Here is a 57,671-nt window from a genome sequence, read left to right as displayed (position 1 = left end):
ACCCGTTCTGTGCGTTCAGCATCGAGAGAATAGACAGGATTACCCTCGTTGACCCAATGAAAAATGCCCCCATAAAGGTTGTATACATTTTGGTAACCGGCCGCTTTTAATTTTTTGCCGATTTCCTGACTGCGGGCACCGATGGAGCAATAAACGACAATGGTTTCATCTTTGGGAATTTCCGAAACCGAATGCAGGGAAAAAGTCTCATAACCTACCCAGCGGGCATCCTCAAGATGACTGACGGAAAACTCTTCTTTCTCACGGGTGTCCAAAATCACGGCCTCCCCCAAAAGGTCTTTTTGTTCGGGATAAGCCAGGGGAAAATCCTTTTCGTAGGTAGTGTTTAATAAGGTTCTGAAAGGCAGGCTTTGGGAGAAAGCAGGAACAAGGATAAAAGTCCATGCGGACAATAAGAGCATTTTTCGAAAGAAAGATTTCATAAATAACCAACACTTCTATTTAGGCAATAATTTCCCAAATACGGCAAAATATCACCTAACGAGTATTTTTTTTACAGGATTTCTACCAGCCAACATATCCGGGAGCCGATATTCCTTCCATGCGAAGGTATACCAGGCATTGGGCACGATGATGGGCCTGGTGATCGCGCAGCAGGTAAAAAATGTTCTCCTTGGTCATGGCAACGCCGCCAAATTCAATCTCCTCATTTAACAGGATATCGGAGCCATTTTGAATCAAATCCAGCACGTAGGCATTGGCCCGATTCAGGATGTCCAGAACATCTGCTTTATTTAAGCCGGTCGCATCCTCTTTGCGGTAAAATGTTTTCCGTTCACCAGTGATGTGCGAGGTCAACATGCTGATATTATCCACTACGTGAAGCCATTGTCCCTGAAAAGACATGGCTCCTTCCGAAGGGCTGAAATCGTAGCTCGCCTCCGGCATGGCTTCCGCCACGGCTTTGGAATATTCCAGGTTACGCTGCCAAACACCGGCATATTGCTTGTTAAAATAATCTTGTGCCATTAGGTTTGTGCCAGTCATAAGCAGTAGCAGTATTGTCCATCGCATACCCATAAAACATACCATTTGTATACTTGCAATAAACTGAACTTTTCAATAAAAACCAATTGGGAATGTCAGGAAATAGCAGCATAAACGACTAATAATTTTGAATCAAGTGCAATAATAAAAAGCCGAGTCCTACGTGTGTACTGTATCCTATATTCCCCTGCCGCATGGTTATGTCCTTACTTCGAGCAGAGATGAAACCTTCAGAAGAGAGACTTTTCCCCCACTGTCCTATCGGCATGCCGGAAAGAAGATTATGTATCCCAGAGATCTCCGCTCAGGAGGCACCTGGATCGCCGCCTGCATGGATGAAACGGTTGCCTGCTTGCTAAATGGTGCTTTTGAAAAACACGAAAAAAAATCTACACAGGTAGTCAGCAGGGGAAAAATGTTGCTGGAATCATTGGAGTACAAGGATTTCGAAAAATTTATTGAAAGTTTTGATTTTCACCAAGTAGAACCGTTTACGCTGCTGATGATCAAAGCCCGTTCTTTTTTTGAGTTGAAGTGGGATGGAAATTCTACCTTTCTAAACACACTTAGCAAGGACAAACCGAAGATTTGGTCCTCTCCAACCTTGTATACCGAGGAACAACGCATTAAAAGAGAAAAATGGTTTTATCAATGGATCATGGAAAAGTCCGCCCATCCGGATTTTGACATGATGGGTTTCCACAGCAGTTGTCACGGCAAAGATTCAACTTATGATATATTAATGCGCAGGGATGAAGGCATGCAAACCGTTAGCATAACCCAAATCCGGAATTCCCTGTTTACCCCTTCCATGATCCATGTTGACCTGAAAGCAAAAAAGACATACGGTCCATTTTTTTACACTATATAGCACCGTATTGGATTAAATAAAATCCTAAAAAGGATGAAAAGGATAATTTGTCCGTTCTCAGGCCTATCCTACATCTGTAGAGTTTAATTCCCTATTGACTTTTTTGCTATCAAGGCGTTCTTTCAACCGAAAAGGATAAATCTGGGCATAGGTTTTAACGCGTGTCGTACTAATTCTGCGGTGGATGTGCCGGCGCTCAATGTCCAAAGGTGATGACAAACCCGCTGCATTGGAAAGTTCCATTAAACTAGCAATGGTTTTTTCATGGTAATTGGCCACCCTCTTTGACTTATCGGCAACGTCCAATCCTCTCACCAACCTTTCCTGCTGTGTGGCCACTCCCACAGGACAGGTATTTGAATTGCAACGAAGTGCTTGTATACAACCCGTCGCCATCATCATGGCCCTGGCTGAGTAACAAGCATCTGCGCCCAGGGCCAGTATTCTTGCCATGTGGAAACCGGTAATTATTTTACCAGAGGCCATGAGTTTAAGCTCTTTTCTGATACCATAAGCCAGGAGCATATCGCGGACAAGGGCTAAACCATCGCGCAAAGGCATGCCTAAAGAATTGCTGAACTCAACAGGAGCGGCCCCCGTTCCCCCTTCTCCACCATCTACGGTAATAAAATCAGGATAAATTCCAGTTCTGATCATTTCCTCACATAGCAGGCGAAAGTCATCCTCTCCTGAGACACAAAACTTAAATCCAACAGGTTTACCTGCACTCAAACTACGCAATTTCAGGATGAAACGCAGGAGAGCGGCTGCATCAGAAAATTCGGAATGGAAAGGTGGGGAATGGACATCCTTAAATGGCTCCAGATGCCTGTATCTGGCCACTTCCGGAGTATTTTTAAGTGCTGGCAACATCCCTCCGTGGCCTGGTTTTGCCCCCTGAGAAAGCTTAATTTCAACCATTTTGACAGAGGGTAAGCTGGCTGCCGATCTAAAGGTCGTCTCACAAAAGGAACCATCCTTCTTTCGGCAGCCAAAATATCCCGTTCCAATTTGCCAAATTAAATCTCCTCCTTTTGCCAAATGGTAATCGCTAATGCCCCCCTCACCGGTATTTTGTGCAAAGCCTCCTATTTTGGCTCCTTTATTCATGGCCAAAACAGCATTTTTACTTAAAGCACCAAAACTCATCGCAGATATATTCAAAAGGCTGGAGGAATAGGGCTGCCGGCAATCTCTGCCCCCAATGATCACCCGTGGTGGGATCTCAGAAGTGGCAACAGCCGAGTTGAATATTGCATGGTTCATCCATTCGTAACCAACTTTGTACACATCCATTTTTGTTCCGAATGGGGTGGTATCCAATTGATTTTTAGACCTTTGATATACCAGAGACCGAAACATGCGATTGATCGGAGCGCCGTCAACATCCGATTCAATAAAATATTGCATGATTTCAGGTCTGATAGTTTCAAAAAAATACCGAAAATTTCCAATTACCGGAAAATTCCTTCTAACAGTATGCTTTTTTTGACTCAAGTCTAATACAGCTATTGTTAGTACAAGCAGTAGGGGTACCACCCAAAACCAACTGATTAATCCATACCAGCCCGCCATAGCGAAAAGCATTTGAAGACCAATTAACATACCAGGAATCCAGATATATTTATTTTCAGGCTTATTCATATACCGCTATATTTTCAAAAAATGGCGGCCAGGAAAACCAAAAACCCATCATTTGCGGAAACTTCCCCAGTACCTCCCCTTCCCGGGGTCCTGAAATTGCCTCTCCAAATAAATTCCACTGGTTTCCTTCCTGATCTACCAGTATCCAGGAATTGGACGATGCACCCAAGGTAAAATCAAGTACTGTACCGTCAGAAAGCCTGCGATTGAGGGCAACCAGGATATTGGCTGCGCTATTCCCAATTACGGCAACTGGTTCCTCCTCAAAGGTGTCATAGACCAACCGGGTCTGCTCAGCAAAATTTTCAATGGGGTAAACTTTCAAATTTTCTCCATTCATTATTCCCAGAACTCTTTTTTTGGCCTGGAGCCGGTCATCGGTTTTATTGACAGGAAACAGTAGACTGCTGTGATTGGATTTGTAATCTCCGTAGGGGTAATTGGCGTAATTTCGGTTGTGTCCCGTTTCCCGGGAAACCACCTTTGTCTCGGGATACATTGCCTTCCAGGTAGCCCAGCTGGTTTCTATCAGGGAAATCACTTCGGGCTCTTCCCCTATCAACTCTCCATTTACGGCTTCAAAGCGCATTTGAGACCAATTGGTGTCTGTCAGGCGATCGTATGGTATCACATTGGTATTGTACAAAAGCCCGGAAACACCAAAAGTCGTTTTACCTGCGGAGATGTTCCTGTCCCAGCCAATTCCGGTACCGGTTAGTGGACAATAAATCACAGCAAGAGCGGTTGCCCCCACTTCATGGTTGATGATTTCGTGCCAATCCAATATTTTATGGGGATAAGCCACTGCCTCCCCTTCTGCGGCAAAACCCAATACCAAATCTGTTTCCTCCAGATAGTCTATTTCAGATCCGGCCACAAGGTTGGGCTCGTTTAACGCAGGTATACCGTCTTTTCCAGGGCCACCATCAAAAACTTCATTTTCAGGAATAAGCCAGTTTTGACTGCCACCTGAAGTATTGCTGCCTCCGCCTCCGGGACGAAAGTCGGGTCCTTCCGGCTCCCCACAGCTGATTGATAATGCCAGAAGAAGGGGAATCATCCTAATATTATGTGTTTTTTTCATCACTCATCCAATTTTAAATTAAAAACAGGTGCCTTGCTTTTCTTTGATATATTGAAAAACAAAGACAAGGAATACTTATAGGAGGTGGTTAATTGCGAGCCATTCAATGAACGGTATAAAGGAAAATCCGCCCATGCCCGTAAAGACAGGTCCGGATTAAAATGTACACCAAGACCAGGAATCAGATAGACCCACTTCCCTCCGGAACCCGGAAAGGTATTTCCGTCTACCAAATCCACTGTCTGGCTCCTGTACCTGCCAAATACAAATACATCCATTGGCCAGTGCACAAACAGGTTGTAATTAACTCCCAGATTGGCCTGAAATTCATTTCCAAACTGGTATACCTGGGTTTGGTTATAATTACGGTTCTTACCCGAAGCCCTGTAGGTAAGGATACCCAATAAACTCATGGAAGGAGTTAAAAATTTGGACTGTTGGTAAAAGGACCAAAACATACCATCAAGTGAACCGGAGCCCGGTTGCATGTCTGCGACCATGGTTAGGCCCTGGTTGTTTTTAAAATCTGTTCTTCCGGTGGGAATTTTTGGACCGGCCCCTATCAGCCATTCCCTGTTTGGGTGTTTCAGTGGATTCAACATTCGGTATTTGAGCAAAAAGACCATGTCGCCCAAGCCCTGAGCCCGTGTAAAGCCAATTTGATTGTTGTACTCCCGGATGCTTCTTTCCTGCCTCACAAAAGGCAGCACCAAGGTTAGGGCAAAGCGCCCATGGATGCCATAATTCACCTCCATCAGAAAAGACCGGGTCAACCGGCTACGTGTGTCATCTGACAAAAGCGCATTACCATCCATTAGATCCCGGAGCACATTGTGGTCATAGGTGAATAAAAATTGCACTGCTTTTGGATCTGCAGTTCCCAAACCCAAGGTCCCACCTACCGGAACGCCACCGGAACAGCATGCCTGGCACCAGGCCTCCTGCATAAGAGAGGAAGTGATTAGTAAAAGCAAACAGGCAATTTTAGTCTTCATGTCTTTTTAGAACTCAGATTTGCCGGGAAGAAAGTGCAGGGCACCACATGGCACCCATGCACTTTACTAACCCCAGCATCAACTAACCCTTATCTTAATATTCTCCTTTAAAGGTGATTTCAATGGTTTTGGCAATGTTGGAAGCAGGTTTCCCCTTTTCGAAATTTATGCCGTAATCGGCAAGGGTAAGCTCGAATGTGCTTTCCGCAGCCACCTTGCCACCTTGCACCATGATGGTACCTTTTTCTTCTATAGGATTGGTGACATCTTTAATCGTCATTTCTCCAATGACTAAGGCCACGTAGGTACCGTCCCTGGTAAAATCTACCTGATCCAAATTGCTGATCTTGCCAACAAATTTGGATTTAGGAAAAGATTTGGTATCCAGAAAATCCTTCCCATTGTAATGCTTTTGCATCAAAGCCTTTTCAAATTCAAAACTTTGCATGGGAACCGAAAACACCAGTTCTCCTGTGGAGGTATCCAGGGTGCTAGTGGCTTTGTAATTATCAGCAGTAATATCTTCCACCGGAGTGGAGGAAAAAAAGCTGATATGGGTTTTTTGGCTAACCAACTTTTCAAATGGAGAAACAAATGCTGCCGAGATGAGCATTATGAGGGAAGCGACTAAAACAATTGATTTGGTTTTCATGATTGTTAACATTTTAATTTTATTCATTATAAATTATACATTGGTGACCAGGTCACACTTTTCAAAAATTACATGTTCATACATTTCAAGGTCGGCATCATAATTAGCTCCTGACCGAATGACTCCCTTGACCTTTATCTTTGCACCAACCTTTAATAGTTGCTCAAATTCTCTATCAGAAGGAAGGAAGGTACAGCTTACACCTGCGGACTCATTGGGATCTTTAAGAAGTACCACGGTTTGCTCATTATAATCCTTACTGACCTCATAAATCTCCCCCTCTACTTCTAGTACTTTTGATTCACCTTCTTCATCAAGGTATTTTTCATAGGCCAATTCTGCATCAGCGAGAAATTCGTCCACCAATAATTTTGCAGAAATGGCATAATCTGTTTTTGTGGATTGTACATCTCTATGGGGCATGTTTAGCAGGTAGGCTACGACTGCCAGACCAATGAGGCCTGCGGCAGAAATAGTAATGAGCACTGGCTTAAGCCATTTGTTTTTTTTCATGTTTGCTGTATGTTTATTTCGCCAGAATAGTCGTGGATACCCTTATTTCCTGACGAAGAAGTTGAGCATAATCAAAAAAAGCTAACGAAACGGATAAAAAACCAGGACGGTTAAAACCACGTTAATGATAACAAAAACCAATAATGAAGCATAAAAATATCCTTCTGATCAGCTATATTATTTTTTTTGCAGCCATCTGCTCAGGTTGCCTGTCTTTTAGGGAAAGTGACAGAACCCTATATCAAAGGATGAATAAAGAAGGACTGGAGTACGAAATTTACCATGCGCCTTTGGATACACTCAGGTGGCTCTGGTATAAAAATGAAAATCCAACTGTCCCGCTGTTATTATTTATCCATGGGGCACCCGGTTCCTCTTCTTCTTTTCTGTCTTACCTGAAAGATGAGCGATTAAGGGAGGCCTTTTCCATCATGGTAGTGGACCGGCCAGGTTACGGGTACTCCGACTATGGCGATTACCAGCCCATACCCCAACAATATGAAGCCATTCAACAAATACTCGCCTACTCCCAGGTAGACAAAAATGTCGTACCAATCGGACATTCTTTTGGCGGCACCATTTCGGGATACATCGCCATTCAGAACCCCGATTGGTTGAAGGGAACCATTATGATTTCCCCGGCCATTGATCCGGAACAGGAAAAATACCTGTGGTTTGGCAAACTGGCTCTTTATAAAGGTACCCGTTGGATGGCACCCCGTTCGCTAAGGGTAGCGGCAGATGAGAAATACAGTCATGAAGCTGAGCTAAATACTTTCATAGGTGATTGGCAACAGGTCAAAAAACCCATACTCCATATACATGGGGATGAGGATGGTTTGGTTCCTTATGGAAATGTAGCCTTCTCCAAAAACAACATCCCCGAAAATTGGCTGGAAATAAAAACCTTCGAAAATAAAGGACACCTGATCCCTTTTACAGAACGCGAAGCCATGGTAGATGAAATCATCCGTTTCGTTTCCAGCCTGGAAACACCTGCTAGCCAATGACTTTTTCATATCTTAATTCACCAAAAGCCTTCTTCTTTCTCATAATTCCATCATTCGGGAATAATTGACAAGGAATAAGGGGGTATTGCCATTTTCTTTGGATGTCTTGCATTGCAACTTTGTAACATCATTAAAACAAAAACAAAAAAGCTATGCGTAACATTAAATTTGACGTACCAACTAAATCATCGGTAAGCGAAGAAAATAAGGCCATTTTGGAAAAGATCGAAGGCGGCGTGGGGTTTGTCCCTAACATTTATGCCACCTATGCCCTTTCAAACAACGCACTGGCCAGATATACCGCCTTCGCCAATGGCAAAACCAGCCTGAACAATAAGGAAAAAGAAGTGGTCAATCTGGTGATCAGTCAAATCAATGGTTGCACCTATTGTCTGGCAGCCCACACAGCCATCGGTAAGATGAACGGGTTTTCAGATGAAGAAATCCTGGAACTCCGAAGGGGAAAAGCAAGCTTCAATCCAAAATTTGATGCCTTGGCAAAACTCGCCAAATCGGTCATGGAAAATGCCGGAAAAATAGATGACGCTGTTCTGGAAAATTTCTTTGAAGCCGGATATGATAAAGAAAATCTGGTAGATACCATCGTGGCCATTGGCGAAAAGGCGATTACCAATATGCTGCACAATGTCACAAAAGTTCCAATTGACTTTCCCGAAGCAGCCCCATTGAATTAAGACCAAATCCTAAATCTTAAAATCTATTCGTCATGCAACAGATTAATTGGAAAAATGCGATTATTGCAGGAATTATCGGTACCCTATTATTCGATGTATTCGGACTGCTGATGTCCGGAGAGTGGTGGGATATTCCTGCCCTCCTGGGTGAAAAAACCGGTTTGGGATTAGCTTATGGTGTCTTTGGCCATTTCAGTAATGGTATCCTGTTGGCCATACTTTATGCGGCTATCGCCCCATCACTTTGGGGCCCCCATTGGTTGAGGCCCTTTATCTTTATCACGGCACAAACCATTGCCCTGGTATGGTTCTTTATGTTTCCCTTGTTGGGAGCAGGGGTGGCCGGAAGTAATCAGGGTCCGATGATGGCCATAGGCTCTCTGCTACGACATTGGGTTTTTGTGGTTCCTTTCATCTTTATTATCAATAAAGGACTATTTGGAAAAGAAGAGAGGGCAGTCCTCCAATAGGGTTAAAATAAAAGTTGCCATCACCCAAAAAGGATAGGGAAACCGGTATAAATATCCCGGTTTCCCCTTTTTTCTTCATATTGCCTTTTCTTAAAAACATAGCTAGCAGACATCCTTTATACCATGAAAACCGAAAAAGTATTTTTCAAGAACAGGAAAGAATTCAATTTGGCTGCTTTTATCTATCATCCGCTGGATCAGCCTCCCCGATTTTATGCGCTCTTTGCCCATTGCTTCACCTGTAGCAAAAACCTGAAAGCTGTTCAGAACATCTGCAACACCCTATCGCAAATGGGTGTAGCGGTGATGAGTTTTGATTTTACGGGTTTGGGAAACAGCGATGGAGAATTTGAAAATACCGATTTGTCATCCAATATCAGCGACCTGATCGATGCTGCCAATTTCTTGGCTACAGCATACGAAGCCCCCTCCTTATTAATAGGTCACTCCTTTGGAGGTGCAGCTGCCATTTATGCCGCCCAATCCCTGCCGGATATAAAAGCATTGGCTACTATAGGCAGCCCCTCTGATGTGGAACATATTTCTCACCTGTTCGAAGACCACCTGGATACCATAGAAAAGAAAGGGACATCCAGGGTAAATATTGGCGGAAGAGGGTTTGCTATCAATCAATCTTTTATTCAGGATCTCCGTCAAAAGGACCTGAGGGCCTGCCTTTCCCAATTAAGGAAGCCCATTCTCATCCTGCATTCTCCCCAGGATAGCATTGTTGCTATCAATCATGCTGCCAAACTTTACGAAAAAGCCTTTCATCCCAAAAGCTTTATTTCCCTTGATGGAGCAGACCATCTGCTTTCCGATACCACGGACAGTGAATATGTTGGGGAAATGGTCAGTGCCTGGGTCAAGAAATATATTCCGGCAAAGGTTCAGCCAAATGACACCAAAGGACACGAAGTGAAAGTACGTCTGGCAGGAAATGGGTATACCTCTGAAGTAAAAACCCGCTATCATCACTTGCTGGCAGATGAACCGGAAGAAGTGGGGGGTGATAATCTGGGCCCTACGCCATATGACCTATTGATGGCGGCCCTGGGTACCTGTACGGCCATGACACTACAGATGTATGCACAACGTAAAAAGTGGCGTCTGGAAGAAATCAATGTTTACCTGGACCACGACAAAGTACACAGAAAGGATAGCGATAATGTGGATGATAAAAAAGCCAAGGTCAGTCGTTTTACACGAAGCCTGGAAATAACCGGAGATGTGGATGAGACCCAGCGAAAAAGGCTATTGGAAATAGCCAATAAATGTCCGGTACACCGGACTTTAGAAGAAGACATTATCATCGATACCAGATTTAAAGATCATCCCAATTAAAATAAGTGGATTTTATTTCCAAAGGTGACCCTTATCACCTTTTATCATGCTGTGAATCGCTAAATTTAGCTAATAAAAAAATTGTTAAGGTTGATTCTGGTCTGCCTCCTTTGTCTTTCCATTATCTATGGCCTGGTAAAGTTATTTATTCACTTAAACACATCGTCATGAAAAAGAACATGGGTACTGCCGATCGCGTTGTCAGAACCATCATTGCGCTGGTGGCCATTTACTTGTATTATACAGGAGCCGTAACAGCCACCCTGGGTACGGTTTTAATGGTGGTTGCCGCCATATTCCTGCTGACCAGCCTGGTTAGTTTTTGTCCCTTGTATACCTTATTTGGGATGAAAACCTGTACAAACAGGGAAGGGTAACCCCGGCTCATAAAAAACAAGCCAGGGTTATTGGTTGAAACTTACTTTAACAAGGATTTTCAGTCAGGATCCAAAATGCTTTTGATCCTTTCCAGGCTATCCTCAAGGTGAATTTTGCTCATCCTATCGGAAGTCCTCGGAATGGCCCGTTCAATCTGGCCCTGTAGGGTTTTGAGGCATGCCCTTGCCGCCGGGCGGATATCCGACTGGGAAGCATTCAGGGATGCTGCGGATCTCCCACTGGCCTCATCGGTAAGCAATACCTGCAGTCTTTCAATATGCGCCCGCTGCAAACTCCTGCGGTTTACATCAATGGATTTTCCATCAGGTAATTCCGACCATATTCCTTTTCTGAGATCCTCCATTAGCTCCAGCAGGTCATAGGCCTCTTGACCGTTGATGGCATTATTCTCCATCACACGGCCCAATCTACCCCATTCAAGAACAGCATTCAGGGTGTTTACCTGCAACTTTCTGATGCGGTCCAGCAGCCCGAAATCTTCAATTCTACTGGTAATGGCAGTATCTGTGAGCCAATCCTGGCTGGCAAACAATTCCCGGTTCAAAAAAGCCATGGCCTCCTTTTGAGTAGTCTTATCTACATGGGTATATACTGGCTCATCCTGTTCGGCAGCTTTATAGATTTCATATACGCCTCCGATATTGGTCTTTACATGCCCCATATACCGGTTGAATTGCCCCAATACCTGACCATATATTTCCTCCAGATCACTGTAATCCTTAAATGGCTTGTCTTCATCGGCAGTCCATTCGATCAGGTTTGGTAGTATCCTTTTCAGGTTTTTGATCCCATATTCCGAAGCTTTCATGGCATTATTGCCCAGGTCCTCACTTTGGGTACTAGGATCATATACATTGCCCTGCCTGCCATATCTAAAAACAGGATCTCCATTTTTCTCTACAATCCATTGGTCCAGAATAGCTTGCTCCTCTTCCGGTGAATTGGCTTCGGGTATAGGCCTGTAACCCCAGCCAATTGCAAATTTATCATATGGACCTACTTCAGGGTACACATGCACCCCCTCATCCTCTGGCTGAGCAATATAATTGAAACGGGCATAATCCATGATGGATGGGGCGGTTCCATATTCGGCCGTAAACGTTGCCGAGCGCAGGGAGTCTACCGGATAAGCAAAGGAAGAAGCAAAATTATGGGGCAATCCCAAGGTGTGTCCGACCTCATGTGCAGATACAAAACGGATCAGGCGGCCCATCACCTCATCCTTAAACTCTGTTCCTCTGGCCTCCGGATTGATGGCAGCCGTCTGAACAAAAAACCAGTTGCGCAGCAGGTTCATCACATTGTGGTACCAGCCGATATCCGATTCGATGATTTCACCAGAACGGGGATCTGATACATGGGGACCATAGGCATTTTGGATGTCTGAGGCAAAGTACCGGATTACTGAGTACCTGGCATCTTCAGGATGCCAATCCGGATCTTCTTCCTTACCAGGGGCATCTTTGGCTACAATGGCATTTTTAAATCCTGCTTCTTCAAAGGCCACATTCCAATCCTCAACACCTGCCTTGAGATAGGGTACCCACTTTCGGGGAGTGGCTGGATCAATGTAATAGACAATTTGCTTTTTTGGTTCAACCAATTCACCGGCTTTGAATTTCTCCATGTCTTCCTCCTTTACTTCAAGCCGCCAACGATCCAGGTAGGTCCTTTTTCTCGCCTTTTGGGCATCTAATCCATAATCTGTAACCCCTGTGCTGAACCAGCCTACCCTTCGATCTGCCAGGCGCTGCATCATGGGCTCCTCCGGCAACAATACCATACTGCTGTTCATTTCTACGGTTATCAATCCCGTGCTGGCATTGGAAGGAGGCTCGGAAGCAGCATAAGTAAGCACATATCTTGCCTCAATATTGGTAGGATAGGTACTTATTCGATCCACGTAGGTGCGGTCCGTATCCAGTCGGGATACTTTATACTGTTTCCGACGGCTATTTTGCAAGCCCAGTGCCTGAACATCCTTCGAAAAAAGATCGGTTACTTCAATTACCCAGCCTTTATCATCCTTACCCCTTGCCTCCACATCAAAGCGATAAAGAATGGGTTCCAGGTTGGAATTCCTAACTGCATTATAAATCGGCAGGGAGTCAGCGGCGGTGTTGGAATAGGAAACCACCTTTAGTAAAATGTTCTTGTCGTTCTTGTCCCAGCGCAACATTTGGGTATTGGTCCTTTCACCTCCATAGCCGATTCCCGTGGCTGTTTTGGCAATAGTAGTAACCATCAGCATCTCCCTTCCCAGCATATCTTCCGGAATTTCATAATAGTATTTTCCTTCTACATCATGAACGGTAAACAGACCACTTTTTGAAATGGCCTTATCGGTAATGACCTCACTGTATGGCTTTAAACCATCTTTTGTTTTAGGTTTTTCCTCCTCTTTTTCGGCTTCCTTTTTGTCCTTTTTCTTAAAAATCCATTGTGCCTGGGCCTGATCTGCCAAAATAAGGTTTAAGCCCAGGCCTGCACAAATCAACAAAAAAAAGGAGATCCTGAAATTCGGAATATGTTTCTTCATTATAATTTGATTTAATTGAATGCCGAAATTAAAGTTTTAAATTGAAACCTATACTAAATTTTTACCAGAAATAAATCCCAATACCTTAAACCATAAGAATAGATAATGGTTAGATCTTCGAACATGTTTGAAAACCACATTATAATCGTAGGAGGAGGTTTATCAGGTCTTACTGCTGCCTATCTTTTGGCCAGGCAGGGTAGGAGTGTGTTGGTAATTGAAAAAAAGGCTTATCCCTTCCACCGGGTCTGTGGGGAGTACGTTTCCAATGAAGTAAAGGATTTTTTGGTCAAAGAGGGATTATTTCCATTCGAGCATTATCCAGCCAGCATCAATCATTTCAGATTAAGTGCAGTAAATGGTGATCAAGCAGACTTCCCTTTGGAACTGGGTGGTTTTGGCATCAGCAGGTATGTTCTGGACAATCATTTTTACCAAAAATGTCTGGGGGAAGGGGTAAAATTTCTCCAAAAAACCCAAGTAACAGCTATTGATTTCTTACCTGAAAAACAACACTTCATGGTGGAAACCAGTGAAGGGTCATCACTTCCCGCCGCCTTTGTATTGGGAGCATATGGCAAAAGGTCAAAAATTGATAAGCAGCTCAACAGAGAATTTGTTCAACAAAGAAGTCCCTACATCGGGGTCAAATACCATATAGAAATAGCCGGTCAGGAAGACCAAATAGTAGCCTTGCACAATTACAATGGGGGTTATTTGGGAATCAATAAGATTGAAAATGGCCGTTTTAACCTTTGCTACCTGGGCAGCAGGGAACAACTCAAGACTGCAGGCAGTATCGGGGCCATGGAAGAAAAACATTTATTTGCCAATCCTCATATCCGGGAAATATTTAAAAAAGCTCATTTTTTATGGGACAGGCCGGAAGTCATCAATGAAATCAGCTTTGCCACCAAAGCTCCTGTAGAAAACAACATCCTGATGCTTGGGGATGCTGCAGGCATGATTACCCCACTTTGCGGTAATGGTATGGCCATAGCCATACACACGGGCAAACTGGCTGCAGATGCCTTGTTGAAACACAATAAATTAGCAGACATTCAGCAATGCTATCAAAAAAATTGGAAAGCATTTTTTCAGTCTCGTCTAAGATTAGGCAGGAATGTTCAAAAACTATTCGGTGCCCCTATGGTTTCTTCCCTGGCTGTTGGTCTGCTGAAAAATTCTTCTTTTCTTTCCAAAAAACTAATTCGTCAAACTCACGGAAACCCGATCCGGTAAAAGAAAACCCCAAAAGGTAATCTTTTTCCTTTTGGGGTTTGAAAAATCAATCATACCTGGGGTTATCAAAACCGAATGGAGACACCAGCCAGAAAATTGGTCCCCGCCATGGGATAATAGTAGTTTTCAGTTACCAGTTCCCTGCCATTGGCACCTTCATTTGGCACAAAATAGCTAAAAGTATACCCATTTGGTTCGTACAATTCATTGAAAATATTGTTCACCTTTAATGAGAAATTCAATTCCCTGACCCAACCGGGGGACCAGCTATAGGACAGCCTAAGGTCTGTGGTCCAGAATGGGTCGAGACTCCTGTCTTCTTTTTGTGTGTTGTCCAGGTACTGCCGGCCCACATATTTGTTGAGCAGACTGATCTCCATATTTTCCAGAGGCCTGAAATCGATGATAGCACTACCCACCAGGCCAGGGGAAAAAGCAATATCCGTGTCCGAATAGGTGGTGCTTTCCTGACCTGCGAAACCCCAATTTTCATCATATACGTCATTGTACTCTGTAAAGGAATCGATCTTGTTTCTGCTCAGGGCAATGTTTCCTCCAAGGGTCCATCGGGGGGCCACCACCACTGCAGCATCCAGCTCAATACCGGCCCTGTAGCTGCTAGCCACATTTTCACGGATATATGCCCCAACATCATTTAGCTGACCTGTAAGTACCAACTGGTCCTTGTAACCCATATAATAAAGGTTGGCACTGTACTGGTAACTGGTCTTATTTATCCTGAGCCCGGCCTCTACGTTATTCAATTTTTCCGGTCTGGGGATTTCAGTCAACGGGGAATCCGTAAAATCCGCACGCACAGGCTCACGATTGGCCACTGCGTAGGAAACATAAAGGGTTTTCCCATTTCCTGTTTCATAGGATATCCCCAATTTGGGATTGAAGAAGTTATAATCCTGGCTACCGGAGATATCCCTGAGATCACTGTTTATCCCGTTAAAGCGGTAATAAATATTCCGCCATTGAAGGTCTGCAAACAAGTACAACCTGTCTTGTACTTCGTAGGTAGTTTTCAGGTACAGGTTACGGTCATCTTTTACCGCTACATTGTCATAATACCTGTCTCTGATGTTGGTACCACCGGTGACTCCCATCCAGATGATTTCGCCAAAATGGTCCCCATCATACCGGTTGGCTCCCCCACCCACAATGGCATCCAACTTCCCATCAGTGGAAACGTAGTTGAGCGAAAAAACGGCTCCATAAAAATCATTGTCCAGCCATCTTCTACGAATGATATCGGTACTGTTGATCAGCTCATTGCCAATGGATATGGGCTCAATCCCATAATTATCGGGCAGGTTGTCGTCAGGTCTGAACTGTTCGTAGTATCCCTGCCCCTGGGTGTAGTGCAGCGCAAAGTTGGCTTTCATATTGCTTCCCCAATTCCCTGCGTAAATAAATTGGTAATGGTCTTGCTGGTAATTATCGGTTTCATTTTCATAGGTATAACCATTGTAGGTGCGGTTGTTCTCCAGCAGGTTTTCGGGCACGCCATTCCATGCCTGATAGGTTTGTTCCGATCCAGAGAAAACATTGACTTTGAATACATGGTCCTCACCAAAATATCCTCCCGAAACGAAATAAGACTTCAGGTCAGAAAATGCCCGGTCTATATACCCATCGGAAGAAATTCTGGAAAGCCTTGCATCCACAGCCCATCTGTCATTGATCAGGCCTGAACCTGCCTTGACAGTATGCTTTCTGGTATTGAAAGAGCCAAAGGAGTGGTCTGTTTCTGCATAGGCTTCCTCCTTTTTGGTATCGGTTTGGATATTGAGGCTGGCGCCAAAGGTAGCCGCTCCATTGGTAGAGGTACCTACACCCCTTTGAATCTGTATGTTTTCTACGGAAGAGGCAAAATCGGGCATATTGACCCAGAACACACCATGGGATTCTGCATCGTTGAGGGGAATACCATTCACGGTAACATTGATTCTGGTCTGGTCAGTGCCCCGGATCCGCAAACCTGTATATCCCACACCGGCTCCGGCATCTGAATGGGTGACAATGGATGGGGTATAATTGAGCAGCAAAGGCAAATCCTGACCGAGGTTGTTTTTTGATAGCGCTGCTTTGTCTATCATCTGAAAGGTAGTAGGGGTGGTGGCCGATGCCCGGGTCCCTGTTACGATAAACTCCTCTGTGGTCAGGGTCAGGGGATTCAGGCGGATGAGCAGCGATTTCCCGGAAGAAACCGGGACAGTAAGTCTGTGGGTCTGGTATCCTACAAAAGTTACCCTTAGAGTGTAATTCTTTTCATTCAAACCCTCCAGACTAAATTTTCCTTCCCTGTCAGCGACAGTACCTTTTTCTATTTCTTCGATATAAATATTGGCTCCTGAAAGGGCCATGCCATTATCGGCATCAACTATTACCCCTTCAATATGGTATTGGGCCTGGGCCCAATGGCATAGCAACAGAAAAACGGTTGCCAGATACATGCGAAACATAACTTAAATTTATTTCTTCGGTTAAACATGAAAGGAATAAAGGGGTATTCCTTCTTTTAGTTGTTTACCCAATAGCATTACGTACGATTAGCTATTTCTCATTTCCCTTCGCCGGCACTACCCGGATCAGGTAATATGGGTATGATCTCAGCCCGTGATATTGGGGCACCCCTAATGATCTTTTGACAAATGTAAGCGGTATTAATGGAATTGGCAAGCTTGCCAGGAGAAGTTAGGCTTTACCCAGAACCCTCAAGTGTCTGAAATGAGACAAAAAGGCCCATCGGAGTTTTTCATGCTCCAGATAATTGATGTTATAATCCTTACAAGCCTGTTTGATGATTTTGCTGATTGCCGGGTAATGGATATGTGAAATTTTGGGAAAAAGGTGGTGCTCCACCTGATAATTGAGGCCTCCCAAAAACCAGGTCAATAATTTATATCCCGTAGCAAAATTAGCTGTGGTACGGATTTGATGGATCATCCATTCGTCTTCCAGACTATTGGTAGCCGGAGATGGTACAGGAAAGGCTGTTTCTTCCAGGCTATGCGCCAATTGAAAAACCATGGTCAGTAAAAGACCGGCAAATAAACTGTAGACCAAAAACCCAACTATCCACTGACTCCATCCCATCATGTACACAGGAATAGCGACAAATAATATCAAATGAATGGCTTTAAAGCTCCAAAAGCTAATGTGGTCAGAAAGTTTCATCTTCTGAATAGGAACCATGCCCACTTTTCTGGTCACATATTTTTTATAATCGGTAAAAAATACCCAATACAAATACAATAATGCATAAGTTAAAGGGAAATAATAATGCTGGAAACGGTGAATTTTGAATTTCTTCTGACTCGGGGAAAGCCTTAAAAAAGAACCGGCATTGAGATCATCATCCACCCCTTCCACATTGGTATAAGAATGGTGTACCACATTGTGTTTGGTTTTCCACATGAACACATTTGCACCAAGAAAATTGATGGAGATTCCCGCCATTTTATTAATCCAGGCTTTATCACTAAAGCTGCCATGGGCGCCATCATGCATGACATTGAAACCAATAAAGGCCGTCAAAGCACCTAAAGCCAAACATTCCACCAAGGCAATGGCCCAGTGGGGTGTAAAGAAAACCAGGTGGACGTATAAAAAGATAAACGACAAAACCATGACCCCTGCTTTAAAGTAAAGCGGACTGTTTCCAGAGCGGGGTAATTTCTTGTTTATGAAATATTCTCCAACTCTCTTCTTCAGGTCCTGATGAAAAGAAATGGTAGACTTGGAAAATTTTGGCGTTGCCATATATTATTATTTAAATTGTAATAGGGTGATTATCAATGGGTGGAATGCAGAGAGGTGGGGCTGTGTGAAAATAAACCTAAATAGGCCTATAAGCACATAATCTTGTAAGATAGACAATTAAACTGGCATTATCAATCAAATTCAACAGTATTAATCAGATGCATCATGTCCGTTTTGATGTATTCGATGATTGGAGCAAGGGAATCATTTTTTACGGCTGTCCTGAAATACAAGGCGCCGCGGAGAAAATGTTGGGTAGAGTCAGTTACAAAAAACTGAAACTGGGTAGGTACTTCACCGCTTAATTCGGCAACCAATCCGGTATATCCTGTAGGAGTCCTGACTATCCCTTCATCAATACCGTAAGCTTTGATCTGATGTTTGAAAGTCAGGTTAAGGGCATCGTCGAGGTAGGATTTGAGATTTTCCTTTTTCCCTTCTATCGCCTTATATGTAAGGTGTACTCTCGCATTAAGGGAAGTATAATGCAGGTTGATCCAATTTTTCTCTTCCAGATTAAAGGAGTCAGGTTCGATTTGCAGGTGGCTGGAATGCTCAAAAGAATAGGGAAGATCCATATCCAATGACTCAAACTCGTGGTCGGGAAGATCTATCCGGTTATATCCTTTGGGTTTGGGAATAAAATCTTCACCACAGGCACTGAACAGCAAGATGACCATGAAAAACCAACAAATGCTCCTTGCAGGTTTAGGGCCATATTTTTGCAAGGACCTCATTTTTCCTTAATCCAGGTTACTTTTTCAGAAATAGGATTTCGTCTGCCCTCGGGCCAGCGGTCGGATGCGGGCTTAGCCACATAGAAAAAGCCCATCAGCATGTCTTCCTCTTCCAGACCAAAAAAAGGTTTGGCTTCGGGCCAGAAAGTAGGACCACCAGTACCCCAATAAGCCGCCAAACCATGGGCACTTGCAGTCAGGTACATGTTTTGAACTGCCATGGACACGGCCGCTACTTCTTCCATTTCGGGAAGGTTGGCCCTCAAGTCCTTCTTCATGCAAATGGCAATGATGTGGGATGCCTTCAGGGGGTTTTCTCTGAACTTGTTGTAGGTGGCGGCTATAAATTTGCCGGATTTCTCACTTCGCTCTTTGTAAAGGTTCGATTGAAATTCAGCAAGTTTGTGCAAGCCTTCACCGGAAAAAACCACAAATCTCCAAGGCTCTGTCAGCTTGTGCGTAGGGGCCCAATTGGCATTTTCCAACATTTCCAAAATGATGTGATCATCAACAGGGTCATTTTCCTTAAACTGGGCCACAAACTGCGACCTTCTGTTCCTGATGATTTTATTGACTTCTTCTATATTAAATATGGGTCTGTTATTCATAATCAATCTAAATGCTAATATTTTAAACCAACCTTTATTCCTCCATAAAAGTTTCTTGTTGCGGCAGGCTGAAAATACCTGCCTCCAAAGGGGTTCAAGTCATTGCCCAGACTGTAACTGGCATTCGATAGGTTTTCCACCCCGGCAAAAACTTCTACATCCAACCTGGTACTTGCACTTCCCCTCCAGCCGGCTCTTGCATTCATCAGGTGATAGGCATCCTGGTAGACAGTATTCGCATCATTGAGCGGGATATCATCTACAAATTGATGGGTAAAATTAAGGTAAAACCCAGGCCTGGTCCGAATATCCACCTGATTTACCACAGTATGGGGAGCCACTCCTGTCAGGTCATTTCCTGAATAGTCGTTTTCTCCCTGTACGAAATCTGCAAATGTAAAATAATGTCCTGCAAATGTATGGGTAAGTTTCAGTTCTTGTACAAAAGCCAATTGATTCCGAATCAGGGCATAATCCACCAATACTTCAATTCCCTTTTGATCGGTAGCACCTGCATTCCGAAACAAGACTACTCCCTGCTCATTGGTAAAAGTGGTGATGGTTTCATCCAGTTTGAAATAAAAAGCAGAAGCATCTACATTGACCCTACCCTGATTGAAGCTGGAGCGATAACCTATCTCATAGTTGATCCCCTTTTCTGCTTCCAAATTCAGGTTAATGGTGCCTTCGTTGGTCCTAACCTCATCAATGGTTGGGGGTGAAAATCCCGAACTGATACTGGCATGCAGTGCGGCTGTGGGGTTTAGTTTTGCGGATAAGGCAATCCTGGGGATGATTACCGGATCAAAAGTTCGCCTGGCCGTAGAAGGCATCCCATTGATCGCATCGATATTTCTTGCAATGTCAAAGCTGGAAAAATTTTCGCTGAGGCCCAGTGTCATCAAAAACCTGTCTGAAAGTTCTGCTTCTATCTGCTGAAAAAGGAATGCGGTGGTGGTCAGCAATTCATCACTAAACCGAACCGTATCAGCTTGTCCGCCCCGGTTGCCAAAATTCTGGGCTGCAGTTTTGGAAAACTGGTATTCTCCCCCGCCAATCAGTCTTACTGGAATGGGTCCCCAGGTACCATCATAGTTAAAGCTGGACCTGCCGCCATAGCTAAACTGTGTCTCTTTTTTATAATCCAGGTTAAATGGATTTTCAAAATCCACTGTATTGATATAAATTGAAGTTTTATTGCTGAAATTAGGGTTGAATTGGTAATCGTGCGACAAAATACCATACATGGACTGCTGATCAATGGATGCATTTTGGGCAGCCGATCCGGGTCTTGCCTGACGGGGATTTTCTTCCACCTGGGCCGCTGTCAGCGCACCCGGCAATTCGTAATAAAGGTCGGAATATAACAACTGTGTGGTCAGTCTTTGCTTTTCAGATGGCTTGAAATGGGCTGTCAGCTGAAGTACCTCTCTGTCCATGGCGGTATGATCGCGGTAGCCGTCTGCTTTTTGTTTGACGTAGGCCACTTTGATCCCACCCTCTTCCATTTGCTGGTCTACTCCTATTCGATAACGGACCATGCCAAAATCGCCGAAAGAAAGATCTGTACTGATTTTATTTTCTGTTACCTCCTGATCACTACTGAAACTGATCACTCCCCCGTTACCTGCGCCATAAATGCTTCCGGCAGGCCCCTTGATGATTTCCGTATTCTGAATGTTGGAGAGATCCAGCATGTTGAGGGGGGTGGTCCCATCTGCTGCTGTGAAAGGCATGCCATTCCAGTAGACCTTAACATTTCTAACACCAAAAGGAGCACGCAGGGAACTTCCACGAATTGAGATCCTGTAGCTGGCAGGAGCCCTTTCCTCTACCCTGATACCAGGTTTGGTATTAAATGCATGGACCAAAGAATTTTCATTGAACCGGTACAAATCTGACTCGCTAACCCTGGCAATCCCTGCGGCCTGTTCTAAAAGAGGTCTTTCAGAATCAAAAGAACTCACCACCACCTCCGTAAGGGAATTCTCTGCCCGCTGCAAAGATACGGTCAACAGGCCGGAAATAGGAACCAACACCCGCCGGCTCTCAAAGGCCACATGACTCAATTGCATTTCGGTAGGTTCATCCAGTGTCAGTCTGATATTTCCCTCCCCATCAGCTACATAAGTTTGCTGGTTATTTCCTTTCAGGGAAGCATAGGGAACAGGCTGCTGGGATTGCCCATCCAGAACTTTGATCGTGGTCTGGGCCTGAATGATCCATGGCAATAAAAATAAAAGAATAAAGGTTACAATTCTAAGCATCAAGTTTAGTTTTTAGCATTGAATATACGGAATGTCAAAATTACCCCATTTTCGCGTTAATCCACCACCGATAAAAAAAACCTGTGGCACTTAATCAAAAAATCAATAACTTGTCGCTACTAATTTCAATTAATCTACCAATAAAGATGGATAGAAGATCAGCCATGAAGCAATTGGCGGTCCTCACAGGAGGTGTAATCATGATACCATCCTGCGATTTCAGTGAGGAAGCCATTTTGCAAGCCTATCAAAACCTAAACATTACCGCCTCCCAGAAAGCGCTGTTGACACGGATCACCAATACCATTTTTCCCGGGACTACCTTGAAAAGGGCGGAAGAGATTCAATTGCAGGATTTCGTTCTTGTCATGTGCAATGATTGTCTCAAAGAAAACCAACAGCAAAGCTTTGTAGCGGGTCTGAAACAATGGGATGATTTCACTAAACAAAATTTTGGCCAGGCCTTCTCAAAAATGGATCAAAAGGAAGCAGCGGATGCGATCCGGCAGACCATGGGCATGGAAGCAGCTCCAGAGTCTGATGCAGCCCTCATGGCGAAATTTCTGGCCATCACCAAACAATTTGCACTGCAGGGCTACCTGAATTCCGAGTACTTCATGACGGAGATCAAACCTTATGAATTGATTCCGGCCCGTTTTTTCGGAAACAAAAAGATTGAAAACGCATAAAAAGAAACATACGCCATGGCGAATTTGAATATAAAAAGCAGACAAGAAAACACCTATGATGCCATCGTGATCGGATCGGGCATGAGTGGAGGCTGGGCAGCCAAGGAGCTTTGTGAAAAAGGACTGAAAACACTGGTACTGGAAAGGGGGAGGGAAGTAAAACATGTACAAGATTACCCCACCACCAACATGATGCCCTGGGAATTTGAGCACCGGGGCAATATCCCTGAATCTGTCAAAAAAGAAAACCCGGTAGTCAGTCGCTGTTATGCTTTCCGGGAAGATGCCCAGCATTTTTTTGTCAAAGATACCGAACATCCCTATGTCCAGGAAAAGCCTTTTGACTGGATCAGGGGCTACCAAACCGGTGGGAAATCCCTGCTTTGGGCCCGGCAGGTACAGCGTTGGAGCGATTTTGATTTTGAAGGCCCCGCCAGGGATGGCTTTGCCGTGGACTGGCCCATCCGGTACAAGGATATCGCTCCCTGGTACAGCCATGTAGAAAAATTTATTGGCGTTTCAGGTAACAGGGATGGTAAACCAAATTTGCCGGACGGTGAGTTTTTACCTCCTTTTGAACTCACGGCAGGGGAGCAGTACTTTAAGGATTTTCTCAGGGAAAATTATCCGGAAAGGGAAATCATTGTGGCCAGGTGTGCCCACATTACAGGTAACCAGGAGTTTTATGCCAAACAGGGAAGGGCACTTTGCCAGAATCGCACCCTTTGCCAAAGGGGCTGTCCCTTTGGAGGCTATTTTAGCAGCAACTCTTCCACCTTGCCCTGGGCCGCCAAAACGGGTAACCTGAGCATGCAGCACCACGCTGTGGTACATTCCATCATTTATGATGAGGATAAAGGAAAAGCTACGGGAGTACGGGTAATAGATGCGCAAACCAAAGAGACCACCGAATATTATGCTGAGGTCATCTTTGTCAATGCCAGTGCCCTGAATACCAACCTGATATTACTCAACTCCACATCAAACCGCTTCCCCAATGGTCTGGGCAACGACAGCGGTGTACTCGGCAAATACGTGGCATTCCACAATTACCGGGCAGGTATTTCCGGAGAATACGATGGCCTTAAGAACTATACCACCGAGGGAAGAAGGCCCACATCCGGTTATTTCCCACGCTTCAGGAATGTCTACAAACAGGAAACTGATTTCCTGAGAGGCTATGCGGCAGGTTTCAGTGCCAACCGCAGCATGATCAATGACTACTCCGGAATTGGAGATGAACTGGAAAAAGCCATGACCCGGGAGGAATATGGTCCATGGAGGGTCGGATCACACATGATGGGTGAAACCATTCCCAAAGCCGAAAGCCAGGTAAATTTGGATCCCAACCTTAAAGATGCCTGGGGAATTCCCCAGCTGAAAATATCCATGGATTACGATGCCAATGATGAGGCGATGATCAAGGATTATCTGGAACAAATGACCGAAATGTTTGAGGCGGCGGGCTTTACCAATATCCGCACCCGCGACGACAAGCGGGCACCCGGCTTGGACATACACGAAATGGGAGGAGCGAGAATGGGAAAGGATCCCAAAACCTCGGTCCTGAATGAGTGGAACCAGATCCACAGCTGCCCCAATGTATATGTAACGGATGGAGCCTGTATGACTTCCACCAGTACGCAAAACCCCTCTCTGACCTACATGGCTTTTGCTGCCCGTGCAGTGGATCATGCGGTAAAGAACCTGGGATAGGGGGCTACAATAAAATCCGTTTGCAAGCCAGTTCGGTGTATATTCGGATGGGAGAAGGTTTTAAAATCCAATCGCTTTTAAGTACCTTCGTTTTTTCAATCATCAACCAGCAAACATGGAAATATCAGGAAAAATCATTCAGGCACTAGAAGAGCAATCAGGCAATGGCAGGAATGGGACCTGGCGAAAAAGGGATTATATCATGGAAACCCCGGGTCAGTATCCAAAAAAAGTCTGCCTTACCGTTTGGGGCGATAAAATTGACCAGTTTAATATACAGGAAGGCAGCGAAATCACCGCCAGCATAGAAGTGGAAAGCAGGGAATACAATGGAAGATGGTATACAGATGTGAAGGTTTGGCGGGTAAACAGTCAGGAAAATAACAATGGAGGCGGAGGAGGAGCTGCAGCTGGTACCCAGAAAAATGACCAGCCCGATGTCAGCACTTTCAGCGATGACAGCGAAGGAGATATTTTGCCTTTTTAAAAATTCGAAAAAATGCTTTCCTCATGGATTGACCAAAACAAATCTGTAGATTTTTTGGTCAATCCATTGCAGGATTTGTACCCATTATCAATAGATAAGTTGCTAAATATTTAATGTCCCGTATGGGCATTAATGGCCCAATACTTGATTGGGCAGGGGTTCGATATTCTATTTTTTAGCCGGAGGGTGGCACCAGCTTTCAGCCTCTTTTTTTAGGCTTTAGTTCAGCAATAAAGTAAAAACAGGTTATCCCCGAACCATATGTTGTCAGCCAGGGGGATTATAGGACAGTTGGCAGATTTATGTATTTTTTGATTATATTTAATGTATACTGCTCAATAAGAATACATTATGTCCTTAAGTCTTTCCTTAAAACGATCCTATTTTACCTTCGAAGTAATATTATGCAGGCATAACGGTTTCTCTATTTTCCGAATGCCGCCATTCCTTTTGTCATTAAAAACTAATTCTTTAACAAATCCCCAATTCCATTATGAAAAAGCTATTCAAACCCGCCAGTCTGCTATTTAGCTTGCTTTCCCTTGTCGTCTTCTTTTTGATTGGAATGTTGTATGCAGGTTGGATTGATGCGGGAAAGGGACAGGGTTTGGCCGGTGGCGCCATAGTATTGGGCTGGGGGCTGATTTTTGCTTTGATCGCTTTTATAGCCTCTTTTTTTTTAACCTACCGCCTCATACACAAAAAAATCATTGTTTTAAACTGGGTTTTGTTTGCTCTTTTGCTGGCAACTTATGGTATCACCCATTACCGGTATGTGCAAAGGGAAAAATTACAGGAAGAAAAAGACATCCCAATAATGGAAGAGAGGTGATAAATTGCTAGTCCAATATAATTTGTTGAGCTAAAATTATTGTCTTCTTTTTTCTAGTGAAAACTAAAAAATGTGGAAAAGGCAAGGTTTTTAGGCCTATTGGGCAAAAATCTTTTCGGGAAACGAATCATTTATGGCATTTTTCTCTAATTTGACAAGATCATCTTCCTTTCGAATCGATTGTATTAAAATTTTGAATAACCATGAGCTACCTATTCCGACTTTCTATTTTATTTTTCTGCTTCCAGGGCCATGCACAGGGCACCTATTCCCACCAACCCCCAGTCGAAGCCCGGGCTGTTAATCTTTTACATGAAGGACAATTGCGTTTCAAAGACCTTAACAAAAACAAGCATCTGGATGGCTATGAGGATTGGCGCCTTCCGGTGGAAAAGCGGATCGAAAACCTGCTTGGCCTGATGAACTTGGAAGAAAAGGTGGGCATGCTACTGATCAATACGCTGAATGCAGGAGAATACGGGAAAATGACAGCACAGGCAGTCCAATTCATAGAAGATGAAAAAATGACCCGCTTTGTATTCAGGAATGCGCTAAAGGATAAGCCAAACCGATCAGCTGCAGGCAACTCTTTTGGTGGTGTGGAGATCAACCCCTATGAGGCTGCCCAATTTACCAATTCTATCCAGGAACTGGCAGAGAATACCCGGCTTGGTATACCCGTTGTTTTTAAGTCCAATGCCAGAAACCATGTGGACTTTGATGCCAGGGCGGGAATAAATGTTTCTTCCGGGTCTTTTTCCGGCTGGCCCAAAGAAAGTGGTTTGGCAGCGACAAGGGATATGGCATTGATTGCTGACTTTGCCAAAATCATGGCCAAAGAATGGACTGCCGTTGGCCTGCGTGGCATGTATGGCTATATGGCTGACCTGTCTACCGAACCACGCTGGTACAGGGTGCATGAAACCTTCACCGAAGACAGTGAGTTGGCCTCCAATATCATATCGGTATTGGTCAAAAACCTGCAGGGCGAATCCCTGAATACCAATAGCGTTGCCCTGACCATCAAGCATTTTCCCGGTGGAGGCCCACAGGAAGGAGGAGGAGATCCCCATTACGACTTTGGGAAAAACCAGGCCTATCCATCGAATAATTTTGACTATCACCTGGCACCCTTTCAGGCGGCTATCGAGGCAGGCGCATCATCCATCATGGCCTATTATGGCATTCCTGTAGGCCAACCCTACATGCCCAATGATGTAGGAATGGCCTTCTCAAAGGGAATCCTTACGGATTTATTGAGGGATAAACTTGGATTCAAAGGTTATATCAACTCTGATACTGGCATCATTGGGGATCGGGCCTGGGGACTGGAAGACAAAAGCATAGAGGAGCAAATCCTCATTGCCATTGAAGCAGGGACAGATGTGCTTTCCGGATTCAATGACAATAAACAACTTTTGGACTTGGTTCAATCCGGGAAACTTTCAGAAAGCAGGGTCGATCTTTCTGTAGAAAGGTTGTTAAGGGAACAATTCGAATTGGGATTGTTTGAAAATCCTTACGTGGACCCCAACCGGGCGGCTTACCTGCTGGGGAATCCGGCACACCAAAGGAAAGCCGATATCGCCCAAAGAAAATCGATCGTACTGCTGCAAAACAAAATAAACCTGCCCATGGCACTGCCTGAAAAAGGTGACTCACTCGTGGTATATACCATGGGTGTGAATCATGAAGTCTTTGCTGACCCAAAATGGGCAGCCATCAAGGCAGTTGCCGGTGATCAGCAGGATGAAAATGATGGCGTTATGCAAATCAGCGATGATATTGACTATGCCATCATCAGGGTAAATGTTACCAACAGTGGAAGAGAAAGTGGACGTCGCTTTGGGGGTGCAGCTCCCAAAGAACTTGATATGCTCGCATTTTCAGCAATGGATGGATCCACATCCTGGGAAATTAGCCCTTCTTTGACTGAAATAAAAAGTATTATGGATAATGTTGGCCCTGAAAATACCATTTTGGCCATTGATTTCAGGCAGCCCTATGTGCTGGATGAAGATTGTGGTTTTCTCAATTCAGGCGCAATTCTGGCCACTTTTGGCGTCAATGATGCTGCCCTGCTGGACATCCTTACCGGAAAATTCAAGCCAAGCGGAAAGCTTCCCTTTGCCCTGGCGAATAAACCAGAAGCTGTAGTAGAACAGGCACCCGATGCACCGGGATATCCTGAAGACGATACCCTCTATCCTTTTGGATTTGGCTTGACTTATTGAATAGATTTTATTGGGAAAAATTAAATAAACACAGGTATGCTTACAAATACCACCAAACCTTCTCTTTCCCTAAAATCAGGCCCAACATTTTTGCATAAAAAAATGACATGATAAGCCGTTCCATATATCTCTTTTTAATTTTTTTGTTGTTTTCTGTCACAGAAATCCATGCCCAAAGCGATTCTTTGTTGGTAAAAAACAACCAATACCTGATTGGGGAAATCAAATCCATGGAAAAAGGGTTTTTGCAGGTCTGGCGTTCAATAATGAGAATTTTTCAGGAGAGTCTATGGACCAGAGGAGTGTTGAAGCATGGATTGCCTCCGAATTGAATATTTTCGATATGGGTGATGTAAGCCTGCTCAGCAATATTTTTGATTACCCAAGCCTAACGGAAAAGGACAGGGTAAGAATTGATTACCGGTTGGACCTCAAATACGACATGCCTTTGGATTTTTACATCAAAAAAGGCATGACTTTGAATTACGATAATCAGCCATTTCAATCTTCCCGCTCAGCGGATTATATCTGGCAAACAACCCTTGGATGGAGTTGGTAATGGAGAGAGATTAAGCATGATAAATAATTTACCTTGTATAATTTGACGGTTACCCCATTTGGAATAAACGGAATATTACATAATAAGGGCATGATTAATGCTAGATGAAAATATTGCCTGCTATTCAGGTAATATTTATTTTTTTGAAATGATAAGAAGAAAAAGTGCCCATTTAAAAAAGCCCGGAATATTTAAGATCGTCCATTTACCCGGACTTTTTTGGAGCGCTGGTAAAATCTGGAATGCTAACAATCCCTGGAGGCTTGGGGCGGTAGTAGCCTATTATGCCGTTTTGTCGCTACCTGGTTTGCTGATCATCATTATCAACACGGTTGGCAATATTTGGGGCAAGGAAATTGTTGAAGGGCAAATTACGGGCGAAATTTCAGAAGCACTAGGTGCAGATGCAGCCTATGCGGTAATTGCCATCATAGAGAATACCCAAAAAGATGGCAGGACCTTATTTGCTACCATTTTTGGTATTGCGGTGTTGGTATTTGGTGCTACAGGTGTATTTTACCAGCTCCAGATATCCATGAATGAAATTTGGGGTGTGAAAATTGATCCTAAAGCTGGATACTGGAAAATTATCAAAGACCGGGCCTTGAGTTTGGCATTTGTCATGGCCATTGCTTTTTTATTGATCATTAGTTTTGTAATTTCTACAGCATTGACTTTGGTCAGTACCTACCTGGCTCGTTTATGGGAACCCGGATATGTGGAAATTGCTTATGTATTGGAGTTTTTGTTTTCCACAGGTGTCCTGGGAGGCTTGTTTGTTTTGATTTTTAAATTTATGCCCGACATGAAAGTCCGCTGGCACTCAGTTTGGCTGGGAGGGTTTATCACGGCCTTTTTATTTAACCTGGGAAAAATCCTGCTGAGCCTCTATTTTGGAATTGCCGAACCTGCTTCCACCTATGGAGCAGCTGGTTCGGTGGTGCTGGTATTGCTATGGGTATCTTACTCCTGCCTGATCTTGTTTTTTGGGGCAGCATTTACGCGCGTTTATGCTGAAAAGTATGGTCCAGAACTCCATCCTGAGGACCATGCTATGATTGTGAAAAAAAAGGAAATAATCATTGAAAAGGGAAGCAGAAATTTGTGATTTAAAAACCAGCATTTTAAATGCTCACCAAGAGGAAGTCATTATGGGAATGGATTATTTTTCAGGAAGATTTATATAACGTTATGTTTTATTCCAGTACAGGTCTCCATAAATTCATTCAATTTCAGGTCACTGAAATAATCACAGCTTGGTAAATGTTTTTTTCGGGTTGCAGCGGGCAGAAGAAACTGGATTACAGGAAAGATACATGTCCAATCGGGTTCCATTCTCATCTAATGCCAGGTCGGCCCAGGTCTCAGGGTAAGGGTTCACAGCGCTAAGTTGATCCAATTCCCCATAAAAAGTGCCTCCAACATGGAGCAGGCGCTTGCTTTCCCGCATCATTAACCGTCTCCCTTCCAGCGTGTAATTACCTTCTGCCAAATACCTGTAGCCCAGCATCACATTGGTATCGGGATCCCAGTAACCCATCCAGCGCTCAAAGGTATCATTATCGTAAAAATTAATGGTTTCCACCTGCACCAATTTCAGGTCTTGGTTTTCGATTTCAAATCGTTCTTTCCAGGTACCCGTCAGTGCCCCTGGGAGAATGGGCGCTTCCGAATCTATACAAGCAGTATGAAAAAAGAAAAAAGCTATCATCGGATACGCAATTGCAGATTTCATGGGAGGTAATGTTATAGTTATACAGAAAAGAAGGATAAATTTCCCCTTTTGTCCCATTTCTATGGTAAAAATTGAATTGCCCTAAAAAAATCACTAAAATATATGGAAATATAACGGTAATAAAATACGACCTATTCCCCCAATATTTTCCTCCAACCCTTTTGTTCTACTTCCTGTGCACTGGCTTCCACCTTTGCCTTCATGGATTTTTTGAAAGCTGTCATGCGGTTGCCTACCGCTTCATCAAAAGCCCCTACGATGGAAGCAGCGAGGATACCGGCATTCTTTGCCCCATTCAATGCTACTGTGGCTACCGGAATACCTGAGGGCATCTGGAGAATTGAAAGAATACTGTCCCAGCCATCGATAGAATTGGAGGACTTTACAGGCACCCCAATTACCGGTAGGCTGGTCAGGGATGCCACCATTCCCGGGAGATGCGCTGCTCCCCCTGCCCCGGCTATAATTACCTTAATGCCTCTTTCCCTTGCCTTTCCGGCATAATCGATCATCCTATCCGGTGTCCTGTGGGCCGAAACGATCGTTAGCTCGTAACCAACTTCGATCTCCTCTAAAAATTTCGCTGCTTCCGCCATGACCGGAAGATCCGACTGGCTTCCCATGATAATGCCTACCTTGATATCGCTCATGCTTTAATTTTAATTAATTCTTTTATTCGCTGAGCTTTCTCTCTCAGCTTTTTCATATCTTCTTCCAACACCGTCACATGTCCCATTTTGCGAAAAGGTTTGGTCAGTTTTTTTCCATAAAGATGCAGATACACCCCTTTTTCCTGAATCGCTTCATCCAATCCCTCCACAAGTGCTTCGCCTGTAAACCCGGCTTCACCCAGTAAATTGACCATTGCCGCTGCACTCCGAATACCGGTATACCCCAAAGGCATGCCCATCACTGCCCGAAGATGCTGCTCAAACTGAGAGGTGAAATTTGCTTCTATGGTGTGGTGACCGCTATTGTGCGGGCGGGGGGCAATCTCGTTGACAAGAATTTCCCCGTTTTTCGTAACAAACATTTCCACCGCCAACAAGCCTACCATACCCAATTTCTCGATCACCTCGATGGCCAGGTCCTGCGCCTTATTGTCTGTTTCAGATGAAATGGTTGCCGGTGAAAATAAAAATTCTACCAGATTGTGTTCGGGATGGAAAGCACATTCCACTGATGGGAAGGTTTTTACTTCTCCCTGTTCATTTCTGGCGACTATCACAGCCAACTCCTTGTCAAAATCCACAAACTTTTCGAGTAAACCCGGAGCATCAAAGGCCTTGTCCAGTTCAGCGGCCTCCCGGATGAGCTGTACGCCACGCCCGTCGTAGCCCTCTTTCCCCAATTTATGCACCGCAGGCAAGAACTCCACATGTTGCCTCACATCTTCTTTGTCATCGGTCAGCAAAAATCGGGCAGTAGGGATATCATGATCCAGGTAAAATTGTTTTTGCTTCCTTTTGTCCTGAATCATTTCAATGATATGGGGCTGGGGAAAAACTTTTTTACCTTCCTTCTCCAATTGATACAGGGCCTGCGTATTGACGTGCTCAATTTCTATGGAAACCACATCACATGCCTTTCCAAAGTCATAAACAGTCTGGTAGTCCTTCAAATCTCCCTGAACAAAATGGTTACATAGGTTTTTACAGGGAGCATTTGCATCAGGATCCAGGATATGAATGTTCAGGTTGTAATTGATCCCTGATTGAATGAGCATCCTGCCCAATTGCCCTCCACCCAAAATACCTAAGGTTTGTTGCTGGTAATTTATGTGCACGATATTGCTGGTTTACTATATATTGAAAGCAAAAATAGGTATAATATACGAATGGAAACAAAAAAAGCCGCCCATTTGGGCAGCTTTTACTTAAATATTATGAAAACGGCTATACAGATCTTCCACCTATCAGGCGAAACAATACCGCAATCACGGCTAAGACCAATAGAATATGAATCAGTCCACCTACGCTATAAACAAATGCTCCAAAAATCCATCCTATCACAAGGATGATGGCAATTAAATACAATAAAGAACCCATAGTGTTGTTGGTTAAATTAATTTATATATTTTATACATAAATTACCAAAATGTATGCCAAAAAAATTAACCGGTTATTTTTCACCTGTTTCAGTTGATCTTTATTCCCATTAGTTCCATAAGTTTTTGAGCGTTGAAATTTGGACAGGGTCCTCGTTTGATCGTATAATCAAAAACAATTTTGTCCTGCTGAATATCATGGTGAAAACTATAGTTGACCAAGGAAGGCAAGCGGTTTTCCAATTCGCTCAATTCTATGTCATGTGTGGAAATGATGCCTTTGGAGGCACTTTGAGCCAGCTGTCGTATCAATGCCTCACTACCCGTGATCCTATCCGAGGTGTTGGTACCTTTTAATATTTCATCCAAAAGGTAAAATATGGGCGTACCATTGGCAGCATGATCCAGTAATCCTTTGATCCTGGCCAGCTCGGCATAAAAAGAACTCACACTTTCGCCCAGGCTATCCGTATTTCTCATGCTCGTATACAATTGAAAAGGGCCGCAGATAAAGGTTTCCGCAAAAGGGGGTACACCCATTCCAGCCAATACCAAATTGATGCCCACTGTGCGCATGAATGTAGTCTTTCCGGACATGTTGGACCCTGTGAGTAAGACTACTTGTTCCTTTTCATTTAGGGAAAAATCATTGGCAATACAGTGCTCAGGTTTGATCAAAGGATGTTTTACCGCTTTCATGGTCAACACTTTCTCCGTTGACCAGCTGGCTGGGTTGGCCAGCTTTTCCTCTTGTATAAAAGAAGCCAAAGAGACCAGGGCTTCCCAATTCTCGAAATTTTCTTCCCAGTCTTTCATGCTTTTTCCTACCTCTTCTTTCCAACTGGACAGACGGTAAAGCAGATAAAAGTCTGTCCAGAAAAACACATTGAAAATCAGGTACATTAAATTGGTTCTGTTCTGAATCAAGAATGTTAGGCTTTCCAGTTGTTTCAAAGCATCGGAAGCCAAAAATCCATGATTTTTAACCGGTTCCTGATAGGTTTGCAGCAAAGGATGGTCAAAGTTTTCTTCCTCCAACAAACCAGCCCATGCCTGGAAAGTCTTCAGGTCACTGTCATTGGGCATGGCCTTCATGGCCTTCATCAGGGGCTTGAAAACCAGGCTCAATACGCCAAGTCCGATCAAAATAAACAAACTCAGGTAGGCAGCAGGGATATAACCAAACAAGACCCCAATCAAAACCAGTAATCCTGAAATCGGTCCCAGAATCATTGGCAGGAGATAAACAGGCCTCCAGGTAACCGGGCTTTTCAGCCATTGATAGAAAAGTACCTTGGATTTTTCCTGCTTCAGAAAAGCCTTTCCCAGTGCCTCAAAGACAACAAGAAATTTTTCTTTTTTACTCAATTCCATCAAAGCTTCCTGTTTCCTCCCTGCCTCCTCCCGGGGCAGGGAAAACCTCATCCATTGAGCGAGTTTCTTACTTCCTCCTTTACTTACGGTATGATTGATCAATTGATAAAGCGAATGCTCCCCAAAGAGGTCAAGGTCACTGGAAAAAGGATGTCTTGGATCCAAAAATTTGGACCCGGAATCAAAGTCTGACAAGTCTCTCTCCTTCCGTTTTTGTTTCATGTCGGCAATTTCCTTTACTGCCAGATAAAAACCTTCGACATCTTTTTGGTGATTGAATTGAAGGATAAGCCAAACAAAAAGAATACTCAGGGGTATAAAAAACAAAACGGTCCAATGTGCATCAGCAATTCCGACCACCAGGACTATTCCCATCAGAAAAAATAAAATCAACCTGCCTATGGAAAGAAGTAGTATCCTATTTCGGGCCAGTTCCAGAGATTTGTCCGGATCGGTAAGCTCAAATGAAGTATTCATGTATGCTGTTGGTTCATGGATCAGGGGCCAAAGATAAAATTAATTTTTGGGCTTACAGATAATCCTTCATAATCAAGACTTATCCGCTTTTTTTGCCTTCGCCAAATTCCCTAATAATGCTTAATGATATCACTTAAAACTTAAAGGTCAAAAACGCAGTTCCTGATCCTGCAAAGCAATAACTATAATTTTTAAATAAAAAATAAAACATTATTGACAAAAAAAGCTGCAACTAATCAGAATAACAAATAATATTAATTCAAGCTGCATTTTTTATTTAGGAAAACACACTTTTAAGTGGATTTTTGAAAGTATATCTATTTTTTTGTTTTTTGAAATCAAATATATGTTTTGTCAATATTTATAATAAATTAATTTGTTTTTTACTAGTTTAACAATTTATTCAGTATTACTTTTCGATTACAAACAAACGATCATTGACTTAAGCAGAAGGATACAGATGGGAAATCCAAAACTATATTTGGTAAAATGGTTGGTTGCAATCTTTCCTTTCATTCTTATTTCCTGTATTTCAACGGAACAGGAGGACCTGAGTTCAACATCTGCAATCATTCCCACTTTGGAGGTTTCTGAAATGATGGGATTAATAGAGGAAGTGGATCTTTTGGTACTTTCCGCGATGCAACAGGATTTAACCCAGCAAAAGATCATGCCTTTGCTGGACGAATCAAGCTGCCCCGGTACAAGAATTAGCAGGGATGAAAAAAACAAAAGGATAACAGTAGATTATGGCGAAGGTTGTGTCAGCAATAGAGGTTTGGAAAAAAAAGGTACACTTACCATTTCCTACACCGCTAATTTCCTGCATAAAGGTAGCCAATTGACCATTGGATTTGAAAATTTTTCCTTAAACGGAAAACAAATGGAAGGTCAGCGAAAATTGGAAAATAAAGGATATCAGGCAGAAAGCAGAAGCTTAAGATTTGCTTCTGAAGCGAAAAATTTCCAGCTGACCAATTCGAACAGACAAAAGTTCACCTTGGATCAGTCGTATATCAGAGATCTACAGTTGTCTACGGAAAATGCCGGTTTTAGAATTTATTTATCTGGATCAGGAACATTGTCAACGGACAATTATTCCAAAACATCTTTTGAAATTGTAAAATCAATCGTTTTTCTGCAGGAATGTATGGAATCGGGTGTACCTGCACCTTCCGAGGGAAGCATGCAACTGATCAGCGATAAAAATGAAAAAATATTGGTCAATTATGACAGCGATGGATGTTTACTAAATCATCCGGAGTAAAGATTTTATTTTTTAGAAAATAAATTACGTGTGCCGTTGGATGAGAAGTTGATTGAATTTTGGTAGTTGGTTATTTTTTAATGTAGGGTTTGCCCGGAGCCTCTTTAACTTGGTAGTGTTGGAGGCTCCGGCTTTTTCACCCTTTTGATAGGATTATCCTTTAATTTCAGGCTTTCCTTCCGGAAAAAAATGATGCACATCCCGCTGAGGAAAAGGTACTTCTATGTCGTGCGCTTCCAGAGACTCCTTAATGGTTTCCATATTATCCCAGAATACCGGCCACAAATTATCTGCATCTGCCCAACACCTTACTGACAAATCTAGTGAATTATCGCCAAAATTGGTGAAATAAACAGCAGGAGCAGGATCTTCATGAATCCGATCATCCTTTTTCAAGGTGTCCAAAATGACCTGCCGGGTCTTTTTCAAATCCGTTCCGTAAGCTACACCCACAGCCATTTCCACACGACGGGTAGGCTTGACAGAAAAATTGGTAATACTATTGTTTGCCAGGGCTCCGTTAGGAATGGTTACCACCTTATTGTCAAAATTTCGAACAGTGGTATAAAGAATAGCAATGTTTTCTACGGAGCCTAAGGTTCCCTGTGCTTCAATGGTATCTCCCACTTTAAAAGGCTTGAAAATCAGTATCAGGATTCCTCCTGCAAAATTGGCCAATGAACCCTGAAGGGCCAGACCAACGGCCAAACCAGCAGCACCTAAAATGGCAATAAAAGCGGTTACTTCAACCCCCAAGGTGGACAATACCGCCAGTATCAACAAAACATATAATAATCCCTTTAAAAAGCTTCTCAAAAAACTGGATAAGGAAGGTTCTACTTCATATTTGACAAAAACTTTATCTATCGCCTTAAGTGTAAAATTAATTACCCATTTACCGATAAAATAAATAATTACGGCAATCAGAATACTCTTCAGGGCTAGCAAAATAAATGGCACAGCATTTTCCATCATGCCTGCGAAATCAATAGTATCTATATCCATAGTTTAGAATGATTTTGGTTTTAATAATTTTAAAATACGAAAATTTACTCAGAACCAGCAAATAACCTGCCACCTGAATGCCCAATGCCAGGAAATTTTGAATTTTCCCACTCCTGAAGCCTTCAGTATTTGCTCCCAGTCCGATTTGGAAAAAGCCCTCAATACAGAAAGAGGGGCGTCATTTTTTACCATTCCAGACCGTGAAAACAATGCCGTCAGGCCCATTATGCTATAATAAGCCAGGAAATGACGGTGCAAGTCATTGATCACCAATCCCAGCCTGCCCACAGATTTGAGGTTTGCTAAAAGTTCGATGAGTTCTTCATTTGTAAAATGATGGGTAAATAAGGTACATGTCAAAATATCCGCTTCTTGCTTCAGAAATCCGGGATCAAACACATTGCCCACCCTGAAGTCAACATCCACCTCTGCCGCCCTTGCATGCTGCTTTGCAAGGTTTATAATGTGCGGGTTAGCATCTACCCCGATCACCTGGCTGGAGTAGCCCCTATCGCTGGACCATTTTTTTATCAGCATGGCCATATCGCCTCCTCCACAACCCAGGTCTGCAATGGAATAAACCTCCTGTGGTCTTTCCCTGATCAGTTGTTCCAAACCAGAGGTGGTGACGCTGTTGCCACCCAGCAGCCTGTTGATGGTTTTCAGTTCCCGAAGCGTCTGTTCCAATTCCCTTCCATTGCATTGCAAATCGTCCATCAATTCTTTGGCCTGACTCCTTCGTGAAAATTTACCCATCATTTTTCTATCAGTAATGTTTCCAATGTTAACCCCGGGCCAAAACCCATGGCCAATATTTCCCCCTGAATGGTAGGGTCTTCCAGAATAGCCGCCAAAACGAATAAAATGGTGACGGAGGACATGTTTCCAAATTTCTCCAAAATCCGGTGGGAATGAAAGTTCTGTTTTTCTCCAATACCAAAGGCAGCTTCTATTTTTCTTAAAATTTGTTTCCCCCCGGGATGAATGGCAAACTGACTGATCCGGGAAATGCCAAACTTTTTCTCCAAATTGATCTTAAACTCCTGTATCCCATTGCTCAACAATTCTGGTATGTACTTACTGAGTTTCATTTCAAATCCAAAATCCCCAATGGACCAGGCCATTTCTGACTCCCCCTCTATCAAAATATTGCTTTGGTATTGCTTGATGCCAAGGCCCCCCGCAGAAGTTTTTATGAGCACCGCTGCAGCCCCATCACCAAACAAAGCATTGGCAATGACATTGTCCTCATTGTAGTCTTTTTGAAAATGAATGGTGCAAAGTTCCACACCTACCAGCAATACCTTTGCTTCTGGTTCGCTTCGGCATATCCTGTCTGCCAACTTAATCGCATTGAATGCAGCGTAGCAGCCCATAAAATGAATCGCATACCTCTCTATGGTATTGCTGAAACCCATTGCCTGAATAATGTCCATTTCTACACCCGGAGCATACATTCCGGTGCAGGAAACCAATACCAGATGGGTAACATTACCGGGCAATTCATCTGCCTTCAGCAAGCAGCGCTGAATGGCAAGGTTTGCCAAAAGGGGCGCCTCTTTCCGGAAAACATGCATCCTGCTGGCTGTACCCGGAAAAGGCTCCAGGGTATTGTTGTTGGGAAAAAAATTAAACTTATCCGGATCTTCATGATTAAAATCCTTCAAAGCACTATACCGTTGCTGAATTCCGGATTTGCGGTAGACAAAACTTAATTTCCTGCTTTCACTGCTATCCAGTCCATGAGCCATTTGCATAAAACGACTGATGTTTTCCTGTGGGATGGGATTTCCCGGGTTGGCCAGCCCAATACTGACGATATGGCTTTGCATGGATTTCAATTTAGCTGAATTTTATTGTAATTTTCAAGATAAGTAAAAAACAGTTGCCTTGGCGAAAAGTTATCAAGCTTTCTAGTTATGTTTAAAAAATCCAGTTGGGAACACTTAAGAATCCCCTTTTCTTTTTACCTGATGCCCGTATTTTTGTTTGCATTGGCTACCGTTCCCCAAGTGGATACATTCAGAGCCATTTGGGTATGGGTCATCCTTCATTTTTTGCTTTATCCCTCCAGCAATGGCTACAACAGTTATTTTGACAAGGACGAAAAGAGCATTGGCGGGTTGAAAAACCCCAAAAAGGTAACCAAAGGGCTTTACTATCTCTCCCAAACATTTTTTTTCCTCGCCCTTTTGTTGTCCACACTTTTGGGTCCTGTTTTTTTATTCATGGTATTGGTTTACGGTTTGGTGTCCATGGCCTACAGTCATCCGGCTATCCGGCTAAAAAAATACCCTTTCATCAGCTGGCTTACTGCGGGCCTTTTTCAGGGGGCATTTACTTTCGGGATGTGTTATGAGGGGTTTTCAGGGTCTGGTTTAGCTGAGTTGGCACAAAAAGAGGTCTGGATACCGGCCATGCTTACGAGTGTGCTTCTATTGGGATCCTATCCGCTGACGCAGGTATACCAACATGAGGAAGATCTTAAAAGAGGGGATATCACCCTAAGCATCAAACTTGGGATAACAGGAACATTTGGTTTTGCAGCCATCTGGTTCCTGCTGGGAGGCCTGGCCTTTGTGCAGTATTTTATAAGTATGAATTTATCTTCAGCCATTTGGGCTTTTTTATTCGCCATGTTGCCAGTGGTGAGCTATTTTTCGCTTTGGTTTTTACTGGTCCAAAAAAATCCGCAAAAATATGTCAGCCACCAGATGGCCATGTGGATGAACAAAATATCCGCTACAGCCCTGAATCTGTTTTTCATTTATTTGGCAATGCATGGTTAATTGTTTCTTTTTTGACTTTGTTGTACCTGAAACAGGCAAAACTTTCCACACTGGTTCGAGGAGGTTTTGCTGAAATTGGAGTAGATGTTTAAATGGTCCGGCTTATCAGAGTATTACCCCTTTTCCTGGTAAGGAATTAGCACCCGCAATTCGCAGGATTTTATAATCAAAATAGGGTTTAGGGGCATTTAAACTAAAATATTGATAAACGGAAGCTACATAAAAAAGATATTCTTTATATTGCTGCAAAAATCAAACAAAGTATGTATATCAAACGCGTGATGAAGGGCTTTATGGCCCTTTTGTTTGCCGGGCTTTTTATAGGGGCCTGTTCAACCAGATCCGGAGACCCAAAAGTATTGGTTTTCTCCAAAACATTGGGTTATTACCATGAATCCATCCCGGATGGTATTCAGGCAATTTTAAAATTAGGAGAGGAAAATGGTTTTCAGGTAGACACCACCACCAATGCAGCATTGTTTACCGAAGAAATTCTGGAACAATACAGTGCGGTTATATTTCTTAGTACCACTGGAGATGTACTTAACCATTACCAGGAAGCGGATTTTGAAAGGTACATACAAGCTGGGGGTGCTTATGTAGGCATCCATGCTGCAGCGGATACTGAGTATGATTGGGCCTGGTATGGAAAAATGGCTGGAGGGTATTTTTCTGATCATCCGGGCATCAATGACCCACATCCCAATGTACAGGAAGGGCTTATTGATGTAGTAGATAAGTCCCACAGCAGTACTTCTTTCTTACCGGACCAATGGACCAGAACCGATGAATGGTACAGTTACAAGGATTTCAATGAAAGTGTACAGGTATTGATGACCCTGGATGAGGACAGTTATCAGGGAGGAGAAGACATGGGCGAGCATCCCATTGCCTGGTACCATGAGTATGATGGTGGAAGGGCTTTTTACACCGGAGGAGGACATACATCGGCTTCCTTTGAGGAGGAACTGTACCTGCAACACCTGCTTGAAGGTATCAAGTACGCCATTGGAGCAAATAAGAAGCTTGACTATTCAAAAGCCATTAGCAAGAGGGTTCCCGAAGCCAATCGGTTTGAAAAAGTGTCCATGGTAAAGGGCGAATTTACCGAACCCACTGAGATGGCCATTCTCCCCAATCTGGATATTTTGATTGCACAAAGAAGAGGGGAAATCCTGCATTATAAAGCAGGTGATTCCACCACCACTCAATTGACAAGCCTGGATGTTTATTGGAAAACAGATGTGCCAAGGGTAAATGCAGAGGAAGGCCTGATGGGCATCCAGATAGATCCTGATTTCGAGAATAACCATTGGGTATATGTTTTCTACAGTCCCACGGGCAAATCCGTCAACCGGCTAGCCAGGTTTAAATTTGAAGATGACGAATGGAAAATGGATTCCGAACAGGTCATTCTGGAGTTTTATTCCCAACGGGATATTTGCTGCCATACAGGCGGGTCCATTGCCTTCGACAGTGAAGGTTTGCTCTACGTATCGGCAGGCGACAATTCAACGCCATTTAATCAACCAAACCAGGAGCATACCTTAAGGGGATATGCTCCTCTGGACGATAGGCCCGGATTTGAGCAGTACGATGCCGCCAGGTCTTCGGGAAATACCAATGACCTGAGAGGAAAAATAATCCGGATCAAAGTCAATGAAGATGGAAGCTACAGTATCCCTGAAGGGAATCTTTATCCCGAGGGGATGGAAGGAACCAAACCGGAAATTTATGTTCAAGGTAACCGAAACCCATACCGAATCTCCGTAGACAAGAAAACAGGTTACCTGTATTGGGGTGAAGTAGGGCCTGATGCAAGGGCAGACAGCTTGGGAGTGAGGGGTCCCAGGGGATATGATGAGGTCAATCAGGCCAAGAAAGCCGGCTTTTTTGGTTGGCCATTCTTCGTAGGGGACAACTACCCCTACAATGCCTATGATTTTGATACTGGTGAACCAGGTAGACAGTTTGATCCCCTTTCTCCGGTAAACATATCCCAAAACAATACCGGTTTAAGGGAGCTTCCTCCAGCCCAACCGGCCTTTATCTATTATCCTTATGACCAATCAGAAGCATTTCCGCAAGTAGGGACAGGCGGAAGAAATGCCATGGCAGGTCCTGTATATTATTCCGATCTTTATCCAAACGGTGGGGGTCTTCCGGATTACTACGATGGAAAGCTATTCATTTACGAATGGATCAGGGGCTGGATAAAAGTGGTTACCATGGATGAAAATGGGGATTATTTGAAAATGGAACCTTTCATGGAGGGTGTCAGACACAATGCCCTGATCGACCTTGAACTTGGTCCTGATGGCAAGTTGTACCTGTTGGAATATGGAAATGGCTGGTTCAGTGCCAATCCGGATGCGGCCCTTTCAGTAATCAACTATAATCCTGGCAACAGGGCTCCGGTAATTGCAGGATTATCCTCCGACAAGACCTCCGGAAGCCTGCCCCTGGAGGTAAGTCTCCAAGCTGATGTTATGGATCCTGAAAATGACCCACTGACCTATAACTGGGATTTGGGAAATGGAGAATCCATTACTACGGATGTTCCGGAGTTGACGTACACCTACAATGCCATTGGGGACTATGACATTTCCCTTCAGGTGAACGACCCGGACAATGAAACGGCCAATAGCAATACGATTAATGTATATGCAGGGAATGTGGCTCCGGAAATCAATATTGAATTTACCAGCAACGGCAGTTTCTATTTCCCAGATAAGAAAGTAGCCTATGAAGTCAGTGTCAATGATCCCGACGATCCCACAGCAGGGGAAGATTTATCCTCCCTATACGTTTCGGCAGATTACATCGACGGATTTGATATGGCAGAAGCCTCCGTGGGTCACCAGGTCATGTCAGAAGCCATGGCCGGCAAAAGTATCATGGAATCACTTACTTGTAAAACCTGCCACAAGGTAGATGCCGCTTCCATAGGGCCAGCCTATACAGCGGTATCCCAAAAATATGAGGGAGATGCCGCTGCTGCGGATTATTTGGTCAATAAAATCCTCAAAGGTGGCTCCGGAGTTTGGGGAGAGACCATGATGCCTGCCAATCCGGATCTCAAGGAAGGGGATGCCAGAAAAATCGTTGCCTGGGTATTATCACTGGGAGACCTGGAGAGCCTGGCGGCTTCACTTCCGGCTAGCGGTGTAATAGAACCAGCAATGGGCAAAGAAATGGCCCCAAATGGCGTAATGATACTGAATGCCAGTTATACAGATCGGGGAGCTGAAAATATTAAACCCCTGAGTTCTTCTACCTCCGTATTCCTGAGAAACAGTAAAATCAATTTAGGGAATGTGGACGAAATTGAAGGATTCAATGCCTATGATGTAAATGGACAACAAATTTTATTGGCACCTACCTCAAAAGGCCATTTTGCATTAAAACAAATCGATTTGGATGGCATTTCGGGCATTACCTTCCTGGCAGGTTCCCAAAATCCTTTTGATTTTGGTTACAAGATTGAAGCCAGAATTGGAAGCCCGGAGGGGAAAATGCTAAGTCAGGCGGTAATCAGGAAGAAACCTGAAGCAGGTAGGGCACAGTATCCTTTTGAGCTGTCTTTTAAAGATGCTGGCAACCTGGGATATGAGGATCTTTACATTGTGACGGCTGCTTTAAACGAGGAAGAATCAGTCAATATGGCAATCATGTCAATGGAAATGAAGAGCGAATAAGCCCTTTAACCTATATCTACCGTACAGAAAAGGGGTTGTTTCACTAGTAAAACAACCCCTTTTTTATTTCTCCATGGTGGAACTAAAAACTTTTTATGCCGGGTTACAACACAACAATAAAACTGGTTATCTATCGGGATCTGAGGGATGGTTTTTTACGCTTTCTTCTACTTCTTTTATCTTTTCCTGCCTTTCCCGCATCTTTTCTTCAATGGCTTCAAATTTTGCCTCTTGCTGCTTGCTCCAGGCTTCCATTTTAGCTTCAAACTCCTCAATCCTCGGTTCGTTTTCCTTTCTCCAGGCCTCCATCTTCGCTTCAAATTCCTTTATCCTGGGTTCATTCTCTTTTGTCCATGCCTCCATTTTTGCTTCAAACTCCTCCATCTTTGGCTTAAATTCTGCTTCCCAAGCCTGCATCTTTTCCTGAAAAACCTTTTGAGATTCAGCCATTTTCTGTTGAAATGCCTGCATTTTTTGTTCAAATCTTTCCTTTTGAGCCAGGCCGTCAGGAGTTGTATCCCTGTGGAACTGAACGATTTTTAAGGCATATGTACGGATACTGTCTCCAAACCCCTCCGCAAAGGTCCTGGAAATAAAGGGCTCGGCATCTGGAAATGCAGGAACTGCGGGAAAGGATGGGAACACCGGAGGTGGGGGAAGCGACAGGAACGGCATATCCGGGAGGCTATCTGTATACACAAATGTTTCTACAAAATTACCAATTGAGTCAATGTCTACCTCCACATCTAGAAGGATGTCTCCGGCCGCTGAGCCTGGCAGGCTGTCTGCGGAAGCAATACCCAGGCGCAATCCAATGGGCATGTCCCGGTCTACATTATAAATTGTGGTGTAATTGACCCGGGTCTCCAGCCAATTTTCACCGGGAAGTTCTTCCTGCTGAGCTGTTCCCAGCAATAGCACGAAGCTTAGCAAACTAGTAATCATCATGGTTTTAGTAATTAATGGTGTGTGGATTATTGAGGAGGGTTTCATTCCCATCATTCTCTGTATCCTGCGAAGCGTGGGGAAACCCGATTTTTTTGCGGCCATAGCCAGATGGGGAGCCTGTATGCCGGTCCTGTTAACGAGGTGGGCCAGGGCATGTGCCAGATCTGGGCCTTTTGCTCCGCAGGCTATCGCTAAATCATCAGTAGCCTGCTCTCTGGACTCCCTCACTATCTCATTGATCCACCAAAAGCCCGGATGGTAGAAAAAGATCATTTCAAGAAACGACTGAAATAAGTTGAACGCAAAATCATGGCGGCGTACATGGGCCAGCTCATGCGCCAATATGGCCTCCAGTTGACTGGCTGGCATACTGACAAGCAAGCTGGCCGGGATCAGTATCATGGGTTTAAGTATACCGAATGCCAGGGGAACTTCTATTTCATCGCTCTTCCTGACGGAGACCGGAAGCCTGATTCCCATTTTTTCCAGACAGGCTCTGGTACTATCTGAAATCCAACTTGGTAAATCTGACGAAGACCTTCTTTTGATTTGTTGCAAATTGGCAAAATTGCCCAACAGGCGCAGCATATAAAAAACCACGCCAATAAACCAGACATTGACCAGATAAGGAATCGCCTGATGGAAAAAATCAACGACCAAAATGGTCAACTCGGGGTGTTTCTCGCCCGGTCCGGAAGGCAGGGTCAGGTAAATCGGTACAGCCGATGGCATGACAGACACGGCCGTCAGTTGCAAGTATTCATACCAGACGGTGGACAGAAAGCACAGGAACATCAGGATCAGGCCGGAAAAACCTGCCAGGTAGCGGTATTTGGGTCTCCGGAATATCGGAATACGCAGTATCAGAGCACATAAGCCGGCCAGCAAAAGAAATTGCCACAAGGAATGAAGCAAGGCCCAGCCCAGTACTTCCGGTAAGTTCGAAAACGACCAGTGCAGTTTCATGAGCCTTTGTTCTCTATTTCGTCTAAAAACGCTCTGATTTCTTCAATTTCCTCCCTGGAGGGATCACTTTGTCCGAGGGCTTGCATGACCAGTTTCTTTGCTGATCCACCAAAAGTCTTGCTGATAAAACTTTTCACAAGTGATTGCTGGGTATCCTTCTGACTCACTACAGCACGGTAAACATGTTTTCTTTTTTGATCATCCCGGCTAAGTAAACCTTTTCCATGCATGTTTTGCATGATTTTCAAGGTGGTCGTATAACCGGTCTCCTTATCCCGGGCCAATTCCTCGTGTACCTCCCGCACGCTGGCTTCGCCCATGTCCCAGATAATCGCCAATACTTCCAATTCTGCCGCTGTTGGTTTTTCCTTCATCTTTAAATACGATTGATTTCGTACCAAATATATACGATAAAAATCGTAAGTCAAAGTTTTATACGATTTTTATCGTATTAAAATTTGTTAAAAATTTTCATTATTGTTTTTTTCTGTAACATGCTTCTCGTTTAATTTGTACATGTGTTTGATTACTTTTAGTTGGCAGCAGCATCCGGATTACAAACTGATATTGGTAGCCAACAGGGATGAGTACTTTCAAAGGCCTACCCAATCTCTTCACCAGTGGGAAAATGGGATCTATGCGGGCAAGGATTTGAAAGAAGGGGGTACCTGGCTGGGTTTCCATCCGAATGGCCGTTTTGCCGCATTGACCAATTTCCGGGACATGTCCAGGGAAAAGCCGCGGGAGAGATCCAGGGGGGAGCTGGTATCTGGTTTTTTAGATGGCAAGCTTTCGCCATTGTCCTATTTGAAGCAGGTAGAAAAAGCCAGAGAAAACTATAATGGATTTAACCTGCTGGTGGGGGAAGGAGATGCATTGTATGTTTATTCAAACTACGGCGGAGGCATTCAACGGGTAGCACCGGGAATACATGCCATATCCAATGCCTTTCTGGATACTCCCTGGCCAAAAGTAATTCGGGCAAAGGAGCAGTTGAAAACCATGCTTGACCACAAAAAACCCGGCCTTGATGAATTGTTGGGTTTGCTTCAATCCAAAATGCCTGCTCCTGAAAAAGACCTTCCTGAAACTGGTTTATCTGATGAACTGGAAAAAGCCGTATCAGCCCAATTTATTCAGGTTGGTGATTATTATGGCACAGTAAATACCACTGCTGTGCTCTGGCACCAGGATGGAACCGCGGAGATTAAAGAAATCCGTACCGTACCTCAAAAGGAAATCAACGAATTTGCGATTCAGGTAAAATAGCTACAATCAGGAACTATGATTCAAAAATCATGTTAATAATCATATGAAAAAGTTGGAATTGTTGATTATTGGGGCCGGGCCTATAGGATTGGCCTGCGGTATAGAAGCCCAAAAGAAAAATCTGGACTACCTGATAGTGGAAAAGGGGGTACTGACCAATTCAATTTTTAACTATCCTGTCAATATGACTTTTTTTTCCACCTCCGAGAAGTTGGAGATGGGAGATATCCCCTTCATGTCCATCTCCAATAAACCAACCCGGCCTGAAGCACTGGAATATTATAGAAGGATAGTCAAACATTATCAGCTAAAAATCAGCTTGTACGAAGAGGTACTCCAACTGGAGAAAAAGGGTGATGGGTTTGCCATCAAAACATCTAAAGGCGAGTATCAGGCAGAAAAACTGGTATTGGCTACAGGGTTTTACGACTTACCCAATACCATGAATGTTCCTGGGGAGGAACTACCAAAAGTAACCCATTATTATAAAGAACCCTGGCCTTATATCGGGCAGAAAATAGTAGTGGTCGGTGGTGGCAATTCTGCAGTAGATGTAGCCCTGGAAACCTGGCGAAAAGGTGCAGAGGTGACCATGGTGGTGATGAAACCCCAAATTGACCAAACCGTGAAATACTGGGTTTTACCGGACATAGAAAACCGGATCAAGGAAGGATCGATCAAGGGCTATTACAACACCACCATCAAGGAAATCAGGGAAAAGGAAGTGGTACTGAACACACCGGAAGGTGAAATAACCATCGAAAATGATTATGTGCTTGCCATGACCGGCTACAAGCCAAATTTTGCCTTGCTGGACCAGTTGGGTGTAGAACTAAGCCTGGATGAAAAAAGGCAACCCTGCTATGACGACAGCAGTCAGGAATCCAATGTGCCCGGTTTGTATCTGGCAGGGGTTGTTTGTGGCGGATTGAATACCCGGGAATTTTTTATTGAAAATACCATTGTACATGCCCGGGCCATCATTGATGATATTGTAAAAAAGAAAGCCATACCTTCAAAAGTGGAAAAATAAGGGTTTTGGGTATCAAATATCAAGACAAAAAACCCTGTCCCCAGCATTGCATCTGAGAGAATTCAGGAAAGGCTATTGACCACCGTCAATCCAGGTTCATTAGTAAACACCACCCACTTATCATTTAAATTTTCGTTAATTATCAAATTTGACAATAAAGCTACCTGTAAATCAGAGGCCCCTTGGTTCGAACACAAGAAAATGAATATAGGTGTCTGATATTTTATAGGTAACGCAAAATGTTGTACATGTGGTAAGCTATCTTTTTTTGTACTTCCCAGGTGCTATAGAATTGGAAAAGGGGAAGAAGGAGCCCTAAGTGGCACTACAGAAGCAGGGTTGAAAAGGACCAAAGAGGAAGAAGCTTTGCTCTCCGAAATCATCAATGTGCTCAATGACCGCTTCGGGACCAATTTTGAAGAAGCTGACAAGCTATTTTTTGACCAGATAGAATCGGAATTGATGGAAGATGAAACCTTACAGACCCAGGCAAGAGTAAACAAAATGGACACGTTCAAATTTGCTTTTAACGATAAGTTCATTGACAAGCTCATTGGACGCATGGATCAAAATCAGGAAATCTTTGAAATAATCCTGGAAGATAAAATCTTTGGCGACCTGGTAAAGGAATTGATGATGAAGAAAATTTATAAAAAGCTGAATGAATGATGGCAAGGCTGACCGGGCCTTTTTCCATAATCCGGTCGGGTTCAATATGGGGTTAAAAGCTGGCTTTCAGCTTGCCTTCCTGAAGCATTTAACAATTACCGGTGGAATAAAGTAAACACAAATAGAAGGAAAGGACATAGCAACAAAAAGCAAGTCCAAATTTTGAACCTGCCTTTTCGATCAAACTGCTAAATTCGTATTTTTAATAAATACGATAATAATTTAGACCTTACCTTTATCAAGCAGCCATTTAAAAACATAATAGCTCAGGTAATACCAAAGAACTGCAGCTCCTATTGAAGTATAAAAACCGACTTCAAGAGGGCTAAATGATCCATATGAACCAAAGGCCATAAATATTATTGCCATTCCAATGCTGCCAATAATAAATCGTTTTTTAGTCTTTTTAGGTTGGTTAATATTCATAATTAGATTTTTCATTTAATTTTTTTTTACCCATGTTTATTTTTATCTAAAACAAGATAAAAGTAAACCGGAAATAATGCTGTAGGAAGCACCAGAAATAAAACCACCTGCCCCACTTACCATCCCAGCGCTGACGCATCCAGTAACAGTACCTACAACTGGAAATGCGACAGTCCCGGCGGTTGCACCTGCATAACAACCAGCGGTCGCTCCTGCGGCAAAACCAACAACTGCATCACCCCAAACATTTCTCATATTAACTGAACAACCTGCAACCTGGTTTTCATTATCAATACTGTCCTTTATTTTATCCCTGATCTTTTCAATTCCGTCATTAAGAATAAAATCCGAAACAACTATAGCTCCAAATGAAAGTGAAAGCAATGAGACCTTTTCGCCATAGTTTAATGAAGATTCTATGATTTCCCTTTCAAATAAATTAGCGACACTTTTTGCGTCAGTGGGGTTTTCTGTTGTAAGTAATTTCTGAATAAAAGGTTCAGTCATTTTTATCTGGCTTTCATTAAAAATGTTTGCATCACTTAACAATATATTTTTAAGCCTATTATTTGGCCTATTTGTTAGGTTCAACAATTCATTCATTCTGAAGGAATAAGTGTTAAAACCATCGCTAGGTAAAGAAAAAATTTCATTGTTTAATCCATCCAGGATTCCCATGAGTAATCTTTCCTCCAAATCATGATTACTTTGAAGCTTTACAGGAACGCTTATTTCCAACTGTTCAATTGCCAAATCTAATCCTGTATTATAAAAGGCTTTCATTTGTTCAATTTCCTGAGTATATGTTCCCTGGAATTGATTTTCCAGGGAAGGATCAGATTCTATATCATTACATGATATAAGAGACAAAATAATTATAGATATATAATAAATCCGTGAATTTTTCATTGTAAACAACTATTAAATAAAACATCAAAACTTCAAAAAACCTGTTAATCCGATTAAATCGGAACCGATACAAAAAACGATGATTTAAACCTTTAATAGTATACGAAATTGTTAACAAAAGTATTAAATTATATAAAAAGAATGATTTAAACAAAAAAAATAAATAAAAAATTTATAAAAAATTTTTTCGATCCAAAGCATAAGTGGGAGAACTAAATGGCAGGAACCAGTAGAAACGGTTTTCTCTTCTTTCACAAACCCCCTAACCTACTAACTGAATTTTTTTATCCAACTCGAGATTTGGTTGTTAATTTCAAGGATGCTTTTCCAGTCCCAAATATTCGCCGAAATTATTTTCCCTTGCTAGGGTTTGTTTCCGGATGGACCTTATCCTGATGGAGCAGGATGGTAGAGGTAGGGTAGGCAATGCGGATATTGTCTTCGGGATCCAGTCGTTCCAGAACGCTTTCCGTAATGGCATGCTCAAACATCCTTCTTTTTTTTGGGTCGCACAAATAGCGCATGGAGAGCTGAATGCCCCGTTCGGTAATCTTCGTAAAAATCATTGGCGTAAACTGCTTGTAAACGATCAAATGATCCTGCTTGGCTTTTTTAAACACCCGCTCTGCCAGCTTCAAATCTTCTTTCAGGTGTTCGTTTAAGATTTCCAACAAAATAGCCTTTGCCTTTTTGAAATCACTCCTGAGGGTAATGTATATATTTTGTTCGTTCCAGATATAATTGAAGCCGATGGAGTAATTGGCCTGGGCATCCATAAAAACCTTGCCGTTGGGCACATGGATAACCCTCCCCGTACTTTGATCTGCATCCACCCAATTCCCTATTTCAAGTAAAGAAAATTGGAAAAGCCTGAGATCTATGACATCTCCTTGTACTTCTCCGATTTGAATCCGGTCGCCCACATCAAATGGTTTTCTCAGGTAAATAAAGGCCCATCCGGCAATATTGACAAAAATATCCTTCAGGGCAATGGCTATACCTGCTGATAGCAGTCCGAAAAAGGTAGTGACGGATTGAAAATTATTGATCCAAAGGTTGCCTATGATCAGTATCCCAACGATAAAAGAAGTGTATTCTATGACCTTTCTCCAATGGTACTGCCGTTTCAGTTCCACTGCATCCCCTCTGTAGATCAGCCTTACGGAAATTTTGTTGATCAACCACATGATAAAAATTATCAGGAGGGTCTGTAGGATCCTGTTCCTCAAGGCTACATCAATGTCAAAATCTAAGAGGTTGTCAAACATGTTAATGGTGTAATCAAAATCAAGCTTTAAACTAGGCAAATAAATAGCAATAATTCAACGTAGAAGAAGAATTATTTTGAATGCCCTGATCTACGGTTGCCAATCCAGACTCCAATGATTACGGCAAAGATCCCAAAATAATGCAATGGAAATAATTTTTCTCCATCCCAGACACCCCAGAAAATGGCCACCAATGGCACCAGGTAAGTCACAGAGCTGGCGAAAACAGGAGTCACCATTTTGACCATGGTATTGAAAAGCACCAATGCGGCGGCAGTACCGATAATCCCCAAGACCGTAACATAGCCTGCTGCCGTCCAGGCACCATCCACATGAAGAAGCTTAAATGAAAATCGGGTATAAGCCAATAAATATATAGCCGCCAGAGGTAAAACCATCATCAAAGATATGGCTGTAATCGTTTTTGGTTTGATTTCCGGTACGCGGTACTTGATGATATTTACATTCAGCCCATAACATACCGTAGCGCAAACTACGAAAAGACCATAAAAATTAAAGTCTGAAAAAAACGAAAATCCACTGTCAGAACCGGCCAATACCAATATCCCCACTCCCAGGAAAGCAATGATTAAGCCCAGGGAAATCCTCCAGGTAATGGTGGCATGAAAAAACAAGGCTCCCACCAGCACCACCATCAAAGGGGTGAGCGCATTGATTACCCCTGCCAGAGAAGAAGAAAGGTTGGTCTGGGCAGTAGCAAATAAAAAAGAAGGGATAAAACTTCCCACAAAACCGATCACCAGAAGGTACCCCATCTGCCGCCCGGTCAAATGCTTTAAAACTGGCATGGCCAAAGGAAGCAAAACCGTACCTGCTGTAACGATCCTTAAAGCTCCCACCTCACCGGCTGAAAAAACCAGTAGGGCTTTTTTGATCAAAATGAACGAACTCCCCCAAATCAAGGCCAGGACAATCAACATCCCCCAGTTTTTGAGCTGTTGAAACTTGTCGGCTTCAGACATTTGCAGGCGAAATTTTCATTTAATAAACAAAATGTAAAATCAGAAATGAACAGATTTAGAATTCGGCTCCTGCAAATACCTTTGACACTTCATCAAGGATCTGAACTACACCAGGGTAATCTTCAGTAGTAACCAGTGCCGTACGGTAAGGTTTAAAGTGAGGAAGCCCCCTGAAATAATTGGTATAATGCCTTCTCATTTCAAGCAATCCCAGTTTTTCCCCTTTCCATTCCACAGAAAAATCAAGGTGTCTTTTGGCCACAGCTACCCTTTCTTCAAGGTCCGGACCAGCCAATAAATTTCCTGTTGAAAAATAATGTTTGATCTCGTTAAATATCCAGGGATAGCCAATGGCCGCCCTGCCGATCATGATGCCATCCACACCGTATTTATCCCTGTAGATTCTGGCTTTTTCGGGGCTATCAATATCCCCGTTGCCAAAAACAGGAATTTTTATCCTGGGATTATTCTTGACATCCGCCAGGTATTTCCAATTCGCCTCCCCTTTATACATTTGCTTGCGCGTGCGGGCATGTATGCTGATGGCCTGAATCCCAATATCCTGTAGCCTTTCTGTCACCTCTTCTATCCTTATAGAGTTTTCGTCCCAACCCAGTCTTGTCTTCACGGTGACTGGAATATTGACCTCCTTAACGATTTCCGCTGTCATGGAAACCATCTTATCAATATCCAGCAAAATTCCCGCTCCAGCTCCTTTACAGGCTACTTTATTGACGGGACAACCATAATTGATGTCAAGAATGTCAGGGCCAGCTGCTTCGACAATACTTGCCGCTTCCCTCATGGAGCTTATTTCATTGCCAAAAATCTGAATACCTATGGGTCTTTCGTAATCGTAAACATCGAGTTTTTGTACCGATTTTGCTGCATCACGTATCAACCCCTCCGAACTAATGAACTCCGTAAACATCAGGTCCGCACCGTTGCTTTTGCAAACAGCCCTGAATGGTGGATCACTGACATCTTCCATAGGGGCCAGTAAAAGGGGAAATTCCCCCAGATTTAAATCTCCGATTTTTATCACGCCTGGGATTTTTTTGCAAAAATGATTGTTTTTCCTTGAATATCAATAAGATTGCCAATATTCTGGACGATATGGCTTGAATTTATTTAAATGCTAATAGAGCAAGTACCTTGTGGTGCCCGCTAATTCATGTAAATTTACTGAGAATATGGAAATATATGAACATCGACCGGGCCAGCAGACAAACCAACATTGGTTACTTTCCATCACCGTACTGGTATTGATCGTTTTTGGCACGCTGGCAATTTTACAAACCATTGCCATTGGTTTGATCCCAGTATTCTTCGGCATTTCGTTTGATGAACTTCCCGATCTGCTCGCTACAACACTTGATCATCCCAACAGCAGAATGGCATTTTTGTTTATTCAGGGCCTGGGCGGGGGATTGGCTTTTCTGCTGGGTGGCTGGTTATTTATCCGGTTGGTGGATAAAAAGACGCTAAAAATCAAAAAACAATTTGCCAGGGCAGAGCCCGGTAAACTATGGATAATACTCCCCTTACTTTTTGGCTTTGTGCTCTTCAATTCACTTTTGGTCTATCTGAACATGAACGTGGAATTTCCCGAGGCTTTGAGCGAACTGGAAGCCATGTTCAGGGAGAAGGAAGACCAGCTCATGGAATTGACAAAGTTCCTGACGGATTTTGATTCCACCGCTGAATTATTAATGGGAATATTGGTTATAGGCATACTGGCAGGTGTGGGCGAGGAATACCTTTTCCGGGGAATTATACAGCCCAAATTGCATAATTACACTGGAAATGCTCATTTAGGTGTATGGATCACGGCATTCATTTTTTCAGCCATTCATTTTCAGTTTTATGGTTTTTTACCCAGACTCATGTTAGGAGCATTATTTGGTTACCTTTACCTTTATTCAGGTACTTTGATTTATCCGATGCTGGCACATATTCTAAACAATACATTTACATTAATCCTGGTCTATTTGAATAAACTAAGCCTTATCGAGTTCGACATGGAAGATGCATCGAACCTTTATTGGGAATATGTAGTCTTGGGATTGATTGTTTTTCTAATCAGCTGGAAAAAGTTTTTAACCTTCCAGAAAACTGAAACCTATGGGGAAGTGGCATAAAGTTTTCGAAACGGATTCTCCTATCAGGGCAGAGATCGTGAAAGGGGTTTTGGAAGAAAAAGGCATTGCAGCAGTTATTTTAAATAAAAAAGACCCGGTTTACAGGATTCATGGTAACATCGAAGTGATGGTATTCACGGAAGATGCCGTTAAGGCAATAAATATTATTGATCATGAGATCTCGTTTTAGTATCAGCAATTACAGCAATCTCGCCCAACGTGTGATCACCGCATTGATTGGGGCCATTGCCATCATCAGCAGTGCCCTTTACAGCGAATGGTCTTACTTTGTCATATTTGCCATCATTCTTGGTTTTACCCAAATGGAATTTTATAAGCTTTCGGGATTGGACGGAATGCTACCACTCAAAAGCTTTGGTACCTTTGTGGGGCTTTTGATTTTTACCTTTACTTTTCTGGAAGAGATGAAAATCATACCCATTGCCTATTATTTTCTTGTATTTCCGCTGGTTTCGATGATTTTTTTCATCAAACTTTACAGGAAATCTGACAAAAAACCTTTCACTGGCATTGCCTATACCATTTTGGGTATATTCTATGTGGCCATTCCCTTTTCCCTATTAACCGTTGCTGCATTTTCCGTAGACAAGACATTTCATTACGAAATCATAATTGGCTCACTTTTTATCCTCTGGGCAAGTGATTCCGGGGCTTTTTTTGCTGGCACCAAATTTGGAAAAACCAAACTATTTGAGAGGGTTTCTCCTAAAAAATCATGGGAGGGTAGTCTTGGTGGGGCTTTTACGGCAATAGTGGTCACTTATTTTATTTCCAAAAATTTCACTGTTCTTCCGGAATGGCAATGGTTTTGCATCATGACCATCATTATCATTGCGGGCACCTATGGAGACCTGATAGAGTCCCTCTTTAAAAGAAGCATTGCGATTAAGGATTCCGGAAAAGGCCTTCCCGGACATGGAGGGTTTATGGATCGTTTTGATGGATTATTGTTATCTACCCCATTTATCGTAGCATTCTTGAAAATATTTTAATATTTCCTTAAAAAAATTTTAATATTGTAAGGAGATGTGCCCACCTTATCGGTTTCTCGCTTTAAAGGGAAGACAGGGAACCTGTTTTTGAATTAACGTTTTATTACCATGACCATTCATAAAGAAGGAAAATCACTTTTGTTCTGGACGCTAATTGTCCTTGCCGGCATCAATATAGGACTGCATCAATTGATACCTGAAATGGATTTGTTTCTGAATCTGTTTTTATTGGGCAGCATCATACTGTACCTGGCTGTGTTGCAATTCTTCCGAAACCCTGCCATACCCCTTCCTGATGATCCACAGCTGATCTATGCTCCCGCTGATGGAAAAGTTGTTACCATAGAAAAAACCCTTGAGGATGAATTCCTTAATGAGGAAAGGGTGCAGGTATCCATTTTCATGTCACCAATCAATGTACATGTCAACAGGTCTCCCATTACGGGAATCCTTAAGTATTTTAAGTACCACCCTGGCAAATTTCTGGTGGCCTGGCACCCAAAATCAAGTTCAGACAACGAGAGAACTTCTCTGGTAATTGAGCACCCCAGTGGCATTCAACTAATGGTGCGCCAAATTGCGGGTGCTGTGGCCAGGAGGATCAAATGGTATGTAGCAGAAGGAGACCCTGTGGTACAGGGGCATGAATTTGGGTTCATCAAATTCGGATCCAGGGTGGATGTTTTTATCCCCACAGATGCTGAAATTTTGGTGGATGTCAATCAAAGTACCAGAGCAGGGATTACTCCTCTGGCCAGGTTCAAGGCCTAACCTACCCCAGCCCCATCTCCAATGCCTTTTTGACCAATTCTGCCATGGAAGATACTTCCAGCTTTTGATGCAGGTGTTTCCGGTGTGTCTCCACCGTAAACACGCTCAGGTGAAGCGCATCGGCTATCTCTTTACTGGTTTTACCTTTTGCAATCCACTTTAATATCTCAATTTCCCTTTTGGAGAGCTTGAAGGCCATTTTGAAGTGATCGTATTGCTCAAAATCATCGTCTTCAGCTTGTTTCAATACATGGTCAAAATTGGCCAGGTACCTGTCTTCCATCACTTCTCTGATAGTAAAGATCAGCTCGTCGGTATCTGCATTTTTCAGGATATAGGCATTCACACCCTGTTTGATACATTTCCGGAAAATTTCTTCTTCATCGTACATGGAGAGTACTATTGTTTTGATTTTCCACCTTTTCTTCTTGATATGCTGAAGAATCGCCAGGCCATTTGTACCAGGCATGTTCATGTCTGTGATCACAAGGTCTACCTTTAAATTTTCCAGGGCCTCTTTTGCCTCTTTACCGTTGTGGAATACCCCTACTATCTCGAAATCAGCTTCTCTGGAAAGCAGGTTTTGAATACCTGCCGCAAAAAGCTTGTGATCATCGGCCAATAATATTCTGGTTTTGTTAACCATGTTTACTCAAAATATTTTTTTCTAATGAAATGCATATTTGTGTTCCCTTTTGTGGGGCAGAGTTCACTTCTACCTGGCCTTCAATGGCCTGAATTCTGGATTTGAGGTTCTTTATACCTAAGCCATTGGAAGGCTCTGAGGCATCAAAACCTACCCCATCGTCTTCTATGGTCAATAAAAACATTTCTTCATCCATAGAAAGTTTGATGCTAATCAAGGTTGGAGAGGCATGTTTGATGGCATTGTTCAGACACTCCTGAACCATCCGTATCAATACCAACTTTTTGTCTCCATCTATAAAATTGACCGGACTCCCCGACTTTTTGAAAGCAGTAGCGCAATATCCACTTTTTTCGATCCTGCTTAACTCTTCTATCAGAAAACGCTCAAATTCCACTTCCCTGATATAATCCTTGTTGATTGATTTGGATAGACTCCTTACTTCCCTTATGATTTGGTTGATCAATTTCTTCCCTTCACTAAGGCCTGAACCATCCGGGTTATTCAAAACCAATTTCGTGAGAGACAACAACTGCCCGATGTTGTCGTGCAATTCCTGACTCACATGATACAAGGTTTGCTCACGGATCTCTTTTTCCGCGTTTAATATGGTGTTTTCATAGTCTGCCTTCAGAATTTGTATTTTGTGACGGTTTTTAATTTGTCGCTGTCGGTGAATAACCACGATCGTAATGATAAATACTGCCATGATAACCATTAATACTACTCCGGTAAGAATGGCAAGGAAAGTATTTAACGCATTATCTTCCATTCCTGCTCATCCTATAGATCAAAGTAGAGTAAAAGGACAATCCAAAAATTAAATAAAGCAGGGCAGCAAAAATCCTGTTCATGGAGGCAAGTATCGTAAGGTACCATTTATCAATATCCCATAAAATATTAATGGAACCGAAATAAATGAAATTAGGGCAATAAAAAAGGAGGATGGCCGCAATATTCCAAAAATGGGGAACACTCAACAGCGGTTGATCCCAATAGCCTTCCACCAAAAAGACCCGGTACAACAGGTAACAACATACTACAATAATACCAATGCTTCCCAAGAGATGTGTGTAATGCTGAAACATCATGGTGGGATTTTGGAAAAAAAAAGAATTGATAGTAGCGCAGGTCAAAAAAAAGAAGATAAAAATCAACAACAGCCGTTTAACCTTTACCTGATCTATCAGGGAATTCAGGTAAGCCAAAATCAATAAGGTCTCCCCGATCACGAAAAAAAGGTTGTATACCAATACGTTTCTTTGACCTTGTTGTACCAGGTAATAGGCATACAACTCAAAAGCCATTACGTATACAATAATAATAAAAATGAATAGATGTGTTTTTTTCTCTCCCAAACCATATTTATGGTTAAAATAGAAAAAAACCAATGAAAACGACAGTCCTAAACCAATAAAGGAATAGTATAAGAGCGGTGTCATGGGAATGGTTGGAATAAATCAGGAAGCAATATCAACAATCCGGAGGACAAACCTTGCCCCCATTTACGATCATGGTTTCCTGATCGGGATCCTGATTATCGTCTGATGCCGCAAGCACCAGGGTTAATTTACCAATATAGGCTTCGGCACGGTCCTGGTCTTCTCTTTCTGACAAGGTATCCTTATCATACATGCCCATAAAAACCTTAATCCCGCCTGATTTTGGATCAGTTTGTGCCAATAATTTTTCAATGGTTTCCCTGTCAAACCAAACGGACCTGGTCTGATCCTTTGCTGTTTCTTTATTGATGGCCTCTTCAGCTTCGGTGATAAACTTTTTGTAATTCAGCTTAAGCTTTTCAAATTTTTTAAAATCCATTATAATTTATTATTTTAGGTGATACTGTATTAGTCAAAATTAACCATTAT

57 protein-coding genes and 1 riboswitch (1 of these 58 running past the window's edge) are annotated in these 57,671 nt (G+C 43.0%); of the genes, 24 read left to right on the top strand and 33 right to left on the bottom strand.

What is annotated here, in order from left to right; all coding sequences use genetic code 11:
• Both HUJ21_RS21235 and HUJ21_RS21230 read right to left on the bottom strand, forming a co-directional pair.
• Positions 1-443 carry the 5' portion of a rhodanese-like domain-containing protein gene (locus tag HUJ21_RS21235; RefSeq protein ID WP_291372643.1) on the bottom strand. The gene continues 58 nt to the left of window position 1, outside the view, so 443 of the gene's 501 nt are visible here — the first part of the coding sequence; its start codon is at positions 441-443; its stop codon lies off the left edge, out of view.
• Between the two features lie 82 nt (positions 444-525).
• On the bottom strand, positions 526-1,008 hold the full coding sequence (locus tag HUJ21_RS21230; protein ID WP_291372641.1) for a DinB family protein: 483 nt from the start codon (positions 1,006-1,008) through the stop codon (positions 526-528).
• Between the two features lie 163 nt (positions 1,009-1,171).
• Here HUJ21_RS21230 and HUJ21_RS21225 point away from each other — a divergent pair, with 163 nt between their 5' ends.
• Positions 1,172-1,879, top strand: a complete 708-nt coding sequence (locus tag HUJ21_RS21225) for an NRDE family protein (RefSeq protein WP_291372640.1) — start codon at positions 1,172-1,174, stop codon at positions 1,877-1,879.
• Between the two features lie 63 nt (positions 1,880-1,942).
• On the opposite strand, the gene HUJ21_RS21220 is transcribed toward HUJ21_RS21225, so the two are convergent.
• The 5 genes from HUJ21_RS21220 to HUJ21_RS21200 all read right to left on the bottom strand — a co-directional run bounded on the left by HUJ21_RS21220 (position 1,943) and on the right by HUJ21_RS21200 (position 6,767).
• A complete protein-coding gene (locus tag HUJ21_RS21220) occupies positions 1,943-3,523 on the bottom strand; it encodes an FMN-binding glutamate synthase family protein (protein WP_291372638.1) in 1,581 nt (526 codons plus the stop codon).
• The gene (locus HUJ21_RS21215) at positions 3,516-4,607 is read right to left on the bottom strand and encodes a DUF3179 domain-containing protein (protein WP_291372637.1); all 1,092 of its coding nucleotides are present in this window, start codon (positions 4,605-4,607) and stop codon (positions 3,516-3,518) included. The genes HUJ21_RS21220 and HUJ21_RS21215 overlap by 8 nt, the downstream gene beginning before the upstream one ends.
• On the bottom strand, positions 4,607-5,602 hold the full coding sequence (locus HUJ21_RS21210) for a transporter (protein ID WP_291372636.1): 996 nt from the start codon (positions 5,600-5,602) through the stop codon (positions 4,607-4,609). The genes HUJ21_RS21215 and HUJ21_RS21210 overlap by 1 nt, the downstream gene beginning before the upstream one ends.
• A gap of 94 nt (positions 5,603-5,696) precedes the next feature.
• Positions 5,697-6,254: a YceI family protein gene (locus tag HUJ21_RS21205; protein WP_291372635.1), complete on the bottom strand. Its 558-nt coding sequence runs from the start codon at positions 6,252-6,254 to the stop codon at positions 5,697-5,699.
• Positions 6,255-6,287: 33 nt separating this feature from the next.
• Positions 6,288-6,767 (bottom strand): hypothetical protein, encoded by a 480-nt coding sequence (locus HUJ21_RS21200; RefSeq protein ID WP_291372634.1) that lies wholly within the window; start codon positions 6,765-6,767, stop codon positions 6,288-6,290.
• Positions 6,768-6,910: 143 nt separating this feature from the next.
• Between HUJ21_RS21200 and HUJ21_RS21195 the strand changes: the two genes are divergently transcribed.
• The 5 genes from HUJ21_RS21195 to HUJ21_RS21175 all read left to right on the top strand — a co-directional run bounded on the left by HUJ21_RS21195 (position 6,911) and on the right by HUJ21_RS21175 (position 10,663).
• Entirely contained in the window at positions 6,911-7,777 is an 867-nt protein-coding gene (locus tag HUJ21_RS21195; RefSeq protein WP_291372633.1) for an alpha/beta hydrolase, read from the top strand.
• A 152-nt stretch (positions 7,778-7,929) separates the two neighbouring features.
• Positions 7,930-8,472 (top strand): carboxymuconolactone decarboxylase family protein, encoded by a 543-nt coding sequence (locus tag HUJ21_RS21190; protein ID WP_291372632.1) that lies wholly within the window; start codon positions 7,930-7,932, stop codon positions 8,470-8,472.
• 32 nt (positions 8,473-8,504) lie between these two features.
• The gene (locus HUJ21_RS21185; protein WP_291372631.1) at positions 8,505-8,942 is read left to right on the top strand and encodes a hypothetical protein; all 438 of its coding nucleotides are present in this window, start codon (positions 8,505-8,507) and stop codon (positions 8,940-8,942) included.
• Positions 8,943-9,065: 123 nt separating this feature from the next.
• A complete protein-coding gene (locus tag HUJ21_RS21180) occupies positions 9,066-10,286 on the top strand; it encodes an alpha/beta fold hydrolase (RefSeq protein ID WP_291372630.1) in 1,221 nt (406 codons plus the stop codon).
• 167 nt (positions 10,287-10,453) lie between these two features.
• Positions 10,454-10,663 (top strand): DUF2892 domain-containing protein, encoded by a 210-nt coding sequence (locus tag HUJ21_RS21175; RefSeq protein ID WP_291372629.1) that lies wholly within the window; start codon positions 10,454-10,456, stop codon positions 10,661-10,663.
• Between the two features lie 59 nt (positions 10,664-10,722).
• Here HUJ21_RS21175 and HUJ21_RS21170 read toward each other — a convergent pair whose 3' ends face one another.
• Entirely contained in the window at positions 10,723-13,224 is a 2,502-nt protein-coding gene (locus HUJ21_RS21170) for a zinc-dependent metalloprotease (RefSeq protein WP_291372628.1), read from the bottom strand.
• A gap of 105 nt (positions 13,225-13,329) precedes the next feature.
• Between HUJ21_RS21170 and HUJ21_RS21165 the strand changes: the two genes are divergently transcribed.
• Complete coding sequence (locus tag HUJ21_RS21165) at positions 13,330-14,466, top strand: NAD(P)/FAD-dependent oxidoreductase (RefSeq protein WP_291372626.1); 1,137 nt, start codon at positions 13,330-13,332, stop codon at positions 14,464-14,466.
• A 65-nt stretch (positions 14,467-14,531) separates the two neighbouring features.
• Here HUJ21_RS21165 and HUJ21_RS21160 read toward each other — a convergent pair whose 3' ends face one another.
• From HUJ21_RS21160 to HUJ21_RS21140, 5 genes are all read right to left on the bottom strand, one after another.
• On the bottom strand, positions 14,532-16,937 hold the full coding sequence (locus HUJ21_RS21160) for a TonB-dependent receptor (protein ID WP_291372625.1): 2,406 nt from the start codon (positions 16,935-16,937) through the stop codon (positions 14,532-14,534).
• An 86-nt stretch (positions 16,938-17,023) separates the two neighbouring features.
• Positions 17,024-17,120: riboswitch (TPP riboswitch) on the bottom strand.
• A 49-nt stretch (positions 17,121-17,169) separates the two neighbouring features.
• Entirely contained in the window at positions 17,170-18,237 is a 1,068-nt protein-coding gene (locus HUJ21_RS21155; RefSeq protein WP_291372624.1) for an acyl-CoA desaturase, read from the bottom strand.
• Between the two features lie 131 nt (positions 18,238-18,368).
• Entirely contained in the window at positions 18,369-18,917 is a 549-nt protein-coding gene (gene gldD, locus HUJ21_RS21150) for a gliding motility lipoprotein GldD (RefSeq protein WP_291372623.1), read from the bottom strand.
• Between the two features lie 53 nt (positions 18,918-18,970).
• Positions 18,971-19,582, bottom strand: coding sequence for a nitroreductase (locus tag HUJ21_RS21145; protein WP_291372622.1), 612 nt, complete (start codon positions 19,580-19,582; stop codon positions 18,971-18,973).
• A 14-nt stretch (positions 19,583-19,596) separates the two neighbouring features.
• Entirely contained in the window at positions 19,597-21,849 is a 2,253-nt protein-coding gene (locus HUJ21_RS21140; protein ID WP_291372621.1) for a TonB-dependent receptor, read from the bottom strand.
• A 146-nt stretch (positions 21,850-21,995) separates the two neighbouring features.
• Between HUJ21_RS21140 and HUJ21_RS21135 the strand changes: the two genes are divergently transcribed.
• From HUJ21_RS21135 to HUJ21_RS21115, 5 genes are all read left to right on the top strand, one after another.
• Positions 21,996-22,538, top strand: coding sequence for a gluconate 2-dehydrogenase subunit 3 family protein (locus HUJ21_RS21135; protein WP_291372620.1), 543 nt, complete (start codon positions 21,996-21,998; stop codon positions 22,536-22,538).
• Positions 22,539-22,553: 15 nt separating this feature from the next.
• Positions 22,554-24,254 carry a GMC family oxidoreductase gene (locus tag HUJ21_RS21130; RefSeq protein ID WP_291372619.1) on the top strand — a complete coding sequence of 567 codons (1,701 nt, stop codon included), beginning with the start codon at positions 22,554-22,556 and terminating at the stop codon, positions 24,252-24,254.
• Positions 24,255-24,369: 115 nt separating this feature from the next.
• Positions 24,370-24,741 (top strand): DUF3127 domain-containing protein, encoded by a 372-nt coding sequence (locus HUJ21_RS21125; protein ID WP_291372618.1) that lies wholly within the window; start codon positions 24,370-24,372, stop codon positions 24,739-24,741.
• Between the two features lie 493 nt (positions 24,742-25,234).
• Positions 25,235-25,573 carry a hypothetical protein gene (locus HUJ21_RS21120; RefSeq protein WP_291372617.1) on the top strand — a complete coding sequence of 113 codons (339 nt, stop codon included), beginning with the start codon at positions 25,235-25,237 and terminating at the stop codon, positions 25,571-25,573.
• Between the two features lie 203 nt (positions 25,574-25,776).
• Positions 25,777-27,807: a glycoside hydrolase family 3 N-terminal domain-containing protein gene (locus HUJ21_RS21115; protein ID WP_291372616.1), complete on the top strand. Its 2,031-nt coding sequence runs from the start codon at positions 25,777-25,779 to the stop codon at positions 27,805-27,807.
• A gap of 40 nt (positions 27,808-27,847) precedes the next feature.
• Here HUJ21_RS21115 and HUJ21_RS21110 read toward each other — a convergent pair whose 3' ends face one another.
• The gene (locus tag HUJ21_RS21110) at positions 27,848-28,039 is read right to left on the bottom strand and encodes a hypothetical protein (RefSeq protein WP_291372615.1); all 192 of its coding nucleotides are present in this window, start codon (positions 28,037-28,039) and stop codon (positions 27,848-27,850) included.
• 57 nt (positions 28,040-28,096) lie between these two features.
• On the opposite strand from HUJ21_RS21110, the gene HUJ21_RS21105 reads away from it, so the two are divergent.
• Together HUJ21_RS21105 and HUJ21_RS21100 are read left to right on the top strand one after the other, a co-directional pair.
• On the top strand, positions 28,097-28,366 hold the full coding sequence (locus HUJ21_RS21105; protein WP_291372614.1) for a hypothetical protein: 270 nt from the start codon (positions 28,097-28,099) through the stop codon (positions 28,364-28,366).
• A gap of 148 nt (positions 28,367-28,514) precedes the next feature.
• Complete coding sequence (locus tag HUJ21_RS21100; protein ID WP_291372613.1) at positions 28,515-29,474, top strand: YihY/virulence factor BrkB family protein; 960 nt, start codon at positions 28,515-28,517, stop codon at positions 29,472-29,474.
• A 141-nt stretch (positions 29,475-29,615) separates the two neighbouring features.
• Here the strand turns inward: HUJ21_RS21100 and HUJ21_RS21095 are convergent, their stop codons facing one another.
• From HUJ21_RS21095 to HUJ21_RS21075, 5 genes are all read right to left on the bottom strand, one after another.
• Positions 29,616-30,101 carry a hypothetical protein gene (locus HUJ21_RS21095; RefSeq protein WP_291372612.1) on the bottom strand — a complete coding sequence of 162 codons (486 nt, stop codon included), beginning with the start codon at positions 30,099-30,101 and terminating at the stop codon, positions 29,616-29,618.
• A gap of 131 nt (positions 30,102-30,232) precedes the next feature.
• Positions 30,233-30,751 carry a 5-(carboxyamino)imidazole ribonucleotide mutase gene (gene purE, locus HUJ21_RS21090; protein WP_291372611.1) on the bottom strand — a complete coding sequence of 173 codons (519 nt, stop codon included), beginning with the start codon at positions 30,749-30,751 and terminating at the stop codon, positions 30,233-30,235.
• On the bottom strand, positions 30,748-31,887 hold the full coding sequence (locus tag HUJ21_RS21085; protein WP_291372610.1) for a 5-(carboxyamino)imidazole ribonucleotide synthase: 1,140 nt from the start codon (positions 31,885-31,887) through the stop codon (positions 30,748-30,750). Before HUJ21_RS21085 ends, purE begins: the two co-directional genes overlap by 4 nt.
• Before the next feature lie 109 nt (positions 31,888-31,996).
• The gene (locus HUJ21_RS21080) at positions 31,997-32,149 is read right to left on the bottom strand and encodes a lmo0937 family membrane protein (RefSeq protein WP_291372608.1); all 153 of its coding nucleotides are present in this window, start codon (positions 32,147-32,149) and stop codon (positions 31,997-31,999) included.
• A gap of 89 nt (positions 32,150-32,238) precedes the next feature.
• Complete coding sequence (locus tag HUJ21_RS21075) at positions 32,239-33,999, bottom strand: DNA mismatch repair protein (RefSeq protein WP_291372607.1); 1,761 nt, start codon at positions 33,997-33,999, stop codon at positions 32,239-32,241.
• A 460-nt stretch (positions 34,000-34,459) separates the two neighbouring features.
• Between HUJ21_RS21075 and HUJ21_RS21070 the strand changes: the two genes are divergently transcribed.
• The gene (locus tag HUJ21_RS21070) at positions 34,460-35,266 is read left to right on the top strand and encodes a hypothetical protein (RefSeq protein WP_291372606.1); all 807 of its coding nucleotides are present in this window, start codon (positions 34,460-34,462) and stop codon (positions 35,264-35,266) included.
• Positions 35,267-35,419: 153 nt separating this feature from the next.
• Here the strand turns inward: HUJ21_RS21070 and HUJ21_RS21065 are convergent, their stop codons facing one another.
• The 3 genes from HUJ21_RS21065 to HUJ21_RS21055 all read right to left on the bottom strand — a co-directional run bounded on the left by HUJ21_RS21065 (position 35,420) and on the right by HUJ21_RS21055 (position 38,103).
• Positions 35,420-36,241 (bottom strand): mechanosensitive ion channel domain-containing protein, encoded by an 822-nt coding sequence (locus tag HUJ21_RS21065; RefSeq protein WP_291372796.1) that lies wholly within the window; start codon positions 36,239-36,241, stop codon positions 35,420-35,422.
• Between the two features lie 78 nt (positions 36,242-36,319).
• Positions 36,320-37,030 carry a methyltransferase domain-containing protein gene (locus HUJ21_RS21060; RefSeq protein ID WP_366483781.1) on the bottom strand — a complete coding sequence of 237 codons (711 nt, stop codon included), beginning with the start codon at positions 37,028-37,030 and terminating at the stop codon, positions 36,320-36,322.
• On the bottom strand, positions 37,027-38,103 hold the full coding sequence (locus tag HUJ21_RS21055; RefSeq protein ID WP_291372605.1) for a type III polyketide synthase: 1,077 nt from the start codon (positions 38,101-38,103) through the stop codon (positions 37,027-37,029). Before HUJ21_RS21055 ends, HUJ21_RS21060 begins: the two co-directional genes overlap by 4 nt.
• An 87-nt stretch (positions 38,104-38,190) precedes the next feature.
• On the opposite strand from HUJ21_RS21055, the gene HUJ21_RS21050 reads away from it, so the two are divergent.
• Entirely contained in the window at positions 38,191-39,060 is an 870-nt protein-coding gene (locus HUJ21_RS21050; protein ID WP_291372604.1) for a UbiA family prenyltransferase, read from the top strand.
• Positions 39,061-39,323: 263 nt separating this feature from the next.
• On the top strand, positions 39,324-42,758 hold the full coding sequence (locus tag HUJ21_RS21045) for a ThuA domain-containing protein (protein WP_291372603.1): 3,435 nt from the start codon (positions 39,324-39,326) through the stop codon (positions 42,756-42,758).
• A 126-nt stretch (positions 42,759-42,884) separates the two neighbouring features.
• On the opposite strand, the gene HUJ21_RS21040 is transcribed toward HUJ21_RS21045, so the two are convergent.
• The gene (locus tag HUJ21_RS21040) at positions 42,885-44,672 is read right to left on the bottom strand and encodes a M56 family metallopeptidase (RefSeq protein WP_291372601.1); all 1,788 of its coding nucleotides are present in this window, start codon (positions 44,670-44,672) and stop codon (positions 42,885-42,887) included.
• Entirely contained in the window at positions 44,669-45,046 is a 378-nt protein-coding gene (locus HUJ21_RS21035; protein ID WP_291372599.1) for a BlaI/MecI/CopY family transcriptional regulator, read from the bottom strand. Before HUJ21_RS21035 ends, HUJ21_RS21040 begins: the two co-directional genes overlap by 4 nt.
• Before the next feature lie 142 nt (positions 45,047-45,188).
• On the opposite strand from HUJ21_RS21035, the gene HUJ21_RS21030 reads away from it, so the two are divergent.
• From HUJ21_RS21030 to HUJ21_RS21020, 3 genes are all read left to right on the top strand, one after another.
• The gene (locus tag HUJ21_RS21030; protein WP_291372597.1) at positions 45,189-45,941 is read left to right on the top strand and encodes an NRDE family protein; all 753 of its coding nucleotides are present in this window, start codon (positions 45,189-45,191) and stop codon (positions 45,939-45,941) included.
• Positions 45,942-45,984: 43 nt separating this feature from the next.
• Positions 45,985-46,974: a YpdA family putative bacillithiol disulfide reductase gene (locus HUJ21_RS21025; RefSeq protein WP_291372596.1), complete on the top strand. Its 990-nt coding sequence runs from the start codon at positions 45,985-45,987 to the stop codon at positions 46,972-46,974.
• Positions 46,975-47,313: 339 nt separating this feature from the next.
• A complete protein-coding gene (locus tag HUJ21_RS21020; protein WP_291372594.1) occupies positions 47,314-47,643 on the top strand; it encodes a hypothetical protein in 330 nt (109 codons plus the stop codon).
• A 222-nt stretch (positions 47,644-47,865) separates the two neighbouring features.
• Here HUJ21_RS21020 and HUJ21_RS21015 read toward each other — a convergent pair whose 3' ends face one another.
• The 5 genes from HUJ21_RS21015 to dusB form a co-directional block, all read right to left on the bottom strand.
• The gene (locus HUJ21_RS21015; RefSeq protein WP_246255543.1) at positions 47,866-48,084 is read right to left on the bottom strand and encodes a hypothetical protein; all 219 of its coding nucleotides are present in this window, start codon (positions 48,082-48,084) and stop codon (positions 47,866-47,868) included.
• Between the two features lie 27 nt (positions 48,085-48,111).
• Positions 48,112-48,978, bottom strand: a complete 867-nt coding sequence (locus HUJ21_RS21010; protein WP_291372593.1) for a hypothetical protein — start codon at positions 48,976-48,978, stop codon at positions 48,112-48,114.
• Positions 48,979-49,328: 350 nt separating this feature from the next.
• Entirely contained in the window at positions 49,329-50,246 is a 918-nt protein-coding gene (locus HUJ21_RS21005) for a mechanosensitive ion channel domain-containing protein (RefSeq protein ID WP_291372592.1), read from the bottom strand.
• A 71-nt stretch (positions 50,247-50,317) separates the two neighbouring features.
• On the bottom strand, positions 50,318-51,229 hold the full coding sequence (locus HUJ21_RS21000) for a DMT family transporter (protein ID WP_291372591.1): 912 nt from the start codon (positions 51,227-51,229) through the stop codon (positions 50,318-50,320).
• A gap of 55 nt (positions 51,230-51,284) precedes the next feature.
• Positions 51,285-52,274: a tRNA dihydrouridine synthase DusB gene (dusB, locus tag HUJ21_RS20995; RefSeq protein WP_291372590.1), complete on the bottom strand. Its 990-nt coding sequence runs from the start codon at positions 52,272-52,274 to the stop codon at positions 51,285-51,287.
• A 148-nt stretch (positions 52,275-52,422) separates the two neighbouring features.
• On the opposite strand from dusB, the gene HUJ21_RS20990 reads away from it, so the two are divergent.
• From HUJ21_RS20990 to HUJ21_RS20975, 4 genes are all read left to right on the top strand, one after another.
• Positions 52,423-53,370: a CPBP family intramembrane glutamic endopeptidase gene (locus HUJ21_RS20990; protein ID WP_291372589.1), complete on the top strand. Its 948-nt coding sequence runs from the start codon at positions 52,423-52,425 to the stop codon at positions 53,368-53,370.
• Positions 53,354-53,560 (top strand): DUF2007 domain-containing protein, encoded by a 207-nt coding sequence (locus HUJ21_RS20985; protein ID WP_166145698.1) that lies wholly within the window; start codon positions 53,354-53,356, stop codon positions 53,558-53,560. Before HUJ21_RS20990 ends, HUJ21_RS20985 begins: the two co-directional genes overlap by 17 nt.
• Positions 53,544-54,383, top strand: coding sequence for a phosphatidate cytidylyltransferase (locus HUJ21_RS20980; protein ID WP_291372588.1), 840 nt, complete (start codon positions 53,544-53,546; stop codon positions 54,381-54,383). Before HUJ21_RS20985 ends, HUJ21_RS20980 begins: the two co-directional genes overlap by 17 nt.
• Before the next feature lie 108 nt (positions 54,384-54,491).
• Complete coding sequence (locus HUJ21_RS20975; RefSeq protein ID WP_291372587.1) at positions 54,492-55,154, top strand: phosphatidylserine decarboxylase family protein; 663 nt, start codon at positions 54,492-54,494, stop codon at positions 55,152-55,154.
• A gap of 1 nt (position 55,155) precedes the next feature.
• Here the strand turns inward: HUJ21_RS20975 and HUJ21_RS20970 are convergent, their stop codons facing one another.
• From HUJ21_RS20970 to HUJ21_RS20955, 4 genes are read right to left on the bottom strand one after another with little or no spacing between them, the layout of a single operon-like run.
• Positions 55,156-55,800 carry a response regulator transcription factor gene (locus HUJ21_RS20970; RefSeq protein WP_291372586.1) on the bottom strand — a complete coding sequence of 215 codons (645 nt, stop codon included), beginning with the start codon at positions 55,798-55,800 and terminating at the stop codon, positions 55,156-55,158.
• Positions 55,793-56,572, bottom strand: coding sequence for an ATP-binding protein (locus HUJ21_RS20965; protein ID WP_291372584.1), 780 nt, complete (start codon positions 56,570-56,572; stop codon positions 55,793-55,795). The genes HUJ21_RS20970 and HUJ21_RS20965 overlap by 8 nt, the downstream gene beginning before the upstream one ends.
• Positions 56,562-57,242 (bottom strand): hypothetical protein, encoded by a 681-nt coding sequence (locus HUJ21_RS20960; protein WP_291372582.1) that lies wholly within the window; start codon positions 57,240-57,242, stop codon positions 56,562-56,564. Before HUJ21_RS20960 ends, HUJ21_RS20965 begins: the two co-directional genes overlap by 11 nt.
• 31 nt (positions 57,243-57,273) lie before the next feature.
• Positions 57,274-57,621, bottom strand: coding sequence for a hypothetical protein (locus tag HUJ21_RS20955; RefSeq protein ID WP_291372581.1), 348 nt, complete (start codon positions 57,619-57,621; stop codon positions 57,274-57,276).
• Positions 57,622-57,671: the final 50 nt, after the last annotated feature.

Source organism: Cyclobacterium sp., from assembly GCF_014762705.1.
In the GTDB taxonomy this organism is placed as follows: domain Bacteria; phylum Bacteroidota; class Bacteroidia; order Cytophagales; family Cyclobacteriaceae; genus Cyclobacterium.
The sequence above is the reverse complement of the archived record's forward strand: the minus strand, read 5'-3'. Positions and strand labels throughout refer to the sequence as shown.

Bases quoted from the DNA above. Each gene is read 5' to 3' on its own strand.
- HUJ21_RS21215 (WP_291372637.1), bottom strand. From the start codon at position 4,607: ATGAAAAAAACACATAATATTAGGATGATTCCCCTTCTTCTGGCATTA.
- HUJ21_RS21185 (WP_291372631.1), top strand. From the start codon at position 8,505: ATGCAACAGATTAATTGGAAAAATGCGATTATTGCAGGAATTATCGGT.
- HUJ21_RS21055 (WP_291372605.1), bottom strand. From the start codon at position 38,103: ATGCAAAGCCATATCGTCAGTATTGGGCTGGCCAACCCGGGAAATCCC.
- HUJ21_RS21135 (WP_291372620.1), top strand. From the start codon at position 21,996: ATGGATAGAAGATCAGCCATGAAGCAATTGGCGGTCCTCACAGGAGGT.
- HUJ21_RS20970 (WP_291372586.1), bottom strand. From the start codon at position 55,800: ATGGTTAACAAAACCAGAATATTATTGGCCGATGATCACAAGCTTTTT.
- HUJ21_RS21165 (WP_291372626.1), top strand. From the start codon at position 13,330: ATGGTTAGATCTTCGAACATGTTTGAAAACCACATTATAATCGTAGGA.
- HUJ21_RS21060 (WP_366483781.1), bottom strand. From the start codon at position 37,030: ATGATGGGTAAATTTTCACGAAGGAGTCAGGCCAAAGAATTGATGGAC.
- HUJ21_RS21095 (WP_291372612.1), bottom strand. From the start codon at position 30,101: ATGAAATCTGCAATTGCGTATCCGATGATAGCTTTTTTCTTTTTTCAT.
- HUJ21_RS21175 (WP_291372629.1), top strand. From the start codon at position 10,454: ATGAAAAAGAACATGGGTACTGCCGATCGCGTTGTCAGAACCATCATT.
- HUJ21_RS21130 (WP_291372619.1), top strand. From the start codon at position 22,554: ATGGCGAATTTGAATATAAAAAGCAGACAAGAAAACACCTATGATGCC.
- HUJ21_RS21050 (WP_291372604.1), top strand. From the start codon at position 38,191: ATGTTTAAAAAATCCAGTTGGGAACACTTAAGAATCCCCTTTTCTTTT.
- HUJ21_RS21200 (WP_291372634.1), bottom strand. From the start codon at position 6,767: ATGAAAAAAAACAAATGGCTTAAGCCAGTGCTCATTACTATTTCTGCC.
- HUJ21_RS21110 (WP_291372615.1), bottom strand. From the start codon at position 28,039: ATGGATTTGATTTCCCCAATCAGGTATTGGTTGTTTTTTACCAACAAA.
- HUJ21_RS21230 (WP_291372641.1), bottom strand. From the start codon at position 1,008: ATGACTGGCACAAACCTAATGGCACAAGATTATTTTAACAAGCAATAT.
- HUJ21_RS21145 (WP_291372622.1), bottom strand. From the start codon at position 19,582: ATGAATAACAGACCCATATTTAATATAGAAGAAGTCAATAAAATCATC.
- HUJ21_RS21080 (WP_291372608.1), bottom strand. From the start codon at position 32,149: ATGGGTTCTTTATTGTATTTAATTGCCATCATCCTTGTGATAGGATGG.
- HUJ21_RS20965 (WP_291372584.1), bottom strand. From the start codon at position 56,572: ATGGAAGATAATGCGTTAAATACTTTCCTTGCCATTCTTACCGGAGTA.
- HUJ21_RS20980 (WP_291372588.1), top strand. From the start codon at position 53,544: ATGAGATCTCGTTTTAGTATCAGCAATTACAGCAATCTCGCCCAACGT.
- HUJ21_RS21030 (WP_291372597.1), top strand. From the start codon at position 45,189: ATGTGTTTGATTACTTTTAGTTGGCAGCAGCATCCGGATTACAAACTG.
- HUJ21_RS20955 (WP_291372581.1), bottom strand. From the start codon at position 57,621: ATGGATTTTAAAAAATTTGAAAAGCTTAAGCTGAATTACAAAAAGTTT.
- HUJ21_RS21170 (WP_291372628.1), bottom strand. From the start codon at position 13,224: ATGAAGAAACATATTCCGAATTTCAGGATCTCCTTTTTTTTGTTGATT.
- HUJ21_RS21040 (WP_291372601.1), bottom strand. From the start codon at position 44,672: ATGAAACTGCACTGGTCGTTTTCGAACTTACCGGAAGTACTGGGCTGG.
- HUJ21_RS21005 (WP_291372592.1), bottom strand. From the start codon at position 50,246: ATGTTTGACAACCTCTTAGATTTTGACATTGATGTAGCCTTGAGGAAC.
- HUJ21_RS21195 (WP_291372633.1), top strand. From the start codon at position 6,911: ATGAAGCATAAAAATATCCTTCTGATCAGCTATATTATTTTTTTTGCA.
- HUJ21_RS21190 (WP_291372632.1), top strand. From the start codon at position 7,930: ATGCGTAACATTAAATTTGACGTACCAACTAAATCATCGGTAAGCGAA.
- HUJ21_RS21035 (WP_291372599.1), bottom strand. From the start codon at position 45,046: ATGAAGGAAAAACCAACAGCGGCAGAATTGGAAGTATTGGCGATTATC.
- HUJ21_RS21210 (WP_291372636.1), bottom strand. From the start codon at position 5,602: ATGAAGACTAAAATTGCCTGTTTGCTTTTACTAATCACTTCCTCTCTT.
- HUJ21_RS21075 (WP_291372607.1), bottom strand. From the start codon at position 33,999: ATGAATACTTCATTTGAGCTTACCGATCCGGACAAATCTCTGGAACTG.
- HUJ21_RS20975 (WP_291372587.1), top strand. From the start codon at position 54,492: ATGACCATTCATAAAGAAGGAAAATCACTTTTGTTCTGGACGCTAATT.
- HUJ21_RS21180 (WP_291372630.1), top strand. From the start codon at position 9,066: ATGAAAACCGAAAAAGTATTTTTCAAGAACAGGAAAGAATTCAATTTG.
- HUJ21_RS21205 (WP_291372635.1), bottom strand. From the start codon at position 6,254: ATGAAAACCAAATCAATTGTTTTAGTCGCTTCCCTCATAATGCTCATC.
- HUJ21_RS21160 (WP_291372625.1), bottom strand. From the start codon at position 16,937: ATGTTTCGCATGTATCTGGCAACCGTTTTTCTGTTGCTATGCCATTGG.
- HUJ21_RS20960 (WP_291372582.1), bottom strand. From the start codon at position 57,242: ATGACACCGCTCTTATACTATTCCTTTATTGGTTTAGGACTGTCGTTT.
- HUJ21_RS21105 (WP_291372614.1), top strand. From the start codon at position 28,097: ATGGACCAGAGGAGTGTTGAAGCATGGATTGCCTCCGAATTGAATATT.
- gldD (WP_291372623.1), bottom strand. From the start codon at position 18,917: ATGGTCATCTTGCTGTTCAGTGCCTGTGGTGAAGATTTTATTCCCAAA.
- HUJ21_RS21125 (WP_291372618.1), top strand. From the start codon at position 24,370: ATGGAAATATCAGGAAAAATCATTCAGGCACTAGAAGAGCAATCAGGC.
- HUJ21_RS21025 (WP_291372596.1), top strand. From the start codon at position 45,985: ATGAAAAAGTTGGAATTGTTGATTATTGGGGCCGGGCCTATAGGATTG.
- HUJ21_RS21100 (WP_291372613.1), top strand. From the start codon at position 28,515: ATGATAAGAAGAAAAAGTGCCCATTTAAAAAAGCCCGGAATATTTAAG.
- HUJ21_RS21120 (WP_291372617.1), top strand. From the start codon at position 25,235: ATGAAAAAGCTATTCAAACCCGCCAGTCTGCTATTTAGCTTGCTTTCC.
- HUJ21_RS21065 (WP_291372796.1), bottom strand. From the start codon at position 36,241: ATGATGGAAAATGCTGTGCCATTTATTTTGCTAGCCCTGAAGAGTATT.
- HUJ21_RS21045 (WP_291372603.1), top strand. From the start codon at position 39,324: ATGTATATCAAACGCGTGATGAAGGGCTTTATGGCCCTTTTGTTTGCC.
- HUJ21_RS21015 (WP_246255543.1), bottom strand. From the start codon at position 48,084: ATGAAAAATCTAATTATGAATATTAACCAACCTAAAAAGACTAAAAAA.
- HUJ21_RS21000 (WP_291372591.1), bottom strand. From the start codon at position 51,229: ATGTCTGAAGCCGACAAGTTTCAACAGCTCAAAAACTGGGGGATGTTG.
- HUJ21_RS20985 (WP_166145698.1), top strand. From the start codon at position 53,354: ATGGGGAAGTGGCATAAAGTTTTCGAAACGGATTCTCCTATCAGGGCA.
- HUJ21_RS21010 (WP_291372593.1), bottom strand. From the start codon at position 48,978: ATGAAAAATTCACGGATTTATTATATATCTATAATTATTTTGTCTCTT.
- HUJ21_RS21115 (WP_291372616.1), top strand. From the start codon at position 25,777: ATGAGCTACCTATTCCGACTTTCTATTTTATTTTTCTGCTTCCAGGGC.
- purE (WP_291372611.1), bottom strand. From the start codon at position 30,751: ATGAGCGATATCAAGGTAGGCATTATCATGGGAAGCCAGTCGGATCTT.
- HUJ21_RS21220 (WP_291372638.1), bottom strand. From the start codon at position 3,523: ATGAATAAGCCTGAAAATAAATATATCTGGATTCCTGGTATGTTAATT.
- HUJ21_RS21070 (WP_291372606.1), top strand. From the start codon at position 34,460: ATGGGAAATCCAAAACTATATTTGGTAAAATGGTTGGTTGCAATCTTT.
- HUJ21_RS21155 (WP_291372624.1), bottom strand. From the start codon at position 18,237: ATGGCAACGCCAAAATTTTCCAAGTCTACCATTTCTTTTCATCAGGAC.
- HUJ21_RS21140 (WP_291372621.1), bottom strand. From the start codon at position 21,849: ATGCTTAGAATTGTAACCTTTATTCTTTTATTTTTATTGCCATGGATC.
- HUJ21_RS20990 (WP_291372589.1), top strand. From the start codon at position 52,423: ATGGAAATATATGAACATCGACCGGGCCAGCAGACAAACCAACATTGG.